The 57,395-nt window shown below is 57.0% G+C and carries 53 protein-coding genes and 2 pseudogenes (1 of these 55 running past the window's edge); 29 read left to right on the forward strand and 26 right to left on the reverse strand.

What is annotated here, in order from left to right; genetic code table 11:
• The 8 genes and pseudogenes from G9X48_RS20800 to G9X48_RS20840 form a co-directional block, all read left to right on the forward strand.
• On the forward strand, positions 1 to 1,194 hold a 1,194-nt coding region (locus G9X48_RS20800), incomplete at its 5' end, for an RHS repeat-associated core domain-containing protein (protein ID WP_208091293.1).
• A gap of 12 nt (positions 1,195 to 1,206) precedes the next feature.
• On the forward strand, positions 1,207 to 2,163 hold the full coding sequence (locus G9X48_RS20805; protein WP_097642014.1) for a hypothetical protein: 957 nt from the start codon (positions 1,207 to 1,209) through the stop codon (positions 2,161 to 2,163).
• 170 nt (positions 2,164 to 2,333) lie between these two features.
• Positions 2,334 to 3,408: pseudogene (locus G9X48_RS21570) on the forward strand (RHS repeat-associated core domain-containing protein); the annotation flags it as partial.
• A gap of 410 nt (positions 3,409 to 3,818) precedes the next feature.
• Positions 3,819 to 4,361, forward strand: coding sequence for a hypothetical protein (locus G9X48_RS20815; RefSeq protein WP_097641320.1), 543 nt, complete (start codon positions 3,819 to 3,821; stop codon positions 4,359 to 4,361).
• A gap of 43 nt (positions 4,362 to 4,404) precedes the next feature.
• Positions 4,405 to 4,722: pseudogene (locus tag G9X48_RS21685) on the forward strand (RHS domain-containing protein); the annotation flags it as partial.
• Positions 4,723 to 5,031: 309 nt separating this feature from the next.
• Positions 5,032 to 5,448 (forward strand): hypothetical protein, encoded by a 417-nt coding sequence (locus G9X48_RS20825; protein WP_097641319.1) that lies wholly within the window; start codon positions 5,032 to 5,034, stop codon positions 5,446 to 5,448.
• Positions 5,449 to 5,695: 247 nt separating this feature from the next.
• A complete protein-coding gene (locus G9X48_RS20830; protein ID WP_014729875.1) occupies positions 5,696 to 6,055 on the forward strand; it encodes a hypothetical protein in 360 nt (119 codons plus the stop codon).
• 743 nt (positions 6,056 to 6,798) lie between these two features.
• On the forward strand, positions 6,799 to 7,239 hold the full coding sequence (locus G9X48_RS20840; protein WP_097641318.1) for an SMI1/KNR4 family protein: 441 nt from the start codon (positions 6,799 to 6,801) through the stop codon (positions 7,237 to 7,239).
• Positions 7,240 to 7,260: 21 nt separating this feature from the next.
• On the opposite strand, the gene G9X48_RS20845 is transcribed toward G9X48_RS20840, so the two are convergent.
• Positions 7,261 to 7,958 (reverse strand): IS1-like element IS1A family transposase gene (locus G9X48_RS20845; protein WP_225511120.1). Its coding sequence is split into 2 segments (ribosomal slippage): positions 7,261 to 7,709 and positions 7,709 to 7,958, totalling 699 coding nucleotides; the frame shifts between segments, so codons are not numbered across the junction.
• Positions 7,959 to 8,460: 502 nt separating this feature from the next.
• On the opposite strand from G9X48_RS20845, the gene G9X48_RS20850 reads away from it, so the two are divergent.
• Positions 8,461 to 8,850 carry a DcrB-related protein gene (locus G9X48_RS20850; RefSeq protein ID WP_069682284.1) on the forward strand — a complete coding sequence of 130 codons (390 nt, stop codon included), beginning with the start codon at positions 8,461 to 8,463 and terminating at the stop codon, positions 8,848 to 8,850.
• Between the two features lie 61 nt (positions 8,851 to 8,911).
• On the opposite strand, the gene tpiA is transcribed toward G9X48_RS20850, so the two are convergent.
• Both tpiA and G9X48_RS20860 read right to left on the reverse strand, forming a co-directional pair.
• Positions 8,912 to 9,679 carry a triose-phosphate isomerase gene (tpiA, locus tag G9X48_RS20855; protein ID WP_007872501.1) on the reverse strand — a complete coding sequence of 256 codons (768 nt, stop codon included), beginning with the start codon at positions 9,677 to 9,679 and terminating at the stop codon, positions 8,912 to 8,914.
• A 106-nt stretch (positions 9,680 to 9,785) separates the two neighbouring features.
• Positions 9,786 to 10,385 carry a YiiQ family protein gene (locus G9X48_RS20860; protein ID WP_004386334.1) on the reverse strand — a complete coding sequence of 200 codons (600 nt, stop codon included), beginning with the start codon at positions 10,383 to 10,385 and terminating at the stop codon, positions 9,786 to 9,788.
• A 114-nt stretch (positions 10,386 to 10,499) separates the two neighbouring features.
• On the opposite strand from G9X48_RS20860, the gene G9X48_RS20865 reads away from it, so the two are divergent.
• A complete protein-coding gene (locus G9X48_RS20865) occupies positions 10,500 to 10,919 on the forward strand; it encodes a DUF805 domain-containing protein (RefSeq protein WP_004386333.1) in 420 nt (139 codons plus the stop codon).
• Here the strand turns inward: G9X48_RS20865 and fpr are convergent, their stop codons facing one another.
• The 5 genes from fpr to G9X48_RS20890 form a co-directional block, all read right to left on the reverse strand.
• Positions 10,920 to 11,666: a ferredoxin--NADP(+) reductase gene (fpr, locus tag G9X48_RS20870; RefSeq protein WP_097641317.1), complete on the reverse strand. Its 747-nt coding sequence runs from the start codon at positions 11,664 to 11,666 to the stop codon at positions 10,920 to 10,922.
• A 93-nt stretch (positions 11,667 to 11,759) separates the two neighbouring features.
• Positions 11,760 to 12,770: a class II fructose-bisphosphatase gene (gene glpX / locus G9X48_RS20875; protein ID WP_014729870.1), complete on the reverse strand. Its 1,011-nt coding sequence runs from the start codon at positions 12,768 to 12,770 to the stop codon at positions 11,760 to 11,762.
• Between the two features lie 112 nt (positions 12,771 to 12,882).
• Positions 12,883 to 13,422: a mannitol operon repressor MtlR gene (gene mtlR, locus G9X48_RS20880; RefSeq protein WP_007779881.1), complete on the reverse strand. Its 540-nt coding sequence runs from the start codon at positions 13,420 to 13,422 to the stop codon at positions 12,883 to 12,885.
• Between the two features lie 48 nt (positions 13,423 to 13,470).
• Positions 13,471 to 14,619: a mannitol-1-phosphate 5-dehydrogenase gene (gene mtlD / locus G9X48_RS20885; RefSeq protein ID WP_087600908.1), complete on the reverse strand. Its 1,149-nt coding sequence runs from the start codon at positions 14,617 to 14,619 to the stop codon at positions 13,471 to 13,473.
• Between the two features lie 187 nt (positions 14,620 to 14,806).
• Positions 14,807 to 16,726, reverse strand: a complete 1,920-nt coding sequence (locus tag G9X48_RS20890; protein WP_029039310.1) for a PTS mannitol transporter subunit IICBA — start codon at positions 16,724 to 16,726, stop codon at positions 14,807 to 14,809.
• Between the two features lie 519 nt (positions 16,727 to 17,245).
• Here G9X48_RS20890 and G9X48_RS20895 point away from each other — a divergent pair.
• From G9X48_RS20895 to yiaY, 4 genes are all read left to right on the forward strand, one after another.
• Positions 17,246 to 17,854 (forward strand): glutathione S-transferase, encoded by a 609-nt coding sequence (locus G9X48_RS20895; protein ID WP_041460977.1) that lies wholly within the window; start codon positions 17,246 to 17,248, stop codon positions 17,852 to 17,854.
• 104 nt (positions 17,855 to 17,958) lie between these two features.
• Positions 17,959 to 19,341, forward strand: coding sequence for an L-seryl-tRNA(Sec) selenium transferase (gene selA / locus G9X48_RS20900; RefSeq protein ID WP_097641316.1), 1,383 nt, complete (start codon positions 17,959 to 17,961; stop codon positions 19,339 to 19,341).
• Positions 19,338 to 21,185 carry a selenocysteine-specific translation elongation factor gene (gene selB / locus G9X48_RS20905; protein ID WP_063265816.1) on the forward strand — a complete coding sequence of 616 codons (1,848 nt, stop codon included), beginning with the start codon at positions 19,338 to 19,340 and terminating at the stop codon, positions 21,183 to 21,185. The genes selA and selB overlap by 4 nt, the downstream gene beginning before the upstream one ends.
• Positions 21,186 to 21,396: 211 nt before the next feature.
• Positions 21,397 to 22,548, forward strand: coding sequence for an L-threonine dehydrogenase (gene yiaY, locus G9X48_RS20910; protein ID WP_097641315.1), 1,152 nt, complete (start codon positions 21,397 to 21,399; stop codon positions 22,546 to 22,548).
• A 24-nt stretch (positions 22,549 to 22,572) separates the two neighbouring features.
• On the opposite strand, the gene G9X48_RS20915 is transcribed toward yiaY, so the two are convergent.
• On the reverse strand, positions 22,573 to 23,442 hold the full coding sequence (locus tag G9X48_RS20915; protein ID WP_097641314.1) for an ROK family protein: 870 nt from the start codon (positions 23,440 to 23,442) through the stop codon (positions 22,573 to 22,575).
• Between the two features lie 156 nt (positions 23,443 to 23,598).
• On the opposite strand from G9X48_RS20915, the gene G9X48_RS20920 reads away from it, so the two are divergent.
• Positions 23,599 to 24,198 carry a LysE family transporter gene (locus G9X48_RS20920; RefSeq protein ID WP_097570881.1) on the forward strand — a complete coding sequence of 200 codons (600 nt, stop codon included), beginning with the start codon at positions 23,599 to 23,601 and terminating at the stop codon, positions 24,196 to 24,198.
• A 12-nt stretch (positions 24,199 to 24,210) separates the two neighbouring features.
• Here G9X48_RS20920 and G9X48_RS20925 read toward each other — a convergent pair whose 3' ends face one another.
• Positions 24,211 to 26,178: a glycoside hydrolase family 127 protein gene (locus G9X48_RS20925; RefSeq protein WP_097570883.1), complete on the reverse strand. Its 1,968-nt coding sequence runs from the start codon at positions 26,176 to 26,178 to the stop codon at positions 24,211 to 24,213.
• A gap of 11 nt (positions 26,179 to 26,189) precedes the next feature.
• Positions 26,190 to 27,593 carry an MFS transporter gene (locus G9X48_RS20930; RefSeq protein WP_038879148.1) on the reverse strand — a complete coding sequence of 468 codons (1,404 nt, stop codon included), beginning with the start codon at positions 27,591 to 27,593 and terminating at the stop codon, positions 26,190 to 26,192.
• 260 nt (positions 27,594 to 27,853) lie between these two features.
• On the opposite strand from G9X48_RS20930, the gene G9X48_RS20935 reads away from it, so the two are divergent.
• The 3 genes from G9X48_RS20935 (at position 27,854) to G9X48_RS20945 (ending at position 29,459) form a co-directional block, all read left to right on the forward strand.
• On the forward strand, positions 27,854 to 28,678 hold the full coding sequence (locus G9X48_RS20935) for an AraC family transcriptional regulator (RefSeq protein WP_097641313.1): 825 nt from the start codon (positions 27,854 to 27,856) through the stop codon (positions 28,676 to 28,678).
• Between the two features lie 163 nt (positions 28,679 to 28,841).
• The gene (locus G9X48_RS20940; protein ID WP_032988590.1) at positions 28,842 to 29,081 is read left to right on the forward strand and encodes a hypothetical protein; all 240 of its coding nucleotides are present in this window, start codon (positions 28,842 to 28,844) and stop codon (positions 29,079 to 29,081) included.
• Positions 29,082 to 29,084: 3 nt separating this feature from the next.
• Positions 29,085 to 29,459, forward strand: coding sequence for a type II toxin-antitoxin system VapC family toxin (locus G9X48_RS20945; protein WP_007853639.1), 375 nt, complete (start codon positions 29,085 to 29,087; stop codon positions 29,457 to 29,459).
• A gap of 32 nt (positions 29,460 to 29,491) precedes the next feature.
• Here G9X48_RS20945 and fdhE read toward each other — a convergent pair whose 3' ends face one another.
• The 4 genes from fdhE to fdnG are packed head-to-tail and all read right to left on the reverse strand — an operon-like array spanning position 29,492 to position 35,015.
• Positions 29,492 to 30,421 (reverse strand): formate dehydrogenase accessory protein FdhE, encoded by a 930-nt coding sequence (gene fdhE / locus G9X48_RS20950; protein ID WP_054623953.1) that lies wholly within the window; start codon positions 30,419 to 30,421, stop codon positions 29,492 to 29,494.
• Entirely contained in the window at positions 30,418 to 31,053 is a 636-nt protein-coding gene (fdoI, locus tag G9X48_RS20955) for a formate dehydrogenase cytochrome b556 subunit (protein WP_004385165.1), read from the reverse strand. Before fdoI ends, fdhE begins: the two co-directional genes overlap by 4 nt.
• On the reverse strand, positions 31,050 to 31,952 hold the full coding sequence (fdxH, locus tag G9X48_RS20960) for a formate dehydrogenase subunit beta (RefSeq protein ID WP_004385164.1): 903 nt from the start codon (positions 31,950 to 31,952) through the stop codon (positions 31,050 to 31,052). Before fdxH ends, fdoI begins: the two co-directional genes overlap by 4 nt.
• A gap of 12 nt (positions 31,953 to 31,964) precedes the next feature.
• The gene (gene fdnG / locus G9X48_RS20965; protein WP_087601230.1) at positions 31,965 to 35,015 is read right to left on the reverse strand and encodes a formate dehydrogenase-N subunit alpha; all 3,051 of its coding nucleotides are present in this window, start codon (positions 35,013 to 35,015) and stop codon (positions 31,965 to 31,967) included.
• 165 nt (positions 35,016 to 35,180) lie between these two features.
• On the opposite strand from fdnG, the gene fdhD reads away from it, so the two are divergent.
• Together fdhD and G9X48_RS20975 are read left to right on the forward strand one after the other, a co-directional pair.
• A complete protein-coding gene (gene fdhD, locus G9X48_RS20970) occupies positions 35,181 to 36,023 on the forward strand; it encodes a formate dehydrogenase accessory sulfurtransferase FdhD (protein WP_004385161.1) in 843 nt (280 codons plus the stop codon).
• A gap of 130 nt (positions 36,024 to 36,153) precedes the next feature.
• A complete protein-coding gene (locus tag G9X48_RS20975; protein WP_004385160.1) occupies positions 36,154 to 36,363 on the forward strand; it encodes a YdgH/BhsA/McbA-like domain containing protein in 210 nt (69 codons plus the stop codon).
• Between the two features lie 37 nt (positions 36,364 to 36,400).
• Here the strand turns inward: G9X48_RS20975 and G9X48_RS20980 are convergent, their stop codons facing one another.
• Together G9X48_RS20980 and G9X48_RS20985 are read right to left on the reverse strand one after the other, a co-directional pair.
• The gene (locus tag G9X48_RS20980; RefSeq protein WP_097641312.1) at positions 36,401 to 36,724 is read right to left on the reverse strand and encodes an AzlD domain-containing protein; all 324 of its coding nucleotides are present in this window, start codon (positions 36,722 to 36,724) and stop codon (positions 36,401 to 36,403) included.
• Positions 36,724 to 37,383, reverse strand: a complete 660-nt coding sequence (locus tag G9X48_RS20985; protein ID WP_085959427.1) for an AzlC family ABC transporter permease — start codon at positions 37,381 to 37,383, stop codon at positions 36,724 to 36,726. Before G9X48_RS20985 ends, G9X48_RS20980 begins: the two co-directional genes overlap by 1 nt.
• Positions 37,384 to 37,488: 105 nt before the next feature.
• On the opposite strand from G9X48_RS20985, the gene G9X48_RS20990 reads away from it, so the two are divergent.
• The 4 genes from G9X48_RS20990 (at position 37,489) to G9X48_RS21005 (ending at position 42,681) form a co-directional block, all read left to right on the forward strand.
• Entirely contained in the window at positions 37,489 to 38,037 is a 549-nt protein-coding gene (locus G9X48_RS20990; protein WP_004385157.1) for an XRE family transcriptional regulator, read from the forward strand.
• A 75-nt stretch (positions 38,038 to 38,112) separates the two neighbouring features.
• Positions 38,113 to 39,120 carry a substrate-binding domain-containing protein gene (locus G9X48_RS20995; protein WP_054623954.1) on the forward strand — a complete coding sequence of 336 codons (1,008 nt, stop codon included), beginning with the start codon at positions 38,113 to 38,115 and terminating at the stop codon, positions 39,118 to 39,120.
• A 117-nt stretch (positions 39,121 to 39,237) separates the two neighbouring features.
• Positions 39,238 to 41,361 carry an alpha-galactosidase gene (locus G9X48_RS21000; protein ID WP_097641311.1) on the forward strand — a complete coding sequence of 708 codons (2,124 nt, stop codon included), beginning with the start codon at positions 39,238 to 39,240 and terminating at the stop codon, positions 41,359 to 41,361.
• 57 nt (positions 41,362 to 41,418) lie between these two features.
• Complete coding sequence (locus G9X48_RS21005; protein WP_007899216.1) at positions 41,419 to 42,681, forward strand: MFS transporter; 1,263 nt, start codon at positions 41,419 to 41,421, stop codon at positions 42,679 to 42,681.
• A 184-nt stretch (positions 42,682 to 42,865) separates the two neighbouring features.
• Here G9X48_RS21005 and rhaM read toward each other — a convergent pair whose 3' ends face one another.
• The 5 genes from rhaM to rhaB form a co-directional block, all read right to left on the reverse strand.
• Entirely contained in the window at positions 42,866 to 43,180 is a 315-nt protein-coding gene (rhaM, locus tag G9X48_RS21010) for an L-rhamnose mutarotase (RefSeq protein WP_007871988.1), read from the reverse strand.
• Complete coding sequence (fucO, locus tag G9X48_RS21015) at positions 43,177 to 44,325, reverse strand: lactaldehyde reductase (RefSeq protein ID WP_004385152.1); 1,149 nt, start codon at positions 44,323 to 44,325, stop codon at positions 43,177 to 43,179. Before fucO ends, rhaM begins: the two co-directional genes overlap by 4 nt.
• A 253-nt stretch (positions 44,326 to 44,578) precedes the next feature.
• A complete protein-coding gene (rhaD, locus tag G9X48_RS21020; protein ID WP_085661116.1) occupies positions 44,579 to 45,403 on the reverse strand; it encodes a rhamnulose-1-phosphate aldolase in 825 nt (274 codons plus the stop codon).
• A 9-nt stretch (positions 45,404 to 45,412) separates the two neighbouring features.
• Positions 45,413 to 46,669, reverse strand: coding sequence for an L-rhamnose isomerase (locus tag G9X48_RS21025; protein ID WP_085045993.1), 1,257 nt, complete (start codon positions 46,667 to 46,669; stop codon positions 45,413 to 45,415).
• Positions 46,666 to 48,138 (reverse strand): rhamnulokinase, encoded by a 1,473-nt coding sequence (rhaB, locus tag G9X48_RS21030; protein WP_097641702.1) that lies wholly within the window; start codon positions 48,136 to 48,138, stop codon positions 46,666 to 46,668. The genes G9X48_RS21025 and rhaB overlap by 4 nt, the downstream gene beginning before the upstream one ends.
• Before the next feature lie 301 nt (positions 48,139 to 48,439).
• On the opposite strand from rhaB, the gene rhaS reads away from it, so the two are divergent.
• A complete protein-coding gene (gene rhaS / locus G9X48_RS21035) occupies positions 48,440 to 49,276 on the forward strand; it encodes an HTH-type transcriptional activator RhaS (RefSeq protein WP_015387090.1) in 837 nt (278 codons plus the stop codon).
• A 71-nt stretch (positions 49,277 to 49,347) separates the two neighbouring features.
• A complete protein-coding gene (rhaR, locus tag G9X48_RS21040) occupies positions 49,348 to 50,199 on the forward strand; it encodes an HTH-type transcriptional activator RhaR (protein WP_097566275.1) in 852 nt (283 codons plus the stop codon).
• Here the strand turns inward: rhaR and rhaT are convergent.
• On the reverse strand, positions 50,196 to 51,233 hold the full coding sequence (gene rhaT / locus G9X48_RS21045; protein WP_105629590.1) for an L-rhamnose/proton symporter RhaT: 1,038 nt from the start codon (positions 51,231 to 51,233) through the stop codon (positions 50,196 to 50,198). The two genes, rhaR and rhaT, sit on opposite strands and share 4 nt — an antisense overlap.
• Positions 51,234 to 51,605: 372 nt before the next feature.
• On the opposite strand from rhaT, the gene sodA reads away from it, so the two are divergent.
• Positions 51,606 to 52,226, forward strand: coding sequence for a superoxide dismutase [Mn] (gene sodA / locus G9X48_RS21050; protein ID WP_015387089.1), 621 nt, complete (start codon positions 51,606 to 51,608; stop codon positions 52,224 to 52,226).
• Between the two features lie 70 nt (positions 52,227 to 52,296).
• A complete protein-coding gene (gene yiiM, locus G9X48_RS21055) occupies positions 52,297 to 52,974 on the forward strand; it encodes a 6-hydroxyaminopurine reductase (protein WP_097641704.1) in 678 nt (225 codons plus the stop codon).
• Positions 52,975 to 53,299: 325 nt separating this feature from the next.
• Here yiiM and lldD read toward each other — a convergent pair whose 3' ends face one another.
• From lldD to lldP, 3 genes are read right to left on the reverse strand one after another with little or no spacing between them, the layout of a single operon-like run.
• Positions 53,300 to 54,505: an FMN-dependent L-lactate dehydrogenase LldD gene (gene lldD, locus G9X48_RS21060; RefSeq protein WP_085045997.1), complete on the reverse strand. Its 1,206-nt coding sequence runs from the start codon at positions 54,503 to 54,505 to the stop codon at positions 53,300 to 53,302.
• The gene (gene lldR / locus G9X48_RS21065) at positions 54,502 to 55,290 is read right to left on the reverse strand and encodes a transcriptional regulator LldR (RefSeq protein ID WP_004385742.1); all 789 of its coding nucleotides are present in this window, start codon (positions 55,288 to 55,290) and stop codon (positions 54,502 to 54,504) included. The genes lldD and lldR overlap by 4 nt, the downstream gene beginning before the upstream one ends.
• Positions 55,287 to 56,942: an L-lactate permease gene (gene lldP / locus G9X48_RS21070; RefSeq protein WP_015387088.1), complete on the reverse strand. Its 1,656-nt coding sequence runs from the start codon at positions 56,940 to 56,942 to the stop codon at positions 55,287 to 55,289. Before lldP ends, lldR begins: the two co-directional genes overlap by 4 nt.
• Before the next feature lie 347 nt (positions 56,943 to 57,289).
• On the opposite strand from lldP, the gene G9X48_RS21075 reads away from it, so the two are divergent.
• Positions 57,290 to 57,395 carry the beginning of a DUF1778 domain-containing protein gene (locus G9X48_RS21075; protein WP_225805835.1) on the forward strand. It continues 254 nt past the right edge of the window, so only the first 106 of its 360 coding nucleotides appear in the window; the start codon lies at positions 57,290 to 57,292; its stop codon lies beyond the right edge, outside the window.

Raw genomic sequence — 57,395 nt, forward strand, 5'->3', positions numbered from 1 at the left:
GGCCAGGTCACAAAAGCCGTTGAGCCGCAGAAAGAAGAACGCTTTTTCTGGGACGCCGCGGGCAACCGCACCGAGGAGCACCGCAAACCGGTGTGGCATAACCTGCTGCTGCGCCTCGACGGGCTGACGCTTGACTATGACGGGTTTGGCAGGCTAACGCGCCGTCAGGATAAAAGCGGTGTGGTGCAGCACTTTGCCTATGACGACGAGCAGCGGGTAAAAGAAATCACCTTCACCGGTCATGCGGAATTCAAAAAAGTGGAATACCGCTATGACCCGCTGGGGCGCAGGACGCACAAGATAATATGGCGCTATAACGACCCGCAGCCGGAGACCATTCGCTTTGACTGGCAGGGGCTGCAACTGGCGGGCGAACAGAGCGACCGCGAGCCGGACCACTACGTTCAGTACGTCTACACCGAAGGCAGCTACGAGCCGCTGGCGCGCGTCGACAGCGTTTTCGACGACTGCGAAATTTACTGGTACCACACCGAACTCAACGGCCTGCCGGAGCGGGTGACGGATGCGGACGGCCAGACCGTCTGGCGCGGGCAGTTCAGCACCTGGGGCGAAACCGAACGCGAACTCAGCGTGCCGCAGTGGCAGGTGCCACAAAACCTGCGCTTCCAGGGCCAGTACCTCGACCGTGAAAGCGGCCTGCATTACAACCTGTTCCGCTATTACGACCCCGTGGCGGGGCGTTACACCCAGATGGACCCGATTGGGTTGCTTGGTGGGATTAATACTTATGGATATGTGCCGGACCCATTAACTTGGGTTGATCCGCTTGGTCTGTGCTTTAGTAAGCGCTTAGGGGATTTTGGCGAGTCCCATGCGCAATCCCAGCTTAAAGCGTCGGGTAATTATGCAGATGTTTTTTCGGTGCAAAATAAATCTAACAATGGTATTGATTTAGTCGGTTTGAGGCATGACGGGAAATATGACTTCTTTGAAGTAAAAACAAATACAACTGGGTCTGTCGGAAAATTAAGCGATCGGCAGCTAAGTTCAAAAGAGTTTATTGAAACCGTGTTAAGAAATGATGTTCCTAAGGGTGGCTATGACCTTAACGGGCATGTAGTCGATGAGATGCTGGATAATATAGGCGATACATATGTTATCGATGTATTTGTCGGCCGGTCTGCTAATGGGCGTTGGTTTGTGTCGAAGTATTTGATGAGTATATGGGAATAAGGGAGGTAATAGATGAAAAGGTTAATTAAAGAAATTGACGGTATTGTTAATTATGTTAAAAACGAAGAGGCTGAATCATATAAAGACCTCAATAGAAGGTTAGAGAACTATTTGGCAGGAGAAACTGATCTTTCATACAAGTATTTTGTCAATGAAAATGTTGGCTATCGCGTTGCGCAGCAAGATATAGCCTCAGCTCTATCGAAAAAATTTAATGAGTTTGCTATTTATGCAAAGAATTTCTATGAAAATAAAAATGAGGATAACTTTAATCAACTAATAAATTCTTATTATATTCAGTTAATTGCGATTACGGCGTCTTTATTTATGAAAAAAAGACTTCCGGGATATTTAGATTCTACTATAAGTTCGTTGGGGCTATTGGCACTTTCTTTTTTCACAAAAGAAGATCAGCTAAATGTCATGAAATATCTTGATTTTTTCCTTAAAAATAAAGCTAACGAGGCCAAGAGTAAAAGTAATCCTAATTTAGCCAGATGTGAAGCGGGGCATAGTATTCTACCATTGTTTATTATGCTTGCTTATGATTTTTTTGGGGTGGAAAATCATGTTACTTCTTTTGAGGGGCTAGTGGATGGTAGCAGTGTACCACTTAATATAGACCCCAAAAACAACCTCAATGAGGTTTACAGTTTCGCTTATAACAATTTTTTAAGTGATGACTCTGAAGTTGTGAGTAAGGTATTTACTTCTTTGGGTGATTTTCACGCTGAGAACTGTCGTAAGGATTCCAAAAAGTTTTATGTCTTTGATGCTACTGAATGGCAGTTTTTACCAAGTGAAATTTTATGTTTATTAAAAATAAGAGTAAATGCTGGTAAGGATATTGATTTTGTTTCTCATCCGACTATTGATATTTTTAAGCGTTTCATTAAAAAAGGTGATTTTACTTTAACCAGTGAAAATATAAAATTTAGAGATGTGATTTATAAGAATCTCCTAAATTAAAGTTTGCATTTTTTATATTTTAATTCTCCTTAACCATACGTTCATTTAAGCCTGGCCGCGCGGGAAAAACCGCGCTACCCACGCTGCGCTACGGTACCGGCCACCTGCTGGAGATGCAGCTGCGCCACGGCGGGGCAATGCACACGCTGGCGGCGTACGGCCGCGACCGGCTGCACCGGGAAATCTCCCGCAGCCAGGGCGTGCTCTCGCAGGAGACCCGTTACGACGCCGCCGGGCGCGTCACGCAACGCACGGTGCTGGACGCCCGCCGTGAACTGGTGTTTGAGCGCCGCTACCGCTGGGACCGCACCGACCAGATAGTCCAGCAGATACACACCGACACCATGCCCGCAACGCCGGGCGAAAAATACAGCCAGTACCTGTGGGGCTACGATGCCGCGGGCCAGGTCACGAAAGCCGTCGAACCGCAGAAGGAAGAACGCTTCTTCTGGAACCCGGCAGGCAACCGCACTGAGGAGTACCGCAACCCGGTATGGCACAACCTGCTGCTGCGCCTCGACGGGCTGAAGCTCGATTATGACGGGTTCGGGCGGCTGATTCAGCGGCGGGACAAGTCTGGCGTTATCCAGCACTTTGCCTATGACGATGAGCAGCGGGTAAAAGAGATTCGCTTTGAGAGGAACGCTGAGTTCCGCAGGGTGGAGTACCGCTACGACCCGCTTGGCCGACGTACTCACAAGATTCTGTGGCGTTACGGTGAGAAAGACCCGGAAACCATTCGCTTCGACTGGCAGGGTTTACAGCTCGCCGGTGAACAGAGCGACCGCGAGCCGGACCACTACGTTCAGTACGTCTACACCGAGGGCAGCTACGAGCCGCTGGCGCGGGTCGACAGCGTTTTCGACGACTGCGAAATTTACTGGTACCACACCGAACTCAACGGCCTGCCGGAACGGGTGACGGACGCGGACGGCCAGACCGTCTGGCGCGGGCAGTTCAGCACCTGGGGTGAAACGGAACGCGAACTCAGCGTGCCGCAGTGGCAGGTGCCGCAGAACCTGCGCTTCCAGGGCCAGTACCTCGACCGCGACAAATTTGTAGGGAACAAATTTGAATACGCGTAGCGTACCCCGTAGGGGCGAGCCACAGGGATGTGGCGAGTAGTGCGGACTTCACTACAACCTGTTCCGTTATTACGACCCGGTTGCGGGGCGTTACACCCAGATGGACCCGATTGGGTTAGCGGGCGGGATGAATACCTACAGCTACGTGGGTGATCCGCTGGGGTTAGTTGCATGTTATAAGTCTCCACATGACAATGTCTTTTACAGAACTATGTCAAAAGAAGATTTTGCTGTTTTACAAAAAACAGGACGTATGCCCGGGACCACCGAAACCACAATTTCACCGACTCGTGAGTTTTCAGAAAACTATGAAGGAATACTTGTACAATTTAATTTAAAACCGGGTACTTGAGCGCAGTTAGAAGGTATTGGATTTAGAGATAGCTCTGATCTTGCTGCTGCAACTCATCCTGATATGCCGAGGCCATTAAAATCAAAAGGTTGGGTTTTTACTAATACGCCCTTTAAAGGCGAGGGAGACCAAATTAATATTGGTCTTGGCAGAGATGGTGGGGCTGCATTAAAAATATTTAACGATGGTATCGATTCTTTTAATATGTTGAGGCAATAATGAATTCAGAGCAAAAGAACTTAGTGCTTTCTGTGGTTAATAATAAACCACTCCGAGCTGGAAAAATAACAGATGAAGAATTTCTAAAGCTTTTTCCATGTACTCAGGGAAATGTTGAGGATTTTGTAAATGACATTTTAAAAAACGCGCATTCTTCCAAGGATCCGAAAGAAGTTGAATATGCGTTATATATTAGCTTTCACTTTACATTTACAAGTAAGCATGAAGATATCTTGATACATCTTTTGGATGATGATCTTCATTATAAACATGATGATGTTGTGCGGGCTTTAGTTAAAATAAAGGCTAAAAGCGATAATGCAGTAAATGTACTATATAAATGTGCTTTATCTGAATACGATTATTTGGCTGATGACAGAGAGGATGGTAATTATACGTTGGCATGGAATTGTATATACGCTCTAGTGAAAATAGGTTCAAATTACGCTATTGAGAAATTAAAAGCATTGTCAAAAAATCCCATCCCTGAAATAAAGAACAAAGCAGTGCAGGTTGGAAAATCTTACGGTATTTTAGATTAAAAAATAAATTTTATAAGGACGTTCTTGAGGGAGAAGCGAAATTGTTAAAAGCTTCGACTGGCAGGGTTTACAGCTCGCCGGTGAACAGAGCGACCGCGAGCCGGACCACTACGTTCAGTACGTTTACACCGAAGGCAGCTACGAGCCGCTGGCGCGCGTCGACAGCGTTTTCGACGACTGTGAAATTTACTGGTACCACACCGAACTCAACGGCCTGCCGGAGCGGGTGACGGACGCGGACGGCCAGACCGTCTGGCGCGGGCAGTTCAGCACCTGGGGCGAAACGGAACGCGAACTCAGCGTACCGCAGTGGCAGGTGCCGCAGAACCTGCGCTTCCAGGGCCAGTACCTTGACCGCGACAAATTTATTGGGAACAAACAATTTCTCAAGCAGATAAATTTGAACGCATTAATGTGACGTTTGATGAATATATGAGATAGAGAACCCCAATAGAGAAGGTTAAATTCCTGGATGATGACGGCGTAATGGGTACTCATACGCTTCCACACTCAGGAGGCGTGACATCTCAGTCATCATTGGCTCATAAGGTAATGATCGCTTTTGCAGAAAAAGCGAAGGATATTGAGTCTTACCTGAATGCTTTAAGAAGATAGTCTTCCAAAAGATGACCATTTGGCCCATTCGACCTACCATTTTAAGGGTGAACTTATGGAACTTACTGAAAAATATGCAGTGTGGTATTCAACTTGTGCAACCTATGAGTTAGTTCAAAATTATTTTTCCAAAGAAAATGGAACGTCCAAATTTGAAAAAGATTTTGGTTTAAAAAATAGATTTATTGATTATGACCATGCCATTTCAATATGGTATGGGAAAGAGCATGGAGAATTGGGAGATATTACCCCTGATAATCCGGCTATTGACAATGGCTTTCTTTTTATTTCAACTCCTATTGCAGAGAGGCTTTACGCCTTAGGTGTAGAGAAAATTAGTTATATATTTGCTATGCCTGATTTTGAATATGATAACGTAAGTAAAAATGAGGGTGTTATGATATTTCTGGATAACATTATTTGTTCTCGGAAATCCTTCTCTTGGGTAGATGATATTTTAAATGATATGTAAAGAGTAGGCGATTTTGAATACAAGATAATTTAATTATATTTATAGGATCCGCATACATAATATAATTGCAGAGCATCAAAAACGATTCAGTGTGTTGGGTATTGATGTGTACTCAACTAGCTTGACAAATTTTAAAGGTAAGTCTGCTGCATGAACATTAGGAATTCGTTATATTAAAATATATGAGTGGATATTTTTTGATATGCCGCCTTATAACCCTGTTTATCATCAAAATTAGTAGGTAATTATGAAAGTATCACTAACAATTGCTGTTGACGATAGGAAGCTATCCAAAACTTACAATAAACTCTACCCAGAAATAAAAATTTTGACAACACAGCTGTCTTCATATGAACCTAAACATCCTATAGGTGAGATGGTGACAGTTATAGTAACGGACACCGAAAGGGATGGGTACTTTAGAGAGGATAGTAAAGATGGTGCTTTTACCTATTTTTTCGGTATGGAGGCCGTGCATGATGAAGCTTTTTTGAAGACTAAGCTTTTTGGTTATCTTGAAACAGCTATTGAGAAAACAGCGTTTACAATACCAGATCATGAAAAATATAAAATGATATTTTCTCAGTGGAAGAAAGAGCACATGTAATGGCGCATCGGTAATCGAAGAGCTGCCCTGTCTTTTAACTCATAGTAACAAAAGCAGAAGCTTTAAATTTTTTAACCATCATCAGATTATGCCTTCATATGAAAACCTGAGCCAAAATCTGATTGATAAGTATGATGATGTTAGGGGGTTTCCTTTAAATTATACCCGGCACTTTAATGCCAGAGGTTTTTGGAATGATAAAAAATAAAGTTAATTTATGGATAGGAAATAACTTTTCATCGGAAGATGACTATATGCGTTATTTTGAATTGGATTATTCTACCGATGGCGATATAGACGATCCCGATTATAACGTGTGCGGATTCTGTAGGGATTTAGGTATCTAATGGTACGATGATAAATTTATTGGCATTATACCCAGAGAAAATAAAGAAGTTTCTTTGGATGATCTTCTTGAAGCAGCTGCTGTAGACGAGGGGGAGAAAGAAAATGTTAAAGCGAAATGTAATGCACCAGGAATTCAAAAAACGAATGCTTTAGTATAGTATGCCGACTCCGAATTGAATATTAAGCCAGATCCATCAATCAGCTATAATGATTTAAAGTACATTGGCCTGTTTGAAGGCGATTGATGTAATGATATTAAAAAACGTTTTGAAGTTAATGATGCTTTTAACAAACCACTAATGTGTAAGTATAGGGTATCTCTTGGCGATAATAAAAAATCAAATATCTTGCGAATTATTTTTTTAAATATGTTTTTCCTAAAGGAGCACACACCCATGGTTGAACTGGTCGATCCCGAAAGAAAGATAAGTCACATCGAATGGGCAAAATTTACAAAATGCTTTCCAGTATCCCTGCCGGAATCCTTCAAAGCGCACTACTTAAGAATAAACGGCGGTTATTTAGCTGAGGAAGACGTTGAGGCAGAACGGTGGGGAATCCCTGTGGGCGGTTTTAACCCGATCAAGTATGGGCCGCTTCCCATTGAAACACTCATTAATGACATATTCAGCATTTCGCCTGCTGAGAGCGGATATGGCCCCTGGCATAAAAATGAGTTTATTCCTTTCGCTTATGATAATGGCGGCAATCCTTTTTTTCTTTCATTAAAAGCAAGCGATTACGGCCATATCTATCTCTACGCCCAAGATGGCAATGCCCTCTTTGAGGTTGCAGAGTCATTTGATGATTTTATAAGAGCATTATACCGGCTTTAAATGTGCGGTAATGGTCCCAACTTATTGATAGTGTTTTATGTTCAGATAATGCCCGATGACTTTGTCATGCAGCTCCACCGATTTTGAGAACGACAGCGACTTCCGTCCCAGCCGTGCCAGGTGCTGCCTCAGATTCAGGTTATGCCGCTCAATTCGCTGCGTATATCGCTTGCTGATTACGTGCAGCTTTCCCTTCAGGCGGGATTCATACAGCGGCCAGCCATCCGTCATCCATATCACCACGTCAAAGGGTGACAGCAGGCTCATAAGACGCCCCAGCGTCGCCATAGTGCGTTCACCGAATACGTGCGCAACAACCGTCTTCCGGAGCCTGTCATACGCGTAAAACAGCCAGCGCTGGCGCGATTTAGCCCCGACGTATCCCCACTGTTCGTCCATTTCCGCGCAGACGATGACGTCACTGCCCGGCTGTATGCGCGAGGTTACCGACTGCGGCCTGAGTTTTTTAAGTGTCGTAAAATCGTGTTGAGGCCAACGCCCATAATGCGGGCGGTTGCCCGGCATCCAACGCCATTCATGGCCATATCAATGATTTTCTGGTGCGTACCGGGTTGAGAAGCGGTGTAAGTGAACTGCAGTTGCCATGTTTTACGGCAGTGAGAGCAGAGATAGCGCTGATGTCCGGCAGTACTTTTACCGTTACGCACCACCCCGTCTGTAGCTGAACAGGAGGGACAGCTGATATAAACAGAAGCCACTGGAGCACCTCAAAAACACCATCATACACTTAATCAGTAAGTTTGCAGCATCACCTAAATGTGCTTATTTTCAGGATAAAGGTGAGATAGCGTCCGGCGGTTTTTCCTTTTCCGTTGTCTCACAAGCTTTATCAGCCTGATTTCCCCTGACGCTTTTTATCAATTAATGCTTATCTGTTACCGCATCGGTTATATTGCCTGATCATATGCACAGTAAAATCATAAGAAAATAGAGAATTATCGCTGCTATTGCATAACCACAGGGCATATAACTTATTGTCTGTATTGAATAAATTTCACATAAGGCAGGAAATTGTCCCCAGGGCTTTTAATTGCCCGACGAAACGCGTTATCCTCTGCCGGAAATGCGGTTTATCTTAACGCAAATACACCCAGCATAAATGTGCGATTTTTAATATGGCGGTCGCCCGTGCGGCGTCGTGTTTTCTTTTTTTAACAGGTAGCAGAGCGTGTTACGCCCAAAATAGATAAAGACTGAGTTATGAATTTATTCCCCGTTAGTGACAGTAACGAAAGTGAATTAACCTTTGTCGTTTCCCGAGCCTCTGCCAATGCGGATGATAAGGTCCATGCCGTCGCCGCCCGCATCGTCAGAGAAATGGAAACCTCCCTGCCCGAATTCCGTCTGGAATCCACGGAGATGACCGTGATCGACGGCGAACCGGCGGTCGATATGTTTTATCAGTATATGGAAGACAATACGCCGGTGTTTCAGCGCCAGACGGTGATTCTGATAAACGATGCGCAGGAAGGTAAAAAGATGGTGAGCTATATCGGCACCTGCATCGGTGAATTTCTGGATGCACACCACTGGCAGTATCAGGAAATTATGCAGAGCATCAAGTTTCATCGTCAGCGGAAAAGCGCCTGAAGGCAATGGAGAGCGCAGGGAAGGGATGAAAGAGCGCCGCCCGAATGAGCGGCGCAGAGCATTACGCTTTTTTCGCTTCTTCAGCGGCTTTCACGATAACCGCGAACGCGTCCGCTTTCAGAGAGGCACCGCCTACCAGCGCGCCGTCGATGTCCGGCTGGGTGAAGAGCTCTGCCGCGTTAGCCGCGTTTACAGAACCGCCGTACTGAATGATAACCTGCTCGGCGATTTTCGCGTCGGCTTTGGCGATGTGGTCACGGATGAATTTGTGAACCGCCTGTGCCTGCGCCGGAGTGGCGGATTTGCCGGTACCGATAGCCCATACCGGTTCGTAAGCAATCACAACGCCTTCAAACGCCGCGGCGCCTTGGGTTTTCAGCACAGCGTCGATCTGACGTGCGCAGACTTCTTCCGTTTTGCCCGCTTCGTTTTCAGCTTCGGTTTCACCGATGCACAGTACCGGCACCAGACCCTGCGCTTTCAGCACGGCGAATTTTTTCGCGATCAGTTCGTCAGATTCCGCGTGGTAAGTACGACGCTCGGAGTGGCCGATAATGATGTACTTTGCGCCGATATCTTTAAGCATTTCAGCGGAAGTTTCACCGGTGAACGCGCCGGAGAGGTTAACGTCGACGTTCTGGGCACCAAGAATGATGTGGCTGCCAGCAGCGGCCTGCTTTGCCAGATCCAGATACATCGCCGGCGGGGCGATCGCTACGTCGCAGCCAGATACGCCAGCCAGCTCTTTACGCAGGTTAGCTACCAGCTCGTTTACCATGTGGCGGCTGCCGTTCAGTTTCCAGTTACCCATCACTAAAGGATGTCGCATTTTCATTCTCCACGCGCTAAGCGAATTAAGGAATATTGCTGCCCGTCAGGCAGCGTGGTCTGTGAAACAGTATAGAGATTCGTACCCGGAAAGGCTTTGCTTTTTGTCATTTATTGCTCCCTTCCAGCGTTTGCGATAGCGCAAGCTTAATCGGTTCAACCGCGAAGGTAAGGCCCTTTTCGCCGCTGTCTGCGACAATATAGCGAATCGCGCCTTCGGCCTGGCTGAAGTAGCGTTTGCCCTTGCCCTCGGTAAGCAAGCGCGTCAGCCGTTGCTGACTTTGCGCTTTGCTGATTTTCGGCGTAAAGCTTCGCAGCAGCGCGGCCATATACTCCAGCGCTTTGGCTTTCGCCGCTTTTTGCTCCGGCCCCTGAATAGGCAGCCAGGTCATCTGAATACTTTTGATTTTCAGCGTGCCGCGCTCCAGCGCCGTGGAGGCATAGAGATTTTCATTAATCTTGCTGGCTGCGCGCACCAGATTGATTTTGTCGCCTTTCACGTCGATGGCGCGAAATTCATTGAGCGGGAGCGTGGGGTTGTCGGCGTTGAAGCGTTCGCGAAACTGGGAAATGGAGAGATCAAAAGTGGGCGAGCCGGGCAGCAGATAGGGCGCGGTCGGCGTCAGTGTATCCGGGTCGGTTTCGGCATCAGCGAAGCACGCCGCCAGCGGCAGCGTCAGAAAAAGAAGATAAAACAGCGGCTTCATGATTCACCTTTCCCGGTTGCGTATCACAGCGATTAAAACCAGATCGGGCTGGCTTGTCAAAACCCGTCCGCACCAGGGTAAACTGTGCGCCACGCACACAGTAAGGTTTTAGCTATGACCCTTCAGCAGTGGTTGTTCTCTTTTAAAGGCCGTATTGGCCGTCGTGATTTCTGGGTATGGATGGCGCTCTGGGTGGCGTCGATGATTATCCTTTTTACCCTCACTGGCAATGATTTGCTCAATACGCAGACCGCCGCGTTTATGCTGGTTTGCCTGCTCTGGCCGACGGCGGCGGTGGTGGTGAAACGCCTGCACGACCGCGGCAAATCCGGCGCGTGGGCGCTGTTAATGATCCTCGCGTGGATGCTGCTCGCCGGTAACTGGGCGGTGCTGGGCGGCGTCTGGCAGTGGGCCGTGGGGCGCTTCATCCCGACGCTTATCATGGTGATGATGGTGCTGGACCTGGGCGCGTTTCTCGGCACCCAGGGCGAAAACAAATACGGTAAAGACACGCTGGACGTGAAGTACCGCTGATTACCAGTAGTGCTCCGCCGTCATATGCCCCGGACGGCGGCGCAGGTGTTTCGCCATCTGGCGCGTATCTTTGAGCAACTGCTGCGTATCGCGCACCATCTGCGGGTTCCCGCACAGCATCACATGGCTGGTCGCGGTGTCCATCGGCAGCCCGACCGCCTCTTCCAGCGCGCCGCTCTCAATCAGCGCCGGCACGCGCCCGGTCAGCGAGCCGGAGACCGTTTCCCGGCTTACCACCGTCTGCACCCGTAGCTTGCCGTCGTAGCGCTGTTGCAGCTCCAGCATCAGCGGTAAGTAGCTCAAATCCTGGGCGTAACGCACCGCATGCACCAGCACGATATTTTTAAAGCGCTCGAGATCTTTGCCTTCCTGTAAAATCGACAGATACGGGCCGATGGCCGTGCCGGTCGCCAGCATCCATAACGTCTCGCACTCGGGAATTTCTTCCAGCACGAAAAAGCCCGCCGCGTCGCTTACCACCATCACGTCATCACCGGGCTGCATCGCGTGCAGCCGCGGGCTGAGTTTGCCCTCCGGCACCGTCACCAGATAAAACTCCAGATCCGGGTTGCCCGGCGCGTTGACGTAAGAATAGGCGCGCTGCACGCGCTCGCCGTCAATCTCAAGGCCCAGCTTGGTGAATTGTCCGGCGGTGAAAGGCGCGACAGGGGCGTGAACCACGAGACTGAAGAGAGAATCGGTCCAGTGCTGAACCCGAACCACTTTACCTGTAACCCAATCCGCCATGTTTCGCTCCTGTGTTAACTGATGCTTTATCTTCGCCAGCGCCGCGCATCATTTCCAGCCCGTGCGGGCCGGAAAGCTCGTTCCGACAAACGATTAAAGAATGTGTGTCTGGATCTCCGGGTCTTTGCGGTCGAGATAGTGAATCGACTGAATGCGGCGAATGGTGCGCGATTTGCCGCGGATCAGCAGCGTCTCGGTGGTGGCGATATTGCCCTTGCGGGTAATGCCATCCAGCAGATCGCCTTTGGTGATGCCGGTCGCTGAGAAAATCACGTTATCGTTGTGCGCCATTTCATCCAGTTTCAGCACGTTGCCCGCCGTGATGCCCATCGCCTGACAGCGCGCCAGCTCCTGCTCGCCGATGCGGCGATTTTCCGGCGTGTCGCCTTTCACAACGTGGCGCGCCAGCAGCCGGCCCTGCATATCGCCATCCAGCGCGCGGATCACCGCCGCCGACACCACGCCTTCCGGCGCGCCGCCGATGCCGTAAAGCACGTCCACTTCGCTGTCCGGCATACAGGTGAGAATAGACGCCGCCACGTCGCCGTCGGGAATGGCGAAAACGCGCACGCCGAGCTGCTGCATCTGCGCGATAACCGCATCGTGGCGCGGCTTGGCGAGAATAGTGACGGTGAGTTCACTAAGCGGTTTATCGAGCGCTGCGGCGATGTTCTTCAGGTTCTGCTCAAGCGGCAGGTTGAGATCGATAACGCCTTTCGCGCCAGGGCCGACAATCAGCTTTTCCATATACATATCGGGCGCGTTCAGGAAGCTGCCTTTATCGCCTACCGCCAGCACCGCCAGCGCGTTGGCCTGGCCCATCGCCGTCATGCGCGTGCCTTCGATAGGATCAACGGCGATATCAACCGCGTCGCCGTTGCCGGTGCCGACCTTCTCGCCGATATAGAGCATCGGCGCTTCATCGATTTCGCCTTCGCCAATCACAATCTGCCCGTCGATATCGACTTTGTTGAGCATAATGCGCATGGCGTTAACGGCCGCGCCGTCAGCGAGGTTTTTATCGCCGCGTCCCAGCCACTTGTACCCGGCCAGCGCCGCCGCTTCGGTGACGCGTGAAAATTCGATGGCAAGTTCTCGTTTCATGACTCTTTTCCGCAAGATTAACTGCGTCGGAGTGTAGCACAGAGCGGGTAACGGCTGTTACGGAGGGCTGACCGGTGGGAGAGAGAACAGAAGCGCTACGCGGCCACCGAAGCTACTTCTGGAAGGCTTTTTTTAAGCTGATCCTTGAGAGCAATTCAGTCAGGGAAAGGACCATGGTGGAGCGCACCACCTGCTGGTAGCGCTGCTGTTGCATCTGGATAAGCTGCGGATCGCTGCTTTCAAGCGCGGGCGGCGCCGGAGGCAGCGCGACGACGCAGTGCAGTTCGCCGAAGGGGCCGAGAATTTCGTCGTCGGTAAAGGCGTAGTCATTGCCGTCGTGATTGAGTTCTTCACGCAGCGCCATCAGGAGTTCGCAGTCTTCATATTCGGCGCGGCTTATCACGCCGAGCCCGTAAATCAGCTTCAGGCGCACGGAGAGATCGCCCAGCGGGCCGCTGCCGTCGAGCAACGGCTCAACGGCATATTTGACCGCGTAGTCGTCTTTACGGAACACCTGCAACACCAGAATATTGACCGCCTCGGTGAGCAACTCTACGGCTGCGATCAAAAAACTTCTTACGGTTTTGCCAGCATTCAGACGCTCAAGCACACGGTTTTCAAAGGCCTGGGTTTCTTCCATCATTGCCTGCATATCTGACACATCATCAGCGGGCGCAGACTCAGCCGCGCCCGTTATTCATTACGCTGTTGCGTTATACGCGTTTACTGCCGAAGCCACGACATCGCTGTTGGCGTCCAGACCGGAAATCTGCGCCAGCGCGGCCTGCGGGCCTTTATCGGCGATAAGCTGCGCCAGCTCCTGCGCCTGCGGATCGTCTTCGCTGCGGAAATGCATCGCGGCGGCGATACCCAGCACCAGATTCTGATGCGGCAGGCCATATTCCAGCGTGCCCAGCAGCGGTTTAATCAGACGGTCGCCCGCGCTCAGTTTGCGCAGCGGCTGACGGCCAACGCGCTCCACATCGTCTTTCAGGTACGGGTTTTCAAAACGGCTAAGGATTTTCTCGATATACGCGGCATGTTTCGCGTCATCAAAGCCGTAGCGTTTAATCAGCACCGCGCCGCTCTCTTCCATCGCGCCGCGCACCACCAGACGAATTTTCTCATCCAGAATCGCGTCGCGAATGGTCTGATGACCGGCCTGTTTTCCGAGGTAGGCGGTTATAGCATGCCCGGTGTTCAGGGTGAAGAGCTTGCGTTCAACAAATGCCATCAGATTGTCGGTCAGCTCCATGCCTGCGATGGTCGGCAACTCGCCTTTGAACTGAGTTTTATCGACAATCCATTCGCTGAAGGTTTCCACGGTGACTTCCAGCGGATCGTGCGCGGCGGATGCCGACGGCGGCACGATACGGTCAACGGCTGAGTCAACAAAACCGATGTGGCTTTCCACCCAGGCTTTGTCACCCTCTGCGAGCGCGTTAAAGACGTGCGTTTTCAGCTGGCTGGTGCCGCGCACCATGTTTTCACAGGCGATGATATTGAGCGGGCGCTCGTTGCCCTGCGCTTTACGCAGCGCCAGACCTTTGGCAATCGCCGGAGCGATGCGCTCCAGTACCACCGGGCCAACGGCGGTCGTCACGAGATCGACCGTGGCGATAAGCGTCACGACATCCTCGCTGGTGCTGTTAACCGCATCCACGCCGGAAACGGTATCAATCTGCTCCTGCTCGCCCACCACGCGCACCTGATAGCTGTGGCGCGCGTTTAACGCGTCCAGCACCGTCTGGTTCACGTCGGCGAACGTCAGGCCAATGCCTGCGTCAGCGAGCAGTTTGCCAATAAAGCCACGACCAATATTACCTGCGCCAAAATGTAATGCTTTCATGGGAATACCTTCTTACTTAAAGCGGAACTGTATCGCCCGAGAGGACGGGGGAAAGGGTGCTGCGTGCGACCTCCCTTTCCCTTGCCCTCTCCCTGAGCGGGAGAGTCAGGGTTGCCCTGGTGGAGCACAATTATCTCAATAGCTTCTCAATGAGAAAGAGAGGGACAGTGTCCCTCTCTGCACGGTCTTACGCCACGGTTTTACCGGAAAGCAGCGCCAGGACTTCATCGACGCTGTTGGTGTGCGCCAGGCGCTCAATCACGCTTTCATCATCCAGCGCGTTGGTCAGGCTGGTGATGACCTGAATATGCTCGTTATTACGCGCCGCGATACCAATCACCAGACGGGCGATATCGTCTTCTTCTTCACCGAAACGCACGCCCTGCGGATACTGGCAGAATACGACGCCGGTTTTCAGCACGCGATCTTTGGCTTCGACGGTGCCGTGCGGAACCGCGATAGACTCGCCGAGATAAGTCGGGGTGAGTTTTTCGCGCTCCAGCATCGCGTCCACATATTCCGGCTGCACGTAACCGCCTTTCACCAGCTGTTCACCCGCAAAGCGAATCGCTTCTTCTTTAGTCGCGGCCTGACGGCCAAGGAAGATGTTGTCCGCGCTGAGCTTAAACAGGTGGCTGTCGTTGGCATCAAAGCTGTCCTGCAGGCTGGTGCGCACTTTCTCTTCGTTCTGCGAATGACGCTGCGCGGCCACCAGACGTTCGGTCAGGCCAGCGTACAGGCCGCTGTCCAGGAAGTTGGTCAGCGAAATGTGCTGCGCGTGCGGTGCCTGGCGCATGGCGCGCTCGGTTAAATCGCGGTGGGTGATAACCAGATCCACATCGCCCGGCAGGCTGTTAATCGCGCTGTTGGTAACGGAAATATGGCTCAGGCCCGCGTCCTGCACTTTCTTACGCAGCACGCCTGCGCCCATGGCACTGGAACCCATACCGGCGTCGCAGGCGACAATGATTTTACGCACGTGGCTCAGGTCGTTGCTCAGATCCGCGCTCGCTGCGGTCGCGGCACCTTTGGACTGCGCTTTCATATCCTGCATGCGACGGGTCGCAGCATCGATATCGTCTTCTTCTTTCACTTTGCTGGTTTTCAGCAGGATAGCGGCGACCACGAAGGAGACGGCCATCGCGGCGAAAATCGCCACCAGGTTTGCGAAGTACGCGCCTTTCGGCGTCATCGCCAGTACCGCCAGGATAGAGCCCGGAGACGCCGGAGAAACCAGGCCGCCGTTCAGTACGGTCAGGCAGAAGACGCCAGTCATACCGCCCAGGATAACGGCGATGATCAGACGCGGGTTCATCAGCACATACGGGAAGTAGATTTCGTGGATACCGCCCAAGAAGTGGATGATAGCCGCGCCGCCCGCAGACTGTTTGGCGCTGCCGCGTCCAAAGAACATGTACGCCAGCAGGATGCCCATACCCGGACCCGGGTTGGCTTCAATCAGGAAGAAAATAGATTTACCGAGTTCATGCGACTGCTGAATGCCCAGCGGCGAGAAGATGCCGTGGTTGATGGCGTTGTTGAGGAACAGGATTTTCGCCGGTTCAACAAAAATCGACGCCAGCGGCAGCATGTCGTGAACCACCATAAAGTTCACGCCAGCAGCCAGCACTTTGGAGAGCACTTCGACCGCCGGGCCAATGCCGAGGAACGCCAGAATCGCGAGGATCATACCGATGATGCCCGCGGAGAAGTTGTTCACCAGCATTTCAAAGCCGGATTTGATTTTGCCGTCGACCGAGGCGTCGAATTTCTTGATGCAGAAGCCGCCGAGCGGGCCTGCGATCATCGCGCCCAGGAACATCGGGATGTCCGCGCCGACGATAACGCCCATGGTGGTAATCGCGCCCACCACGCCGCCACGCTCGCCGCCAACCAGCTTACCGCCGGTATAACCGATAAGCAGCGGCAGCAGGTAGCTGATCATCGGGCCGACCAGCTTCGCCAGCGTCTCGTTTGGCCACCATCCTGTGGGAATAAATAACGCGGTGATAATACCCCAGGCGATAAACGCGCCGATGTTAGGCATTACCATATTGCTGAGAAAGCGACCAAAGCTTTGCACTTTGATCTTGATATCGGATGACATAGAACACCCCTTCTTATGTTTACGCGCAGGCTTGCGGCCCGAGGTTTATTGTTAACGTGGCGGCAGAGGTAGCCGGACCCATGCTCTGATGACGCGAAATCTGGCACTGAATCGCGATGGTGTCCAGACAGGCACTTTAAGTGTGATCGCGATCACGGGATGTCGGGGTGATCGGGGTAAATTTGCGTGATTTGAATCACAAAAAAGACGTGTAAAAAAAAGACAATGCGCAAAATGTCGCCATAAACGCCCCTTAAATGTGAATAAAGTCACATTTTCTTTCGGCGTGTTTGTTATTAGTTTGTGACGTTAATCACAAAATATTTCCCAGGAATAATCCGAACAGGCATCGTACATTTTTCACTCATGCTAACAGGGAGAGTCTGTAAGAAAGTTACAGCCGGGAATTCTTGCAAAATGGCGTCGGCGAAACGCGTTTTAGCGCGCCGTCGCGCCTCCTTTTGGCGTATCCTGACCCATACTTACCCTTACCCTGGCGATAACGTAAAAGGACCCGGCATGAAACTTATCGGTAGTTACACCAGCCCGTTTGTACGCAAAATCTCCGTCATGTTGCTTGAAAAAGGCATCGTGTTTGAGTTCGTGAATGAATCGCCGTATGCCGAACAGAACGGCATGGCGCAGTACAACCCGCTCGGGAAAGTGCCGGCGCTGGTGACCGACGACGGCGAAACCTGGTTTGATTCGCCCATCATCGCACAGTATATCGAGTTGCTGGACGCGCAACCGGCGCTGGTGCCGCAAGAACCGCGCGCTGCGCTAAAAGTGCGCCAGCTGGAGGCGCTCGCCGACGGCATTATGGACGCGGCGCTGGTTTCGGTGCGCGAGCAGGCGCGCCCGCCGGAACAGCAGTCGGAAAACGAACTGCTGCGCCAGCGAGAGAAAATCAACCGCGGCCTCGATGCGCTGGAAGGGTATGTGGCTGACGGCACGCTAAAGGCTGAGGAACTGACGCTCGCCACCATCGCCACCGCCTGCGCCATCGGCTATCTCAATTTCCGTCGCGTGGCGCCGGGCTGGTGCGCGCAGCGTCCGCATCTGGTGAAACTGGTGGAAGCGCTCTTTGCCCGCGACAGCTTCGCGCGTACCGAGCCGCCCAGCGCCTGAGCGGGCGTGAACCGCCCTTTATTGCGCTGACCGGGCGCGGGGACTGAACTGCCCCGCGTTTCCTGCTAAATTATCGCCACGTTTTATCCAGGTTTATGCACGCCATGACGACCGATTCCCGTCTGCTTTACAGTCAGCTTCCCGCCACCGACCGCCTGCTGCGCGACAGCGCGTTCCAGCCGTTGCTGGACACCTACGGCCATACCCGCGTGGTCAACACCCTTCGCGCGATGCAGGAGGCGGCGCGGCTCGCCATTCGCGAACGCCAGGCGCTGCCCTCATGGTGCGATGACTGGGCCGCGGCGGCGGCCGGGCGGCTGGCGCGCGGTTCGCAAAGCGCGCTGCGCCCGGTCTTTAACCTTACCGGCACGGTGCTGCACACCAATCTTGGCCGCGCGTTGCAGGCGGAAGAAGCGGTTGAGGCGGTCGCCCGCGCCATGCGCTCGCCCGTGACGCTGGAGTATGACGCCGAAGGCGGCGAGCGCGGCCACCGCGACCGCGCGCTGGCGGAGCTACTCTGTGAACTTACCGGCGCGGAAGACGCCTGTATCGTTAATAACAACGCGGCGGCGGTGTTGCTGATGCTGGCGGCGCTGGGCGCAGGCAAAGAGGTGATTGTGTCGCGCGGCGAGCTGGTGGAGATTGGCGGCGCGTTTCGTATCCCGGATGTGATGCGCCAGGCGGGCTGTCAGCTGGTGGAAGTGGGCACGACCAACCGCACACACTTGCGCGATTATCTCGATGCGGTCGGCGAGCAGACCGCGCTGCTGATGAAAGTGCACACCAGCAATTACCAGATTGAAGGCTTTACCAAAGCCGTAGATGCCGCCGAACTGGCGCAGGCGTCAACGCTTCCGGTGATTGTCGATCTCGGCAGCGGTTCGCTTATCGATCTCAGTCAGTATGGGCTGCCGAAAGAGCCGATGCCGCAGGAGGCGCTCGCCGCCGGGGCGAGTCTTGTGAGCTTTTCCGGCGATAAACTGCCGGGCGGGCCGCAGGCGGGGATTATCGTCGGGAAAAAAGCGCTTATCGCGGCGCTTCAGAAACACCCGCTCAAGCGCGCCCTGCGCGCCGATAAAATGACGCTGGCGGCGCTCGACGCCACATTGCGCCTTTATCTGCACCCGGAAAAACTCGCACAACGGCTGCCGACGCTGCGGCTGCTGACGCGCCAGGCGTCTGACATTAACGAACAGGCGCAGCGCCTGCGTCCGGCGCTGGAGACCCGCTACGGCGATGAATTTCAGATAGACGTGATGCCCTGCCTGTCGCAGATTGGAAGCGGTTCGCTGCCGGTCGACCGGCTTCCGGGTGCGGCGCTCACCTTCACCCCGCGCGACGGGCGCGGCAGCAGCCTTGAGGCGCTCGCCGCCCGCTGGCGTCGCCTGCCGGTGCCGGTTATCGGGCGCGTGGGCGACGGGCGGTTATGGCTCGATTTACGCTGCCTTGAAGATGAGGCAGGACTGATGGAGATGTTGTTGCAATGATTATCGCCACCGCCGGGCACGTGGACCACGGCAAAACCACGCTGCTTGAAGCGCTTACCGGCATTAACGCCGACCGTCTGCCGGAAGAGAAAAAGCGCGGCATGACTATCGATCTCGGTTACGCCTACTGGCCGCAGCCGGACGGGCGCGTCATCGGCTTTATCGACGTGCCGGGCCATGAAAAATTCCTCGCTAATATGCTGGCGGGCGTGGGCGGCATCGATCATGCGCTGCTGATGGTGGCGTGCGATGACGGCGTGATGGCCCAGACGCGCGAGCATCTGGCGATTTTGCAACTGACCGGCCAGCCGACGCTCACCGTGGCGCTCACCAAAGCCGACCGGGTGGATGACGCGCGCCTCGCGCAGGTGAAAGCGCAGGTGATGGCCACATTGAACGACTACGGCTGGCACGACGCCACGCTGTTCGTCACGGCGGCCACCGAAGGCGTGGGCGTTGAGGCGCTGCGCGACCATTTGCGCCAGTTGCCTGAGCGCACGCACCCTGCCGGGCAGCGCTTTCGCCTGGCGGTCGATCGCGCGTTTACCGTCAAGGGCGCGGGCCTGGTGGTTACCGGCACGGCGCTTTCCGGCGAGGTGAATGTCGGCGATACGCTCTACCTGACCGGCGCGAATACGCCGATGCGCGTGCGCGGCCTGCATGCGCAGAATCAGCCGACGGAACGTGCATTCGCCGGTCAGCGCATCGCGCTGAATATTAGCGGCGACGCGCAGAAAGCGGATATCCGGCGCGGCGACTGGCTGCTCAGCGACGCACCGCCGCAGGCCGCAGAGCGGGTTATCGTCACGCTCGACCGCCATGCGCCGCTGCAACAGTGGCAGCCGCTGCATATTCACCATGCGGCAAGCCACGTCACCGGGCGCGTTTCGTTACTGGAAGATGATCTGGCTGAGCTGGTATTCGACACGCCGCTGTTCCTGGCCGATAACGACCGGCTGGTGCTGCGCGACATTAGCGCGCGCCAGACGCTCGCAGGCGCGCGCGTCGTCACGCTGGAAACCCCGCGGCGCGGCAAACGCCAGCCGGAGTTCCTCGCGTTTCTCAACGAACTGGCGAGTGCCAGAACCGACGCCGACGCGCTGCGGCTCCATGCCTCGCGCGGCGCGGTCGCGCTGGCGACATTCGGCTGGGCGCGCCAGCTCTCTGCGGCATCGCTCGACGCGCTGGCGGGCAGTGGGGACTATCTCCAGGCGAACGGTTATCTGTTAAGCAGCGCGCTCGCGGCGCGCTGGCAGGAGAAACTGCTCGCTACGCTCGCCCGCTACCATGAAACGCACAGCGAAGAGCCCGGCCCCGGCCGCGAACGGCTGCGTCGCATGGCGCTCCCTTCCGAGCCGGAACCGCTGGTGCTGGCGCTGATCGAACGGATGCGCCGTGACGGACAACTCGCGAGCCGCGAAGGCTGGCTGCATCTGCCGGGCCATAAAGCCGGTTTCAGTGAGGCTCAGCAGGCGCTGTGGGAGAAAATCCAGGGACTGTTTGGCGACGAGCCGTGGTGGGTGCGCGATCTGGCGCGCGAAGCGGGCGAAGAAGAACAGGCGATGCGCCAGCTATTGCGGCTCGCCGCGCAGCAGGGTTTTATCACGGCGATCGTTAAAGATCGCTACTACCGTCACGATCGCATTGTGGCGTTCGCCGATCTGATCCGCACGCTCGATCGCGAAAAAGGCGCGACCGTCGCCGCCGATTTCCGCGACAGCCTGAACGTGGGCCGTAAACTGGCGATTCAGATTCTGGAATATTTCGACCGCATCGGCTTTACCCGCCGTCGCGGTAATGAACATCTGTTGCGTGACAGCGCGCTGTTTAATTCCGCACTGTAAAAAATAACGAAATGGGGGAATGTATATTTATGAAATATATATTCCCCGTCCTTTAATCACTCCATGAATAATTACGAGAAATTCCGCTAACTGTTTTATTTTATGGTGCTTTCTGGCAACCAATTCGTCGTAATTCGCGGCAACTCGCTTTTTTCACTCTGCCATGCGGTGTATTTTCGAAAGCTCATTTCATTCATTAAGGATAATGAGTATGACCGCGTCTGTTTTTTATATTCCCTCCATTAATATGATTGGCATGAATAGTCTCGATGAAGCGCTGAAAATGGCCAGCGAATATGGCTACCGCAACGCGCTGATTGTGACGGACGGTATGTTGTCAGCGCTGGGCATGGCCGGCCAGCTCAAGGAAATGCTGTCGCAGAAAGGCATTAACAGCGTGATTTTCGACGGCACCCGCCCGAACCCGACCACGGAAAACGTGGAAGCGGGCTTAAGTATGCTGCGCGCGCACCGCTGTGACTGCGTGATTTCGCTCGGCGGCGGCTCGCCGCACGACTGCGCCAAAGGCATCGCGCTGGTAGCGGCTAATGGCGGCGATATTCGCGATTACGAAGGCGTTGACCGTTCCCGCAAACCGCAACTGCCGATGATCGCCATCAACACCACGGCGGGCACCGCATCTGAGATGACGCGTTTTTGCATCATCACCGATCAGGAGCGCCATGTGAAAATGGCCATTGTCGATAAACACGTGACGCCGGTGATGTCGGTAAACGATCCGGCGCTGATGATGGGGATGCCGAGATCGCTGACCGCCGCGACAGGCATGGACGCGCTGACCCACGCCATCGAAGCGTATGTCTCCACCGCCGCCACGCCGGTCACTGACGCCTGCGCCCTGAAAGCCATTAGCATGATTGCGCAAACGCTGCCGCAGGCGGTGGAAGAGGGGGATGATGTCGCGGCGCGCGAGGCGATGGCCTGGGCGCAGTTCATGGCGGGAATGGCGTTTAATAACGCCTCGCTCGGGTATGTCCACGCGATGGCGCATCAGCTCGGCGGTTTTTACGATCTGCCGCACGGCGTTTGCAACGCCATCCTGCTGCCGCATGTACAGCGCTTCAACAGCAGCGTGGCGGCGCACCGGCTGCGCGACTGCGCGCAGGCGATGGGCGTTAACGTTCGCGCCATGAGCGACGCTGAAGGCGCGAATGCCTGTATCGAGGCGATTTGCGCGCTGGCTCGCCGGGTGCATATTCCTGCTGGTTTACGCGAGCTGAGAGTGCGTGAAAATGACATTGCTCAGCTGGCGGAAAACGCGCTTAAGGACGCCTGCGGATTAACCAATCCGGTACAGGCAAGCCACGCGGAGATCATGGCGATTTATCGTGCGGCGATGTAACGCTTAAGCCCCGCTGCGGCGGGGCTACTGTTGTTTCGCGAGCCACACCGCGCCCAGGCGTCCGGCCTGGTTACCGAGCTGGCAGGGCTGAATGGGCACCCGCAACGCATCCCAGAAGTTATATTTTTCAAGCGTGCGTTCAAGCATCGGGTAGAGTTCTTTCTGCTGGCTGATGCCGCCGCCAATCAGCACCACCTGCGGATCGTAGAGCGACACCACGCTATAGACGCCGCGCGCCAGATAACCGACCCAGCGCTCCACCACTTCACGCAGATGCACATCGCCGCCCATACGCTCGAAAATTTCTTTGCCATGCAGCGGCGCATCTGACGGCAGCGACAGCGCCTGGCGGCTCGCCTCCACCAGCCCGCGCGCGGAGGCGATCTGATGCATGTTTTCGCCGTTGTCGCCAACCGGGATCACGCCAAATTCGCCCGCGCGGAAATGTGCGCCGCGCAAAAGTTCGCGGTTCAGTATCAGCCCACCGCCAATGCCGGTGCCGATGGTCATGCAGATAAACGACTCGTAGCGCTGACCGGCACCGCGCCACATCTCGCCAAGCGCCGCGCAGTTCGCATCGTTTTCCACCGTGACCGGCAGCGACGTTAACTCGCCAAACAGCTCCAGCAGATTGCAGCCGTCGAGAAACGTCAGCGCGCCCGCCTTCGGCACATGGCCGGTATGCGGATTGATATAGCCTGGAAAACTGACGCCGATACCGGCTATCTCGTCGCGCTTTTGATAATGCTCAACGGTCTCGCGCCAGGCGTTTTTAAACGCGTTAGGATCGTAGTGCGTGTCATATTCGTCGCTGGAAAGCTCCTCGCCCTCTTCGGTGATCAGGCCGTGTTTGATATGCGTGCCGCCGACGTCAAAACCGATAAACTTACGCATGGTCATTCCTTCTGTGACAAACCGGGTTCCGCTTTTGAGTATGGCGTACCTGCGAAAACGCAACGTAAAGGAAGGTAATCTGCCGCTATTTATGGTGAATACCGCGCATGTCGTGATTGTGGTTAAGTAACGGCGGATGTGAACAGAGGCGGTGGCGTGGATATTTCAGGTTTTGTGCTGGCGATTGCGCCGGTGGCACTCTCCCCCGGTGCCAGCTTTACGCTGGCGATGAACAATGTTATCCACCGGGGGATTATGGGCGTGTTCAGCGTTATCACAGGCACGCTTATCGGCATTTATATTCACGCCTCGCTGGTGGGGCTTGGCGTCACGCAACTGCTGGTACGCTACCCGGCCGTGATGAAAACCTTACAGCTTACAGGCACGCTCTATTTGCTCTGGCTGGCGCTGCGGCTTGTTGTAAGCGGCATTCAGGCCTGGCGGCGTCCGCAGCACACAACAGGCCGCGGCGCGGGCGTGAAAGAGGCGCTGCTGGCGAATCTTTTTAACATTAAAGCGATTCTGTTCTGGCTGACGGTGGTGCCCGCGTTTGCCGGAACGGCCTTCACGCACTATCTGCTGCTCGCCAGCATTCATGTCGCCATTATGGCGTCCTGGCTGCTGCTGTGCGGCGGCGCGATAGTGCTGACCACGCGCCGCTTTTCGGTGCGCTGGCTGAAGGTCGTCGTCGATACCGGCGGCGGGCTGTTTCTGTTTTTCCTCACGCTCTCCTCTGCGCTGGCGATGCTGAAATAGGCGGGTGAGGCGTTAACGGCATTCGTCTATCCAGACGCGCATTTCGCCTTCGCCGCGGTTGGCCCAGCTAAACCACGGTATAAAGGTCAGCGTTTGCGGCGTGGCCTGCGCCGGAGAGCGGTCATACTGCCAGAGTGGCCGCGATTCGGGCTGTGGGCTCGCCTGTCGCCAGCCCTCGGCCTGAATTAAGACCTGACGGGCGAAAATGCCTTTTCCTTCCCGTTCGTGGAACGTCGATGTGGCGGGCAGTTGCAGGTTATGGAGCTCGCTGCCGTTGTCCGCCTCTTCCAGACAGTAAATCAGCGGCCCGCGCTGAATCGCTACTTTGCCTGCGACATGGCGCACCAGCGGGTTGCCGTAGACGCGGCGCACCGGCATGGGCAGCGTCAGCGTCAGCGTATCGCCTTCGTGCCAGGTGCGCGTCAGCCAGAGATACCCTTTACGAATATCGCCTTCACAGGGGCGACCGTTCAGCATTACGCGCGGCGCCTCGCACCAGTCCGGCAGGCGCAGCGCCAGCGTGTGTTCAACCGGCCGAGGCGAATCGATATGAATGCGCACCTCTTCATGCCACGGGAAATCGCCGCTGATACGTAATCGCAGCGTGCTGTCACCGACCGGCAACTGAACGTTGTTGCCGATGTAGAGATTGATAAACAGCGCATCTTCGCGCGCGGTGTAGATGTAATGTCCGAGCGAAGTGAGCAGCCGCGCGATATTCGGTGGACAGCAGGCACAGCCAAACCAGCGCTGGCGGACAGGCTTAACGTGATCGTAGATATGATTAAATTTCAGCGTTTTCGGATGCACTTCCAGTGGATTGACGTAAAAGAAGTGTTTGCCATCCAGCGCCATCCCTCCGAGCACAGTGTTATACAGCGCACGCTCCATGACGTCGGCATACTGGCTGTCGCCTTCCATCTCCAGCATCCGGCGGGCGAACATGAGCAGGCCTATCGAGGCGCAGCTTTCCGCATAGACCGTGTCGTTGGGCAGATCGTAATCAGTGCTGAACGCTTCTCCACTGCTCTGGGAACCGATACCGCCAGTGATATAAAGCTGGCGGCGCGCCATATTTTCCCATAACCGCAGGCAGGCCCGGCGTTTTTCTTCGTCGCCGCTCAGGCGCGCCAGATGCGCGACGCCTGTCATGAGATAGACGAAGCGCACCGCGTGGCCCACGGCGCGCGTCTGCTCTGCCAGCGGCTGGTGCGCCTGGCTGTAGGCTTTATCCTGCACCATCCAGGCCGGCCCATAAGTGTTCCAGTAAGAGGTGCGGCCGCGTTTTTCGTATTCGATATCGTAAAAGTGCGGCTGCGTCCCGCGCTGCTCGACAAAGTAGCGTGCCAGCGCCTGGTAGCGCGGCTCCTGCGTGGCTTCATACAGGCGCATCAATGCCAGTTCAATTTCCGGGTGACCGGGATAGCCGTGAAGCTGATTCTCACCGGGACCGAAAACCTGACAGAGGTGATCGGCAAGACGGCACACTACGCCCAGCAGGCGGCGTTTGCCGGTGGCCTGCCAGAACGCGACGCCTGCCTCAATCATATGACCGGCACAATAGAGTTCGTGGCATTCAGCGAGGTTGGTCCAGCGCTCGCCAGGCGCTTTTACGGTGAAATAGGTGTTCAGATAGCCGTCGTCGCATTGCGCCGCCGCAACCAGTTCAATCACCTCGTCGGCGGTTTTTTCAAGCGTGGCGTCCGGCTTCTGGCACAGAGACCAGGCTACGGCCTCCAGCCATTTCGCCACATCGCTGTCCTGAAAGACCATGCCATAGAACTCGCCGTGCTCAAGACCCGCGGCTATCCGAAAGTTGGTAATGGCGTGGCTCGGCTCCGCCTCGGGAAGGCGATCGTTAAGCGCGTCCCACTGATACGGGATTACTACGTCCCGCACCAGTTGCTGATACTGGCCGAGAAACGGATCGGTGATTTTCAGATGATGCAGAGAGATTTCATGCACGTCTGGCTGAGTCATGATGATTTCCTTCAGGAGGGTTGCACGTGGCGCTGGCGCAAATCGCCGGAAATGCGCGCCATCAGCGGATTATTGAGTTTGCACCAGCGAATCGTGATCGCCAGCAGCAGATGAAACAACGCAGGCAGCAGGCTCTCCATGGCCGTCATCCCCTGGAGCGACGCGGCCGTCTGGTTTCCGGCACCGGGTTGATAGGCCACTACAATAAATACCAGGCTGATAATGCCGGCGCTGGACGCCCAGGCGAGCTTGATGAAAAAGAGGTTAAACGCGAAATTCATTCCCGACGAACGCACGCCGGTTTTCCACTCGCCGTAATCGTCGGCAAACGCCATCAGGGAAAAGTGCAGCGGCAGCGTGAAGCCGAGAATAATGCCGTTGCCGAGGATAACGGCAAGCCAAAGGTGCTGATGCGCCGGGCTTGCGGGCAGTAGCCACATCGCGACGGCCAACGCCGCCAGGATAAGATTAGTATGGAAATAGAGCTTAACGGTGTCGACACGGCGCGACAGCGGGCTAACTATCATCGCACCGGCAATGGCGGCGAACGTCACCATGGTAAAAAACAGCGAGGTATAAGCAGTGCTGCCCTGAAGCACATAGGTGATGAAGTACATATACCCGCCGCCGCGAATGTTAAACACGTTAATCAGCAGGAATGACATCACCAGCATCAGTAGAAGCTGATCGTTATTACGCAGCCCGGCAAAATGCTCGCGCAGCGTAAATTTCCCCATCAGCGCCAGCGAGACGCGTTCGCGCACCCAAAAGAAGCAGCACAGGAACATCACGACCGCCACGGCGCACAGCACGCCAACGCCGAGTTGCCAGCCGCGGGCGGCGTTGCCCTCGCCCAGCGCTTTGACGAGCCATGGCAGCCCCACCGAGACCAGAAACCCTGCCACGCCGCATAACACAAAGCGCCAGGATTGACAGGCCAGCACTTCGTGATGACGCGTGGTCATGGTGTTGATCAACGCGCAATAAGGCACGTTGATGGCGGTATAGCCGACAGACAGCAAAAGATATGTCCCGAATGCCCAGGCGATTTTGACGCCCGTACTGGCTTCCGGCACGGTAAACGTGAGTACGCCAATAACGCCGATGGGCACTGCCACCCACAGCTGCCACGGGCGAAAGCGTCCCCAGCGGCTCTGCGTGCGGTCGGCGATAACGCCCATTACCGGGTCGGAGATGGCGTCGAAAACGCGCAGGGCCATAAACAGCGTGCCCACCAGCGCGGGAGTCAGCCCAAAAACATCGGTGTAAAAGAAGGTCAGAAAATTCATGATCAGGCAGGTAATAATCGTGCCGCCCGCGTCGCCTAATCCGTAGCCTATTTTTTCCCGCAGCGACAGCTTTTCACTCACAGCGGCGACGGAAATATCCGCTGTCGTAACAGAAGTAGCATTCATGATTAACGCCTCGCGTTATCGGATAAGTTATGCCAGAAATAAAACCGCTTATTTGCCGGGGTAAAGTGTCACTGGCCAGTCACGTTATTTATTCTGCATGCGATACGTCGGGCAACAAGGCAACGGGAAAGTATAAAAAAGGGACGATTCCGACCTGCTGGCAAAATTGTGAAGCAGATCCCCTCGCGCTTAAAAAAATCCTCGCCCGCCGCTTCAGCCGCTAAGATCGGATAAAATGATTTGCGTGGTCATGGTGTTACATGTTTGAAATAAATATTAATTTACCGGTGAAAGTGCAAAACGGCGGGCGCTTTATCTCCCGTGGCGTTGGCCAGCACCCTGCGCGCAGGCTCGACTCATGGGAAATCATTTTTGTTGAAAAAGGGACGCTTACGATCCGCGAAGAAGAGACGATTTTTGAGGTTAACGCGGGAGAAAGCTTACTATTATGGCCAGGAAGAGAACATCAGGGCGTTGGCATATTTCCAGCGGATCTGAAATTTTACTGGCTGCATTTTGAGTATTATCCTCCAGCTCAAAATAAAGCGGGCTGCGATTTATCTTTATTGTCCATTCCTCAACATTGTTGGGCGCGCGAGCCGCAGCATATTATTTCGCTGTTTCGTCAGTTTCTGAATGAGCAGGAAAATGTCACGCGCACGCTGGCGCTGGAAATTATTTTGTTATTAATACTCCAGCAACTGTGCGCCAGCGCAGGCGATGTGCAACCCACAGAGGGCAGTGGCGCGGCGCTCGCCTGGAAGGCTCAACAGCTTATCCGTACGCAATATCATCTGCCGCTCTCTACCTCAACCCTCGCCGCGAGCCTGCACTGCAACGCGGATTACCTGGGGCGCGTCTATCGCCAGACGTTTCGCCTGACCATCACCGAGGCGGTGCAGCATCAGCGGGTCATCGCCGCGGAAAAACAGCTGATTAACGACTCGCTCTCGCTTTGCGAAGTAGCCAAAAACTGTGGTTTTCCAGATGTCGGCTATTTCCGGCGGGTTTTTCGCCGTCATCACGGCCTCACTCCGGCTGCCTGGAAAAAGCGATACTGCAAAGAGCATATCAACTCCGACTAAACATTTATCCCGTTGATGTAATGGAACAAATCATTACGGAAGGGGGATCGCAGAAGGGAAATGTTCATGGTGGCGGGTGTTCGCGTCTGTTGTTGCCGATGGTAACCTTGCCAGGTGCCGTTCTGTCTTAAGTCGTTGTCGGTATATCAGGAGGAAAGAAGCTGTGGTGATTAAGGAGATTGTTGTGAGCAGAATTTCTCGCGAGCCGTCCGGTGAGCCGATTCGTTGCCCCGAGGCGCTTAACATACCTTCTCAACTGTTACGTACACCTCGCGTCTACAGTAAGGGAGAATATTCTTCTGACCAGCAAAAAAAGGATGTGTTGCATGACGCGCTGGGTCTGTGGGGCGTTAACGCTGAGGATGGCCTGAGTTATGAGCGCAGTTTGCGTAGCGAGTGGTAAGCAATGGGTATGCTCGCCGTTTTTGATACCAATATCTTGATCGATCTTTTTAGCGGTCACGAAAAGGCACGGCAAACGTTAGGGCGATTTCCGGAAAATCGTGCCATTAGCCTGATTACCTGGATCGAAGTGATGGTAGGCGCGCGTAAGCATCATCAGGAACAACAAACACGTGAGGTCCTGGCTACTTTTACTGTCCTGCCGGTGTCATTATCCGTCGCGGAACGCAGCGTAGAAATTCGCCGACAGTGCGGAATGAAATTACCAGATGCCATTATTCTTGCTACTGCGCAGGTGCACTCGCGCATGTTGCTTACGCGCAACAGCAAGGATTTTGAAGGGGTAACAGGAGCAGAAATTCCCTATGTTCTGAACTAGCCCGCCCTGAACGAGCGGGCTACAGACAAGGTTTACTCACCCTCTCCCGGGAACAGGAACGGGTTGATGGAGCTTCTGGCGAAGCCTTCCTGCTCCATGCGGGCGTCGAGCACCAGCGAGGCGAGGTCATCCGCCACCGGCTCCACGTTCGGGTCTTTTTCCTGATACAGGATCTTCAGGTAAGTCCCGCAGTCGCCGCAGCTTTCGGCTTTAATGGCCGCCTGCTCGCTCTCCAGCGACCAGTAGTGCAAATCGCGGGTCTGCTCGCAGTTGCTGCATTTAACGCGCACCACGTGCCACTCGGTTTCGCACAGGTTGCAGTGCAGGTAGCGCAGCCCCTGGCTTGAGCCGATATGCACCATGCTGGAGACCGGAATGCTGCCGCAGACCGGACAGAACTGGCGCGCTTCGCCATATTCCGCCCGCGCTTTGCCGGGGATCAGGCTCGCCATCTGCGCCCAGTAGAGCGACAGCGCCGCCCAGATAAACGGGGCTTTGTCGCTGCTCACCGCGCTGAAATCGGCGTTGAACAGGGCGCTCGCCATGGTTTCCAGCTCCTGCGCCGAGGCTTTTTCGAGATTTTCGATAACCGCCAGCGCCGGGCCGCTCATCTCCGGCTTCAGCTCGGCAATCAGCGACTGCAACAGCTTCTGCCAGTGGCCGTCGCGCGGCAGCACGTGAATATCGAGCGGAGGCTTGCCCTGTTCCGCGGCTGCTTTGATGCGTGCCGTCAAATCCATCTCCAGCGGGTGGTCATAGAGCACCACCTCCTGGGCATGCGCGATAAGCGCGGCAAAACGCAGGTAATCGCCCAGCGGATTATTTTCAGCCAGCTCGCGCAGGCGTGCGGCGCGGCGGTTATAGAGATTTTTCAGTCTGGGGAACAATAACGGCGGAATCACTTCCGCCGTACGTTTATCGCTCTTCTCCAGCTGGTCTTGCGGGATGATGCGAATACTCATTCAGATGATTTTTCCTGTTTCTCGCGCACTTCGCGATACCAGCGCGGGTGGTGTTTCTTCGCCCAGGTTTTGGTAACCCAGCCTTCCACCATGGCGGTAATGGTGCCTTTGACCCACAGGGCCGCGTAAATATGCACCATGATAACCACAATTAAGGCCACCGCGGCAAATGAATGCGCCAGCAGCGCCAGGCGAATCACCGGGATGGGGAACATCGGCGCGAACCACGGACGCCAGATAACCACGCCGCTCGCCAGTAACAGCAGAAGCAGCAGGATGGCCGCCCAGAAGACGCACTTCTGACCGAAATTATAGCGCCCGGTATCGCCCACTTCCTCGTTCATGGCGATTTTGTGGATGTTTTTCGCCCACAGAATATCGTCACGGTTAATGAGGTTGTGGTGCCAGTAACGGAAAAACATCAGCATAAACGAAACGAACATCACCACCCCAACGAAGGGGTGGAGGATGCGCGCCAGCTGCGGCGTGCCAAGAATGTTCATCAGCCAGTTGAAGGAGGGGAAAAAGAACCCCAGCCCGCTCACCGCCGCCAGCACGAAGGCGAAGGCGGTGATCCAGTGGTTGATTCGCTCTGGCGCGCTGTAGCGCACGATGGTGTCACGTCTTTTCATTTACGCACCTCATCATCGTCATGGTGCAGATTGTCTTCATCTTCCTCGGCGCGGTTTGGACCGATACCGACGTAGTGGAAAACGCTGGCTGCGAAGGTCGCCGCAAAGCCGATGGCGGCGAGCGGTTTCCAGATGCCTTTCCAGAACTTAACGGCTTCGCTGATTTCCGGGTTCTCCGGCAGGCCGTGATACAGATTCGGCTTGTCGTTGTGGTGCAGCACGTACATCACGTGCGTACCGCCAACGCCTGCCGGATCGTACAGGCCCGCGTTTTCGTAACCACGGGTTTTCAGCTCCGCCACGCGCTCGCCTGCCAGCTGTTTCATATCCTCTTTGGTACCAAAGTGGATAGCGCCGGTCGGACAGGTCTTCACGCACGCCGGCTCCTGGCCCACGGTTACGCGGTCCACGCACAGGGTGCATTTGTAGACGCGGTTATCTTCCGGGTTCAGGCGCGGGACGTCGAACGGACAGCCCGCGATGCAGTAGCCGCAGCCGATGCACTGTTCAGACTGAAAATCGACGATGCCGTTGGCATACTGAATGATAGCGCCTTCAGACGGGCACGCCTTCAGGCAGCCCGGATCGGCGCAGTGCATACAGCCATCCTTGCGGATAAGCCATTCCAGTTTGTCGTTCTGCTCCACTTCCGAGAAGCGCATCACGGTCCAGGACTTGGCGGTCAGATCCGCCGGGTTGTCATACACCCCGACGTTATGACCGACTTCGTCACGCAGATCGTTCCACTCGGAACAGGCCACCTGACAGGCTTTACAGCCGATACAGGTGGTTACGTCGATAAGCTTCGCCACTTCCTGCTGGTGGTCCCGCGCCTGAGGCGCGGGCGTGAAACCGTTAGTCGCGGAACGACGGATAATGTCTTGCGATTGATAAGCCATGAGTCGTCTCCGTTACACCTTTTCCACGTTCACCAGGAACGCCTTAAATTCCGGCGTCTGGGTGTTGGCGTCGCCCACGAACGGCGTCAGCGTGTTGGCGATAAAGCCTTTCTTCGCGACCCCTTCGTAACCCCAGTGGATTGGAATACCGATGGTATCCACCTGTTTGCCGTTCACGTTGAGCGTGCGAATACGCTTGGTCACCACCGCCTTGGCTTTGATATAGCCGCGGTTGGAGGAGACTTTCACGGTATCGCCCTGCGCGATGCCAAGCTTACCGGCGAGTTTCTCGCCGATTTCCACAAACTGTTCCGGCTGCGCGATGGCGTTTAACAGCGCGTGCTTGGTCCAGTAGTGGAAATGCTCGGTCAGACGGTACGTGGTGCCGACATACGGGAACTTATCCGCTTTGCCCATCGCTTCCAGATCGCCTTTGAACACGCGCGCCGCCGGGTTAGACACCACATTCGGGTGCAGCGGGTTGGTGCCAAGCGGCGTCTCGAACGGCTCGTAGTGTTCCGGGAACGGGCCTTCCGCCATTTTGTCGATGGCGAACAGGCGGCCCATGCCTTCCGGCTGCATGATAAACGGACCGACATCGCTGCCCGGAGGCGCGGTGCTGTAGTCCGGAATATCGGCGCCGACCCACTTGCCGTTGGCGTAAGAGAGAAGCTGACGTTTCGGGTCCCACGGTTTGCCCTGCGGATCCGCGGAGGCGCGGTTATACAGAATGCGGCGGTTCAGCGGCCACGCCCATGCCCAGCCCAGCGTATTGCCAAGGCCTGACGGGTCGGCGTTGTCGCGGCGCGCCATCTGGTTGCCATCCGGCGTCCAGCTACCCGCGAAGATCCAGCAGCCGCTTGAGGTGGTGCCGTCGTCACGCAGATGCGCGAAGGTGCCCAGCTGATCGCCTTTCTTCGCCAGCACGTTGCCGGTCACCGGATCGATGATATCCGCCAGCGCTTTACCGTTGCTCTCCATGGCCACTTCTTCCGGCGACGGGTTTTCCGGCGTCGAATAGTTCCAGCTCATGTTAAGGACTTGTTCCGGGCATGCGCCGCCCTGCTCGGCGTACATCTTACGCAGGCGCAGGAAGATACCGGCCAGGATTTCGCCGTCGTTCAGCGCTTCGCCCGGCGCGTCCTGACCTTTCCAGTGCCACTGCAGCCAGCGGCCGGAGTTCACGATAGATCCGTTCTCTTCGGCAAAGCAGGTGGACGGCAGGCGGAACACTTCGGTCTGAATGCTCGCCGGATCGACATCGTTCTGCTCGCCGTGGTTCTGCCAGAAGGTAGAGGTCTCGGTATTGAGCGGATCGATAGTCACCAGGAACTTCAGTTTTGAGAGTGAAGCGACCACTTTGTTTTTGTTCGGGAACGAGGCGACCGGGTTAAAGCCCTGGCAGATATAGCCGTTGACTTTGCCCTGATGCATCATCTCGAAATATTGCAGGACGTCGTAGCCTTTATCCCACTTCGGCAGCCAGTCGAAGCCCCAGCTGTTCTCCGCCGTCGCTTTGTCGCCATAGAAGGCTTTCATCAGCGAAACGAAGAATTTCGGGTAGTTGCCCCAGTAGTTCACCTGGCCTTCCAGCAGCGGTTTCGGCGTGTTGGCGGTCAGGTAAGTTTGCAGATCGGCCTGTTTTTCGCTTGGCAGCGACATGTAGCCGGTCAGGCTCTGGCTCAGCAGACCGAGGTCGGTCAGGCCCTGGATGTTGGAGTGTCCGCGAAGCGCATTCACGCCGCCACCCGCCATACCCATGTTGCCCAGCAGCAGCTGGATCATGGCCATAGTACGGATGTTCTGGGCGCCCACGGAGTGCTGCGTCCAGCCGAGCGCATACAGGAACGACGCGGTTTTGTCGTGTACGCTGGTTTCGGCGATGTATTCGCACACCTTCAGGAAATCGGCTTTCGGCGTACCACAGATATTCTCAACGACATCCGGCGTATAGCGAGAGACGTGCGTTTTCAGCAGGTTCCAGACGCAGCGCGGGTGAGAAAGCGTGGTATCGCGTTTTGCGAAGCCTTTTTCGTCCAGCTCATAGTGCCAGCTGGTTTTGTCATATTTGCGTTTTTCCGCGTCGTAGCCGGTAAACAGGCCGTCATCGAAACCGTAATCTTCACGCACGATCAGGCTGGCGTTGGTGTAGGCCTCGACATATTCGCGGTTAAACTTGTTGTTGTTCAGCAGGTACAGCAGTACGCCTGACAGGAAAGCGATGTCAGTACCGGAACGGATAGGCGTATAGAAATCGGCCACCGACGCCGTGCGCGTAAAGCGCGGGTCAATAACGATAAGCTTCGCGCCATTGTGGATCTTGGCTTCCATCGCCCAGCGGAATCCCACCGGATGCGCTTCTGCCGCGTTCCCACCCATCACGACGATGAGGTTGGCGTTCTTCATATCAACCCAGTGGTTGGTCATCGCACCGCGACCAAATGTTGGAGCAAGACTTGCTACCGTTGGTCCGTGTCAGACACGCGCCTGGTTATCCACGGCTAACATGCCGAGGGCGCGGGTAAATTTCTGGGTTAAATAGCCGGTTTCGTTACTGGAAGCGGAGGCGCACAGCATACCGGTGGAGAGCCAGCGGTTAACGGTGGTGCCTTCGGCGTTTTGCGCGATAAAGTTCGCGTCGCGGTCTTCTTTCATCAGCTTCGCGATGCGATTGAACGCCTCGTCCCAGCTGATGCGCTGCCATTTATCGGAGCCAGGCGCGCGGTATTCAGGGTATTTCAGACGCGATTCGGAGTGGATGAAATCCACCAGACCTGCGCCTTTCGGGCAAAGCGCCCCGCGGTTGACCGGATGATCCGGGTCCCCTTCGATGTGGAAAATCGAGGATTTCGCGTTTTTCGCGCCGTCGCCGAGGCTATACATCAACAGCCCACAGCCGACGGAGCAGTACGTACAGGTATTACGGGTTTCGCGGGTGCGCAGCAGTTTATATTGCCGTGTTTCCGCCAGCGCGACGCTGGGAGCAAATCCCAGTGCGGCTGCCGTGGTGCCTGCCATACCGCCAGCGCAGATCTTAAAGAACTGCCTTCTGCTGACCTGCATGGATTGCTCCTTGTTCAGACATTGTCACAAAGTAAGTCGTATGGTTTTTCTTTTGCGGATGCCGCCGCAACGGTTCACAATCGTAATTCCCTTCTTAACGAGGAGGGATTAGGGGCAACAGAATACCACAATGTTGCTGAGGCTGTTTCAGACGGTTAATAAAAAGTGAATAAGAACCATCCAGAACTGTTGCAAAACGTGACCGATGTCACGGCCGCTCGTTCCCTTCCGCTCTGGAAAAGAGAGAACCTCACCACCACCGAGCCGGACTGGCTGGCGGAAGAAGTGCCGGTAGCGCTGGTCTACAACGGTATCTCGCACGTCGTGATGATGGCGTCTCCCAAAGATTTGGAAATCTTCGCCCTTGGATTTTCGTTATCGGAAGGAATTGTCGAATCTTCACACGAAATTTACGGCATGGATATTATCCATGGGTGTAATGGTATCGAAATTCAGGTGGAACTTTCCAGTCGTCGCTTTATGGAGTTGAAAGCGCGCCGCCGCAATCTGGCGGGGCGAACCGGCTGCGGCGTCTGCGGTGTGGAACAGCTTAACGATATTGTGCGTCCTCTGGCTCCGCTGCCGTTCACGCAAACTTTCTCGCTCGATAACCTCGACGGCGCGCTGCGTCAGCTCGCCAGCGTCCAGCCTGTCGGCGAGCTCACCGGCTGTACGCACGCCGCCGCCTGGCTGACCCCGCAGGGCGACATTGCGGGTGGGCATGAAGATGTCGGGCGTCACGTGGCGCTCGATAAGCTGCTCGGCCGACGCGCGCGTGAAGCGTGGCAGCAGGGCGCGGTGCTGGTGTCGAGTCGCGCCAGCTATGAAATGGTGCAGAAAGCCGCGACCTGTGGCGTGGAAATTCTCTTTGCGGTCTCCGCCGCCACCACACTCGCCGTGGAGGTCGCCGAGCGCTGCAACCTGACGCTGGTGGGCTTTTCACGCCCTGGCCGCGCGACGATTTACACGCATCCCCAGCGCCTGATCGCAGGCGATAAAAACGCGTGATTTTTGTTCAGTTTTTCTGAAAAAGAACGGCAAATCCTTCCGCTTTTGGTTTCCGGTGTGCAGGTCTACTATTACACACATCGAAGGCAATGCGCCTTCTCACTCACATCAAAACGGAAGGAATTTCACAATGAACACTATCAAATCTTTTGTTGCAGTTATGACGCTTGCTACCGCTTTCGGCGCTTTCGCTGGCCAGTCCATCACCGCGACCGATACCACGCTTTCTGGCGCAGAAGCTAAAATCGCCGCGCAGGCCGAGCAGATGGGCGCGACGTACAAAATCACCGAAGCGTTCACCGGCAACCAGGTCCACATGACTGCCGAACTGAACAAATAAGCCAGAAGTTGTCGAAAGAGCGCCTGCGGGCGCTTTTTTATGGCATGCCCGCCAGACGCAGCAGTGCGGTAACCACCGCCGCCGCAACAATCACCACGATTAACGGTGCCTTGCGCCAGGCCAGAAAGAGCGCGAACCCCACACCCAGCAACCTCGCCATACCCGCAAAGCTTTCACCTTCGTAAAACGTCGCCGCCAGCGCCACGGCAAACAGTAATGTCGTTGCCGCATCGGAGAGCAGCGCCTGCGCGCGCTCACTCAGCGCCAGTTTGTTACCGAGTTTCGCCCCGCCAAAGCGCATCAGATACGTGCCGACAGAGAGCACGGCGATCCCGGCCAGAATCATCATGGTACTCGCCATTATTTCTTCCTCGTGAGTAAGCCTGCCAGCGAGAGCAGCACCGGCAGCCCGACCGGCGCGAACGGCACGGCGGCAAGCGAGAGCGCCGCGCCGCTGCCTGCGCGGATAAGCGTGGTTCTGTTTTTCAGGGCAGGGAGTACCAGCGCAAGTAAAATCGCCGGAAAAACGGCGTCAAGACCGATGGTTTCCGGCGCGGGCAGCAGCGTGCCCATCGCCACGCCGATCACAACGCCAAGCGGCCAGCACAGCGCCACGCCAAGCCCGCACAGCCAGTACGCCGCTTTACGCGTTTCAGGCGTCTGTTGAGATAACCCGAACACCACGCTTTCATCATTCATGATGTGTGAGCCCAGCAATCTTTTTGCGCCACGGCCCACCAGATCCCGCACCGTGATGCCAAACGGCAGATGGCGCGCGTTAACCAGCAGCCCCGCCGCCGCCGCGGCCAGCGGATTACCGCCGCTCGCAACGATGCCGATAAAAATAAACTCCGACGCGCCTGCCAGTACCGCGATGGACAACAGCAGCGGCACCCACATCGCGAAGCCATAAGCCATCGCCAGCGTGCCATAAGAAATCCCGACCACGCCAACGGCCAGACAGACCAGCACAATAGCCTTTATAATGTCGCCTTTAAGGCAGGCGAACCGGTGCAGAATCATACGTTTTTCACCTATAACGAACGAATGAACATTATAATGAACATGCCGCTGTCTATTTTCAACACGAACGTTCGTTCATTTTAACGAACGAGGGAACCCGACATGACACAGCCCATTACCGTGATTGCTCAAAGCCTGGTGCGCGAACGCACGCGCGCCGGGTTGTCGCTGGCCGAAGTGGCTCGCCGCGCGGGGATCGCCAAATCCACGCTGTCGCAGCTGGAAGCCGGTAACGGTAATCCGAGCCTGGAGACGCTCTGGGCGCTATGCGTGGCGCTTGATATTCCTTTTGCCCGCCTGATGGAACCGCAGGCCAACCAAACGCAGGTGATCCGCCGCGGTGAAGGGCCGAAAGTCGTTGCGGAACTCGCCAATTACCAGGCGATTTTGCTGGCGACCTGCCCGCCGGGCGCGCGTCGCGATATCTACCTGCTGCTGACGCAGCCGGAAGGCGAGCGTCTGTCACAGCCGCACCCGGCGGGCTCGGTGGAACATATCATCGTGACGCAGGGGCGCGCGCTGGTCGGGCTCGCGGAAGCGCCGGAAGAGCTGCACGCCGGGGATTACATCTGTTACCCCGCCGATCGGGCGCACGTTTTTCGCGCGCTGGAGCCGGATACTCAGGCAATTCTGGTGGCGGAACAGAATTAAGCCCTACAGAATCTGTGGACGCCTGTACCACCCCAGGCGACACTCTTACGCATCATGCAATCAGGCACTTAACTTATGTCGCTTAAAGCAATCGCCGCACAACTTGGCCTCTCCGTCACCACCGTCAGCCGCGCGCTGAACGGCTACGACGACGTTTCTCAGGAAACCCGCGCGCGGGTGGAGGCTGAAGCGGCGCGACGCGGCTACCGGCCAAACACGTTCGCGCGTCGCCTGAAAATGGGCAAAATCGACGCCGTCGGGCTGGTCTTTCCCGTACATCCCGTGCCGCTCAATAACAGCGTCTTTATGGAGATGGTGGGTGAGATAAGCCGCGAACTGGCGCAACATGAGGTCGATTTGCTGCTGATTGCCGATGACGATCTCGCAGACAGCCACAGCTATATGCGTCTGGTGCAAAGCCGTCGCGTGGACGCGCTGATTGTGGCGCATACGCTCGATAACGACCCACGTTTGCAGCAGCTTCAGACGGTGAATTTTCCTTTCCTGGCGCTCGGACGCAGCCGGTTGCCGCAACCCTACGCCTGGTTTGATTTCGACAACTACGCCGGTACGCATCAGGCCACCGAGCGGTTAATCCGTCTCGGGCACCGGCGCATCGCGATGCTTGGCGAGCACAACAGCCAGGCGTTTATCACCCAGCGCCGCGAGGGCTGGCGAGACGCGCTGAAAGCGCATCAGCTTGATGACAGCAGCCTGCGGATGCTGCCGCCCACCCGCCGCGCGGGCTATAAAGCGGTGCTGGAACTGATGGCGCTGCCCGCGCCGCCGACGGCCATTGTGACCGACTGCAACTCGCTCGGCGACGGGGCCGCGATGGCGCTGCAAACGCTCAATCGCTTGCAGGGCGAAGGGGCGGTTTCGCTGGTGGTCTATGACGGTCTGCCGCCTGACAGCATCGTGGAGATGGATGTGGCGGCGGTCATTCAGTCCACGCGCGAAGGCGTGGGGCGACAAATCGCCGACATGGTGCAGCGTCTTATCGCGGGCGAGCCCGCAGAACAGCTTCAGGTGCTCTGGCAACCCGATTTTCTGGAAGGCAGCACGCTTCATCCCGCTGACTAAACCCTCCGCATTTTCTTAAGCAAAATTCCGTGCAGATCACACATCCGAAACGTTTTGGTTGGCATCCGAAACGTTTCGGATCAACAGTAAAAGCATTCTTTTACCGGAGATGCTTTTATGGAAACCCGCATTCATCGACTTACCAGCCCCACAACCGATGTTGTTATCAAAACGCACCCGTTCGCTGAAATTCTCTACTGGGGGCCGCATCTTGCGCACTTTTCGGAGCACGATTGTGCGAGCCTCGTGCGCCCGGTGGCTAATGGCCGTCTGGATACGGATGCACCCGTCACGTTAATGGCGGAGAACGGCCACGGGCTGTTTGGCGCGCCGGGACTGGAAGGGCACCGCAACGGGCTGGACGCCTCGCCGGTGTTTACCACGCAGGACGTCAACCAGAACGGGCAGACGCTGGTGATTACCAGTGAAGACGCCACCGCCGGGCTGCGGCTCGTGAGCGAGCTTTCGCTCAGCGACAGCGGCGTGCTGAAAGTGCGCCACGGCCTGACCAATCTGCGTGACGGCGCCTGGCAGGTGGATCGTTTCGCGGTCACGCTGCCGGTGGCGGAGCGGGCGTTTGAAGTGATGGCGTTTCATGGCCGCTGGATACGTGAGTTCCAGCCGCACCGCGTGACGTTAAGCCATGACGGCTTTGTGCTGGAGAACCGCCGCGGGCGCACCTCGCACGAGCATTTTCCGGCGCTTATCGCCGGTACGCCGGGTTTTGGCGAGCAGCACGGCGACGTCTGGGGCGTGCATCTTGGGTGGAGCGGCAACCACCGGCTGAAGTGCGAAGCGAAAACCGACGGGCGGCGCTATCTCCAGGCCGAGGCGCTCTATCTGCCGGGCGAAATGGCGCTGGCGACCGGCGAGACGCTGCACACGCCCTGGCTCTACGCGAGCCACTCCACGCGTGGTCTGAACGGTATGAGCCAGCAGTTTCACCGCTTTCTGCGTAAGGAAATCATCCGTTTTCCTGGCAACAAACCGCGCCCGGTGCACCTCAACACCTGGGAGGGGATCTACTTCGACCATCAGCCGGAGTACATCATGCAGATGGCGACCAGGGCCGCGGCGCTCGGCGTGGAGCGCTTTATCATTGACGACGGCTGGTTTAAGGGCCGCAACGATGACCACGCGGCGCTCGGCGACTGGTATCTCGATGAGCAGAAATACCCGAACGGCCTGATGCCGGTGATTAACCATGTGAAAAGTCTCGGGATGGAGTTCGGCATCTGGGTGGAGCCGGAGATGATTAACCCCGATTCCGATCTTTACCGCGCGCACCCGGACTGGGTGCTGGCGCTGCCGGGCTACCCGAAAACCACCGGACGCCACCAGTGGGTGCTTAATCTCAACATTCCTGCCGCCTTCGATTACCTGCTGGAACGCATGAGCTGGCTTCTGGGCGAGCATCCGGTTGATTACGTGAAGTGGGATATGAACCGTGAGCTGGTGCAGCCGGGCCACGCGGGCAAAGCGGCGGCAGACGCCCAGACGCGCCAGTTCTATCGCCTGCTGGATGTGCTGCGCGCGCGTTTCCCGCACATTGAATTTGAATCCTGCGCGTCCGGCGGTGGGCGTATCGATTTCGAAGTGCTGACGCGCACGCACCGCTTCTGGGCCTCCGACAACAACGACGCGCTGGAGCGCAACACCATCCAGCGCGGCATGAGCTACTTTTTCCCGCCGGAAGTGATGGGCGCGCATATCGGCAACCCGCGCTGCCACGCGACGTTCCGCCAGCACAGCATTGAGTTTCGCGGCCTGACGGCGCTGTTCGGTCATATGGGGCTGGAGCTGGACCCGGTCAGCGCTGGCGAGCAGGAGGCGGCGGGCTATCAGCGCTATGCCGCGCTTTATAAGGAATGGCGTGAGCTGATCCACACCGGAGACCTGTGGCGCGTAGAGATGCCGGACGCCGCCACGCAGGTGCAGGGCGTCGTCAGTCAGGATAAGACGCAGGGGCTGTTTCTGGTAAGCCAGCTGGCGATGCCGGATTACACGCTGCCAGGCGCGCTGCGCGTGCCGGGGCTCGATCCGCAGGCCCGTTACCAGGTGCGGCTGGTGGATCATCCGAATATTCAGTTGACCGGCGAAGGCGGCCACACCATGCGCAAACTGCCGGGCTGGATGAGCGAGCCTGTCAGCGCCAGCGGCGAATGGCTGGCGCAGGCGGGGCTGCAACTGCCGGTGCTCGACCCCGAAACCGCGATGCTTATCGCGTTTGAGCGCGTGTAACAGGCGGGTGCCGTGAAAGCGGCACCTCAATGGTCTGGTCTTCTAAGGGCGACAATAATGAAAAATACCGTCTGTACCCCAAAACATAACCCGAACTTCTGGATCTTTGGTCTCTTCTTCTTTTTCTACTTCTTCATCATGGCCACCTGCTTTCCGTTTCTGCCTATCTGGCTGTCGGATGTGATTGGCCTGAACAAAACCGATACCGGCATTGTGTTCTCCTGTATGTCGCTGTTCGCCATTGCGTTTCAGCCGGTGCTGGGCGTGATTTCCGACAAGCTGGGCTTAAAAAAACATCTGCTGTGGATTATCACCACCTTGCTGGTGCTGTTCGCGCCGTTCTTCCTGTGGGTGTTCGGGCCGCTGCTGAAGGTGAATATCTGGCTCGGCGCGCTGATGGGCGGGCTGTATATCGGCTTTTGCTTCTCCTCCGGCGCCGGGGCGATTGAGGCATACATTGAGCGCGTGAGCCGCAGCAGCGGTTTTGAATATGGCAAGGCGCGCATGTTTGGCTGCCTCGGCTGGGGGCTGTGCGCCTCGACGGCGGGGATGCTGTTTAACGTCAACCCGGCCATCGTGTTCTGGATGGGTTCCAGCGCGGCGCTGGTGCTGATGGGGCTGCTGCTGTTCGCGCGCCCTCGCGCGAATCAGACGGCGCAGGTGATGAACGCGCTCGGCGCCAACCAGCCGCAGGTGACGGCGAAAATGGCGCTGGGCCTGTTCCGCCTGCCGAAGTTGTGGATGTTTATTCTCTATGTGGTCGGCGTGGCGTGCGTGTATGACGTGTTTGACCAGCAGTTCGCCACGTTTTTTAAATCGTTCTTCCCGACGCCGCAGGCGGGCACGCAGGCGTTTGGTTTCGCCACCACAGCCGGTGAGTTGTGTAACGCCATCATTATGTTCTGCTCACCGTGGATCATTAACCGCATCGGCGCGAAGAACACGCTGCTGATTGCGGGCACGATTATGGCCACGCGTATTATCGGCTCGGCGTTTGCCACGAACGTTTATGAAATCGTGGCGCTGAAAATGCTGCACGCGCTGGAAGTGCCGTTCCTGCTGGTGGGCGCGTTTAAATACATTACCGGCGTGTTCGATACGCGCCTGTCGGCGACCATTTATCTGATTGGCTTTCAGTTTGCCAAGCAGATGGCGGCGATTTTTCTCTCCGCCTTCGCCGGCACGATGTATGACCGGATAGGGTTTCAGGATACGTATCTGATTCTCGGCAGCTTTGTGCTGGCGATAACGGTGGTCTCGGCGTTTACGCTCACAAACACGCGGCAGGCGGTGGTGTCAGAAGAGACGGTGAAGGCGTAAGGTTGGCGTTTATCATTTATAACCGTAATGACGGCGGGTGCGCTTTGCTTACCCGCCCTACATCACACACGGCATTGCATTAACCGTAGGGCGGGTAAGCGCCAGCGCACCCGCCAGTTCCCAAATTAAATCTCTCGTAGGGCGGGTAAGCGCCAGCGCACCCGCCATTCATACACACCCACGCTCACTCCAGATAAAACACGTTTTTCAACTCCTGGCTCACCGGGCTGTTATCCGGGTTGGAGGGCATAATCTCGCGCATATGCTTCCACCAGCGCTGGCACACCTCGGTTTGCGCCACGGCGTTCCAGCGCGCCTCGCTCTCTATCTCGACCGTCGCGAAGAGCAAATGACGCTGCGCATCAAGCCAGATGGCGTAATGGTGCGCGCCATGCTGTTTCAGCACCGCCTCCAGCTCCGGCCAGATGGGCGAATGGCGGCGCTGATACTCGTCGTGCGCGTCGGGGTTTACCTGCATTACAAACGCTTTGCGGATCATAACGCCTCCAGATAGAGCTCGCGGACCTCGTCGCGCGAGGCGACGCGCGGGTTGCACGGCGCGCAAGGGTCAGCCAGCGCGTTATCAAGCCAGCCTTCGATATCCGCTTTCGTCACACCAAGCTGGCTGAAGCCGGAAGGAATGCCGACACGCGCCGACAGCGCGCGGATCGCGTTGATAGCTTCATGGCTCGCCTGTTCATCGCTCATGTCACGGGTATCGACGCCCATCGCCTGCGCCACGCGCGCAAACCGCTTCACGGCGCGCGGGCGGTTAAAATTTTCAATAACGGGTAGCAAAATCGCGTTGCAGACGCCGTGCGGCAGGTTGTGCGTCGCGCCCGGCTGGTGCGCCAGCGCGTGTACCAGGCCTAAGCCCGCGCTGTTAAACGCCATGCCCGCCAGATACTGACCGCACGCCATCTGCTCGCGCGCCTCCAGATTGTGCCCGTCCTCCACCGCCTTTGGCAGCCACTCGTTAATCAGGCGAATCGCCTCCAGCGCGTTGGCGTCGGTCAGCGGGTGCGCACCCACCGAGACAAACGCCTCGACCGCGTGGGTCAGCGCGTCCATGCCGGTCGCGGCGGTGATGGCGGGCGGAATATCCAGCATCACGCTTGCGTCATCCACGGCGATATCGGGGATCAGATTCGGGTCGATAATCACCTCTTTGACCCGTCGCGCCTCGTTGGTGATCACCGCATTGCTGGTCATTTCCGCCGCCGTTCCGGCCGTGGTGTTAATCGCCACCAGCGGTGCGCCAGGGTTTTTGACATGACCTACGCCCGCGTAATCGATGGATGCGCCTGGATTGGCGGTGAGAATTTTGATGGCTTTAGCGGTGTCGATGGGGCTGCCGCCGCCGAAGGCGATCAGGTAGTCGCATTGCGCATTGCGCCAGATTGCGAAGCCGCGCTGCACCAGCGCTTCGGTGGGGTTCGGAAAAACGTCATCAAACAGCTCGTATGAAAGCTGATGCGTATCCAGTGCGGCAAAGAGGCTATCGAGCAGGCCGAGTTTAACCAGTTGTCCGTCGGTGACGATAAGCGCCTTGCCCCAGGCTTTATTCGCCACCAGTTTCACCATGTCTTCGATAGCGCCTGCGCCATGCAGGCTAATTTTGGGCAGTGCCAACATAAAGCTCATGCAGCTTCTCCTTGCTTTTACGGTAATGGCGGGTGCGCGTTGCTTACCCGCCCTACGGTTGTATTCACGGCGGCGGGTGCGCGTTGCTTACCCGCCCTACGGTTGTATTCACGCTGGCGGGTGCGCGTTGCTTACCCGCCCTACGGGTGTATTCACGCTGGCGGGTGCGCTTTGCTTACCCGCCCTACATTGAGGATGGGTAGGGTGGGTAAGCGCAGCGCACCCACCGTTCAACCGGCTAACGCCCGCCCGCTTAAAGCGCGATGGCACCCGCGTGCGGCGTCACGCCAAAACGCTCGCCGAGCGCAATCAACTCCTCGCGCGTGATGGTCTGCTTCATGCCGCCCATCGACAACACCTTGACCAGGATCTCGGCGGATTTCTCGGCGGTATCGATAAGCCCGAACGCCTCATCAAGCGTCGGCCCGGTGCCGAAAATCCCGTGATGCGGCCACAGCACCAGCGTGTGGGTTTTCATCTGCGCCGATGTGGCGCTGCCGATGCCATCGGTGCCCGGCACCATCCACGGCACAATGCCGATACCGTCCGGGAACACCACCAGGCATTCGGTGCTGCCTTCCCACAACAGGCGCGTAAAGCGCGCTTCATCCAGTTCCAGCACAAAGCTCAGCGCAATCAGATTCGTGGCGTGACAGTGCATAATCACGCGGTCCTTGCCGCCGGAGACCGCTTTGCGTACCGCGTGCGACTGAAAATGCGACGCCAGCTCCGATGTCGGCAGGCCGCCGTTGGTCAGCCCCCAGTGAATGTGATACGCCATACCGTCATCGGTGATTTGCAGCAGCACCAGCGTGTCTGCCGGGTCGAGCTGCACGTTACGGAAAAACTTCCCGGAGCCGGTCACGAGAAACCAGCAGCCCGCGAGTTCCGTGCGCGGCTGGCTCAGCTCCACGCAGCGTGGCGCGGGGTAAAACTCGTCGCGATAAGGCTCCACGTCGGCTGCGTCAAGGCGCAGGCTCACGTTGCCGCCGTTGCGTTCGTCCCAGCCTTTCAGCCACATATCGCTGGTGGCTTTAACCATTCCCTGAACAAACCAGGAAGAGAGAATGCGTTGCATGAATGCTCCTTAGCGCGTGCTTAATACATGTTGTTCATAGTGGCGGACGGCGGAGAGCCACGCGGCATCGGCTGGCGTGTCGTGGCGCTCGCAATACATCTCCCAGACGGCCTGCCACGGCAGCGATTTTTGCTCTTCGAGCAGCGCCAGACGCGCGGTGTAATCGCCTTCGAGCTCCAGCTGACGCAGTTGCGCGGTCGGCTCCAGCAGCGCGCGCAGCAGCGCTTTCTTCATATTGCGGGTGCCAATCACCCACGCCGCGATGCGATTGATGGAGGCGTCGAAGAAATCGAGGCCGATATGCACGCGGTCAAACAGGTCATGGCGAATAATTTCACCGGCGATGGCCTGTGTTTCGTCATCCAGCAGCACGACATGATCGCTGTCCCAGCGCACCGGGCGGCTCACGTGCAGCAGCAGGCGCGGCACGTAGAGTATCGCGGCGGAGATTTTGTCGGAGATCACTTCCGTCGGGTGGAAATGGCCGGCGTCGAGGCACAGCGCGGTCTGGCGGCTTGCGGCATAGCCCAGGTAAAACTCGTTCGAGCCGACGGTGTAGCTCTCCGCACCGATGCCGAACAGCTTGCTCTCTACCGCGTCGATGTGGTGCGCCGGGTTGAGTTTTTCGCGGATAACCTCATCCAGCGCGGCGAGCAGACGGCGTCGCGGCGCCAGGCGGTCCACCGGCGTATCTTTCATGCCGTCCGGGATCCAGATGTTCATCACCGACGGCGTGCCGAGCTGTTCGCCAAACGACGCCGACACGCGGCGGCTCGCCTGGCAGTGCTCAATCCAGAACTGGCGAATTTCCGGGTTGGGGTGCGAGAGCGTAAAGCCGTCGGCGCTCAGCGGGTGAGAGAAGCACGACGGGTTGAAATCCAGCCCCAGCTGGCGCTCGCGCGCCCACGCCACCCAGTTCGCGAAGTGTTCCGGTTTGATCTCATTGCGGGCGACCGGCGTGTCGGATTCCAGATAGATGGCGTGCAGGTTCAGGCGTTTGGGGCCGGGGATCAGGCGCAGCGCCTGGTCAAGATCGGCGCGCAGCTCTTCGGCGTTGCGCGCCTTGCCCGGATAGTTGCCGGTCGCCTGAATGCCGCCGGTGAGCTGCCCCTGCGGGTTTTCAAACCCGGCCACGTCGTCGCCCTGCCAGCAGTGCATGGAAACCGGCAGGCGGTCGAGCTGGTTTAGCGCGGCTTCGGCATCGACGCCAACGGCGGCGAAGCGCTGCTTCGCCAGTTCCCAGGCCTGATGAATGTGAGTGGTCATGCGTAAAGCTCCTTCCTGATTTGACGGGACGGCGATACCCGCGCCGCGTGGCGCGCTATTTCGCTGTCCGTCTGAGGGTGAAATGGGGTCAGCGTCTGGCTGGCTATGACAACGCGGCGAAACGCATCGACATCGGCGATATCATCCAGCGCCATCAACTGGCAGCCGATATTGCCGAGCGTGGAGGCCTCCACCGGGCCTGCCAGCACCGGAATGCCGCAGGCATCGGCGCAGAGTTGATTCAGCAGCGGGTTCTGGCTGCCGCCACCGACGATATGCAGCACCGTGAACGGCCGCCCGCGCAGGGCGGTGAGCTCGTCCAGCACGCGGGCGTAGAGCAGCGCCAGGCTGTCAAAAACACAGCGCGCCAGCTCTGCCGCGCTTTGCGGCGCAGGCTCGCCGCGCTCCAGGCAGGCGGCCTGAATTTCGCGGCTCATGTTTTCCGGGTTGATAAAGCGGTCGTCATTCGGGTTCACCACAAAGCGGCAGGGCGCAAGCGCGCGCGCCTCGTCGATAAGGGCGGGCAGGTCGGTAATCTGCTGCTCCTGGCAGACGCGCTGCAACAGCCACAGCCCCATGATGTTTTTCAGCACCCGGTAGCGCCCTTCGGCACCGCCTTCGTTGGTGATATTGGCTGCGAGCGCGCGGTCATCGGTGTACGGCGTTTTACTCTCAAAGCCCATCAGCGACCAGGTGCCGGAGGAAAGGTACGCCGCGTCCGGCGTCGCCAGCGGCGCGGCGATCACCGCGCTGGCGGTGTCGTGCGTCGCCACAGAAACCACCGGCACTTCCACGCCCTGCGCGCTGCGCCAGTGGCCGATCACGTTGCCCGGATGCGTCGGCGCGCCGAGCCAGTGGCGCGGCACGCCCGCCCAGTCGAGCAGCGTCTCGTCCCAGTTATCGGTGTTGATATTGATAAGCTGCGTGGTGGTGGCGTTGGTGTAATCCCAGTTCAGCGCGCCGGTCAGCCGGTAGCAGAGGTAATCCGGGATGAGCAGCGCATGCGCCACGCGGCCAGCCAGCTCCGGCTGCTGCTCCACCAGCGCCCGAAACTGATACAGCGTGTTAAACGGCAGAAACTGAATGCCGGTGCGGCGGTAAATCGCCTCGCGGCCCATTTGCTGCTCCGCGCGGGCCATAATGCCGTCGGTGCGGCTGTCGCGATACGACACCGGCAGGCCGACGCGCTCGCCGCGCGCATCCAGCAGCACATAATCGACACCCCAGGTGTCGATGCCGATGCTGTCGATAGCGACGCCGCGCGCGCAGGCTTTCTCCAGCCCCGCGCGCACTTCACGCTCCAGCGCATCCACATCCCAGGTGTCGAAGCCGTCCACGCGGCGCAGGCCGTTGGCGAAGCGGTGTATTTCCTCAAGCGTCAGGCGCTGTCCGTGGCTGTCGTAGCGGGCCAGCATCACGCGGCCGCTGGACGCCCCCAGATCGACCGCGACGCTATGGCGAATAGTCATGGTTGGGGTCCTTGTTGGAATCTCTGACGCCAGTCTAGGGAGCGGCGCGGCGGCGCACCTTCACTCCACGGACAGTGCGTTAAACGCGCTGGCAAGGAGGCAAAGATGAACGTGAGGGAGTTCACAAAATGGCGTCTGGCCGCCTGGCTGACCGGGGTGTGAGCCGCGCCGCATTTCCAGAAATTTCACGGTGTTTCTTAAAAAACCGACAGGCTTTGCGCGTTTTGGCGTCGAAAATTTAAGGTGTCAGTGAGAACCGTTATCTACTATCAGGCAGGTTTCACAGAATGCGGGGGCAATGATGACGGTACTACAGAGCGTTGATTTTTTCCCATCCGGCGCGGCGTCGGTGACCATTGAACCGCGTCTTCCGCAGGCGGCTTTTCCTGAGCATCATCATGATTTTTATGAGATTGTCATCGTTGAGCACGGCACCGGTACGCATGTGTTTAATGGTCAGCCGTATACGCTCAGCGGCGGCTCCGTCTGCTTTGTGCGCGACCACGATCGTCATCTCTACGAGCACACCGAAAACCTCTGCCTGACCAATGTGCTGTATCGCTCGCCGCAGGCGTTCAGTTTCCTGTCAGGGCTTGAAAAGCTCCTGCCGCAGGAGCAGGACGGTCACTATCCGTCGCACTGGCGCGTCAGCCAGCAGACGCTGCATCAGGCCCGCCCGCTGGTCGGGCAACTGGAAGCGCTGCGAGAAAGCAGCGACGTCCACGCCATCGCCAGCATGGAGATGCTCTTTATGCAGCTGCTGATTTTGCTGCGTAGCGGCGCGCATGCGCAGGGCGACGGCCGCCCTGATGAACGGCTGAACCAGCTTATCGCCTGGCTTGAGGAACATTACGCGGAAGAGATTTGCTGGGAGCAGCTCGCCGACCATCACCGGCTGTCGCTGCGCACGCTGCACCGCCAGCTTAAGCAGCGCACCGGGCTGACGCCGCAGCGCTACCTTAACCGCCTGCGCCTGATGAAAGCGCGCTATCTGTTGCGCCACAGCGAAGAGAGCGTCACGGATATCGCCTATCAGTGCGGCTTTGGCGACAGCAACCACTTCTCCACGCTCTTCCGGCGCGAGTTTTCGTGGTCGCCGCGTGAGATTCGTCAGGGGCGCGACGGGCAAATCCAGTAACGCGAAGGAAATCACCGTTTTCCGCGGCGAAAAAACGCATACTTTGCAGCCATTTGCCCCGGAGATACGCTGTGGCCTCTCAGTTAGTGCTCAGGAAAGCGGATTTCTTCGCGACACCCACCCAGCCGGTCGTCGTGGCTGACCGCTACCCGCAAAACGTTTTCGCCGAGCATACCCACGAGTTCTGTGAACTGGTGCTGGTGTGGCGCGGCAACGGGCTGCATGTGCTGAACGACAGGCCTTACCGCATTACCTGCGGCGATCTCTTTTATATCCGCGCCGAAGACCGCCACAGCTACCAGTCGGTTAACGATCTGGTGCTGCACAACATCATCTATTGCCCGGAAAGGCTGCAACTGAACGTCAACTGGCGCGATCTGCTTGAAAACCCGCGCGGCGTGAACGGCGACCCGCGCTGGCGGCTCAGCAGCCAGGGCATGGTGCAGGCGCGTCAGGTGATTGACCAGCTTGAGCATGAAAGCCCGAAGCAAGACGCGCTCTCGCACTGCCTGGCCGAAAGCCTCTTTTTACAGCTGGCGATTACGCTTCGCCGTCATCGTTACCAGCCATCGGGCGGTACGGGGCCGGGCGAGGGCGAAACACTCGATCTGCTGATGGCCGCGCTCGGCAACAGCCTCGACGTGCCGTTCGATTTACAGCACTTTTGCAGTCATTATCAGATTGCCGAACGCCCGCTGCGCCAGCTGTTCCGCCAGCAGACGGGCATGACCATCAGCCAGTACCTGCGCCAGTTACGCCTTTGCCAGGCGCAGTATCTGCTGCGCCACTCCTCGTTGCTGATAAGCGAGATCGCCGCGCGCTGCGGCTTTGAAGACAGTAACTATTTCTCGGTGGTGTTTACCCGTGAAACGGGCGTGACGCCACGGGTGTGGCGTCAGCAGTGGGGTGCGATGGCCGGTTAGTTGGTCGCCATGCCCAGCCCGACGATATTCGCCGCCACGATAATCACCACGCAGCCCAGGCTCAGCACGCTGACCGGGCGACGTCCCGCCGCTTTCCACTCGCGCAGCACCAGCCCGACGATGCCGCCGCACAGCACGTAAAAACTCATGTGCAGCATCCAGCTGATGTAGTCATACTGCGCCGGAATACGCGCATGGCCCCAGGCGTAGAAAAAGAACTGCAAATACCACATCAGCCCGCCGAGCGCTGAGAGCAGCACGTTGCTGATAAGCAGCGGTTTCGCCAGCGAGAAATCGGCTTTAATCGACAGGTTTTTCACCTTCGCGAGGCGGATAAAGCAGAAGCCGAGGTTAATCAGCGCGCCGCCGCCCATGATAACGACATAGCTTGGCAGCGCGACGTAGAGCGGATCGACGCCCAGCGCGGCGGCGGCTTCATGCATCGGCTTCGCGGCGTCCATCGCAAACGACATGCCGGCTGAGAACACGCCGCACAGCACCGCCAGAACCAGGCCTTTCTTCAGGTTAAACTCTTCGGCTTTGATGCCCATCTGGCGCTCTTTCAGCTGGCCTGCGCGGGTGACAATCGCGACGCCAACGAGTGCGACGAACACGCCAAGCAGCGTCATCCGCCCGCCGGCGGTGCCGACGAGCACACCGAATTTGCCGTTCATCAGCGGCGTCATCAGCGTACCGACAATCAGCGTAATACCAATCGCGATACCGATGCCCATCGACATACCGAGATAGCGCATGGTCAGGCCGTAGTTAATGTTGCCGATGCCCCACATCGCGCCAAACAGAAACACCGGCAGCAGCGTGGCGGCGCTGAACGAGCGGTAGTAGGCCCAGAAATCGGGCAGCAGCAGCGCGCTGACCACCCAGGGTAAAATCAGCCAGGATACCACGCCGCCCACTGACCACATGGTCTCCCAGGACCAGTGCCGTACCTTCTTAAAGGGCGCATAAAAGCAGGCGGCGCTCGCCGCGCCAATCAAGTGCCACAGTATGCCCATGGTTATTGCGTTACTCATGCTGTCGTCCTCGTTTCCGTCATAGCACCAGACAGGAGCGAAAGCCGCCCCCTAACCGAATCGAGTCTATTGAGGCGCTCACGCTTTCACCTTCGGGGCGCTGCCGCGAAGCGTTAACGGGTGGCAAAAAACAGCGAGTAAGCCGAACGGGGATCACTCTTTACGGTGAATTCAGACGATGCCTAAGCGTTGGAAATATGTGCGAAAAACGGCACAGAGTGTCCATTTTTGGCTAATATTGCGTTAAGTTATAACCATATAAAAACTGCGGCATTGATAAACATTTTCAATATCATTTAATTAACTATAATGAACCCACTGCTTACGCGGCGTTAACACCTATGCCGCCCGACAATAATGGAGATGATGAATATGAGTTACACACTGCCATCCCTGCCGTACGCATACGACGCCCTGGAACCGCATTTCGACAAGCAGACGATGGAAATCCATCACACCAAACACCACCAGACCTACGTCAACAACGCTAACGCGGCGCTGGAAAGCCTGCCGGAGCTGGCGAATCTGCCGGTTGAAGAGCTGATCACCAAACTGGATCAGGTTCCGGCGGACAAGAAAACCGTTCTGCGTAACAACGCGGGCGGCCACGCGAACCACAGCCTGTTCTGGAAAGGCCTGAAAAAAGGCACCACCCTGCAGGGCGACCTGAAAGCGGCTATCGAGCGCGATTTCGGCTCCGTTGAGAAATTCAAAGAAGAGTTCGAGAAAGCAGCAGCGACCCGTTTCGGCTCTGGCTGGGCGTGGCTGGTGCTGAAAGGCGACAAACTGGCTGTCGTTTCCACCGCAAACCAGGATTCCCCGCTGATGGGCGAAGCTATCTCCGGCGCTTCCGGCTACCCGATCCTGGGCCTGGACGTGTGGGAGCACGCGTACTACCTGAAATTCCAGAACCGCCGTCCGGACTACATCAAAGAGTTCTGGAACGTGGTTAACTGGGACGAAGCCGCAGCGCGTTTCGCTTCTCAGAAATAAGGTTGCAACCTGACCTGTAAAAAGCGAGCCTGATGGCTCGCTTTTTTTATATCCGCAAAAGGAGGCGCGTATGTATTTCCCGGTGCAGGTGTATCTCGGCAAAATCCGCGACTATGAAGGCAGCAGGCCCAGCGCCATCGGCAAAGTGCAGGTGGAGGGCGAGTTGTCACTTACCAGCCGCGGGCTGGTTGGCGATCAGCAGGCGGAGAAGAAAATTCACGGCGGGGCGGACCGCGCGCTGTGCCACTACCCACGCGAGCATTACGCCGTCTGGGCGCGTGAATACCCGGAACAGGAGGAGTGGTTCGCGCCGCCCGCGTTTGGCGAGAATCTCTCAACGCTGGGGCTGACAGAAGAAAACGCGTTTATCGGCGATATCTTTCGTTGGGGCGAGGCGCTGATACAGATCACCCAGCCGCGTTCGCCGTGCTTTAAGGTTAATTTTCACTCGGGGATTAGCGAGCTTTCCGGCCGGATGCAGGATACCGCGCGCTGCGGCTGGCTCTACCGGGTGATCGGCGAAGGGAAGGTGTTTAGCGACGCGCCGCTGGAGCTGGTGTCGCGGGTGAGCGCCATTTCCGTGCGCGAGGCCGCCGCGATTGCGTGGCATACGCCATTCGATGACGAGCAGTATCACCGGCTCATGAGCGCAGGCGGGCTTTCCGCCAGTTGGGCGAAAACGCTGCAAAACCGGCGTCTTAGCGGGAAGATCGAGAGTTTTTCGCGCAGGTTGTGGGGTAGAGGGTAGCAGGCGGGTTATCCGAAAATCGTTGGTGGGTGCGCTTTGCTTACCCACCCTACGGGAAATGGAGCGGCGTTTGTTGGTGGGTGCGCTTCGCTTACCCACCCTACGGGAAATGGGGCGGTGTTTGTTGGTGGGTGCGCTTCGCTTACCCACCCTACGGGAAAATGGGGCGGCGTTTTTTGGTGGGTGCGCTTCGCTTACCCACCCTACGGATACCCACTCTATGGAAAAATACGTATATATAAATGGTAGGGCGGGTAAGCGCAGCGCACCCGCCGTCGCCACTTACCCGTCACGACTTTCCCCGCCACCCTCACATCATCAACATTTACGCCGCGTCATCGTGCTCAGGCTTCGCGCTGGCGGCGGGCAGATCCGCTAAAACGGACGTAAATTCCGGCGACGGCACCAGTGATTCTCGGGTGATCTCCTTAATCGACTTCGCGCCGGTCAGCGTCATCGCCACCCGCATTTCTTTCTCAATCAGATTCAGCAGGTTCGCCACGCCTTTCTCGCCGTGGGTCGCGAGCGCGTAAAGGTACGCGCGGCCCAGCAGCACGCTGTCGGCACCGAGCGCAATCATACGCACCACATCCAGCCCGTTGCGGATGCCGCTGTCGGCGAGGATGGTGATGTCGCCCTTCACCGCATCGGCGATGGCGGGCAGCGCGCGGGCGGACGAGAGCACGCCGTCAAGCTGGCGGCCACCGTGGTTGGAGACCACAATCCCGTCGGCACCGAAGCGCACCGCGTCGCGGGCATCTTCCGGGTCAAGGATCCCTTTGATCACCATCGGGCCGTCCCAGAATTCGCGGATCCACTCCAGGTCTTTCCACGAAATAGACGGATCGAAATTGTTCGCCAGCCAGCCGATGTAATCCTCAAGCCCGGTCGGCTTGCCAAGGTACGCGGAAATATTGCCGAGATCGTGCGGGCGGCCATTCAGGCCCACGTCCCACGCCCACTGCGGGTGCGTCACCGCCTGCCAGTAGCGGCGCATGGCGGCATTGGTGCCGCTCATACCGGAATGGGCGTCGCGGTAACGCGCGCCGGGTGTGGGCATATCAACGGTAAACACCAGCGTTGAGCAGCCCGCCGCTTTGGCGCGCTCCAGCGCGTTACGCATAAAACCGCGGTCGCGCAGCACGTAGAGCTGAAACCACATCGGGCGGTTCATCACTGGCGCGACTTCTTCAATGGGGCAGACGGACACCGTCGAGAGCGTAAACGGAATGCCTTTCGCCGAGGCCGCGCGCGCCGCCTGAACTTCGCCGCGACGCGCGTACATGCCGCACAAGCCGACCGGCCCCAGCGCGACGGGCATCGAGAGCGTTTCGTTAAACAGCGTCGTCTCAAGGCTCAAATCCGACATATTTTTCAGCACGCGCTGGCGCAGCGCTACCTGCGAGAGATCTTCTACGTTGCGCTTAAGGGTATATTCCGCGTAGGCCCCGCCGTCGATATAGTGAAACAGAAACGGCGGCAGGATACGCTGCGCCGCTGCGCGATAGTCGCTGGCTGCGGAAATAATCATTCTTTATTCTCCCTGGAAGGTTGCATTACGTCGTCGGGCAGGCGGGTGACACGCGCCTGGCGGGCGACATCTTCATCAAGCTGTTTAATCGTGGAGTGGACAAAGCCGAGGTGGCGCAGCGTCGCGTTGCGCGCCCGTTCGGCATCGCCGGTTTCAATCGCCTCCAGCATCTCGCGGTGCTGGCCGGTGAGCTGCGCGAAAATCGGCTGTTGCAGATACATCCGCTGACGGCTCTCCATCACCGACGACTGCAGCAGATCGAAAAAGCCGCGCATGGTCTGGAGCAGCACCACGTTGTGCGACGCCTCGGCAATCGCCAGGTGAAAGCGCACGTCGGCCTGCGAGGCGAGATCCGGGTCGTCACGCTCGGTAAACTGCAACATCGCGTCGAAGCAGTAGCGCAGCTTTTCTTTATCCTGCGCGGTGGCGCGCAGCGCCGCATACCACGCGGTGCTGGCCTCAATGGCGTGGCGCGCCTCTAAAATGTCGTAGCGATAACCCGGATCGTCCGCCATCAGGTGACGGATGGGCTGGACGATGCGCTGTTCCGACCACGGCTCCAGCTGATAGCGCACAAAGGTGCCGCCGCCGCGACGGCTTATCAGCAGCCCGTCGCGAATCAAAATCTGTAACGCTTCGCGCAGTGAATTACGCGAGACGCCAAGCTCCTGCGCGAGCTGTCGCTCAGAGGGCAGGCGCATTCCGGCTTCCAGCCCGCGCTCGGTGATGAGCGCACGAATGCGCTCCACCAGATGGTCGGCCAGTCGCCGGGTCATCAATGTCATGGGATCATCCAGGTAAAGTAATAAGCCTGAAGCAGCGTGATAAGCCCCACCATGCAGGTGAACGCCAGGCTGTGCTTCACGGTAAAACGGAAAAGATCGGACTCTTTGCCCACCAGCCCCACCGCCGCGCAGGCGATAGCAATGGACTGCGGCGAAATCATCTTGCCGGTCACGCCGCCGGTGGTATTTGCCGCTACCATCAGAATATCTGAGACGCCGGTCTGCTGGGCGGCCGTGGCCTGGAGTGCTGCAAAGAGCGCGTTCGACGACGTATCTGAGCCGGTCAGGAACACGCCAAGCCAGCCGAGGAACGGCGAGAAGAACGGAAACGCGCTGCCGGTGTGCGCGAGCGCGAGCGCCAGCGTCGAGGAGAGCCCGGAGTAGTTAGAGATAAACGCGAACGCCAGCACCATGCCGATGGAGTAAATCGGCAACGCCAGCTCTTTCATGGTCTGGCCGAAGGTTTCTACAGCGGCTTTCGGCTTCATGCGCAGCCAGATAATCGAAATGATAGCCGCCACAAAAATCGCGGTGCCGGTGGCGGAGAGCCAGTCGAATTTATAGACCGCCGCATAAGAGGTGGCCTTTGCGACGACCGGCGGCATGCGGGCCACGAGGCCATCGAGATACGGCACGGAGACGTTAAACACCAGGTCTGAGAGCGGGCCGCCTTTGGCGAACAGCGCTTTAAACGGCGGAATGCTCCAGAGCGTCACCGTGGCGGTCAGGAACAGGAACGGCGTCCAGGCGCGCACCACCTGCCCTGCGGTATAATGCTTGCGCGCCAGCGTCTGATCGACCACCGAGGCGCCCATATCGCCGAAGCGGAAAATACGCACCGGCTGCCAGCGTTTAAGAAACAGCGTCAGGCAGACCAGCGACACCAGCGAGGAGATAATGTCCGGCAGCTCCGGCCCGATAAAGTTCGAGCTTAAATACTGGGCGATAGCGAACGAGCCGCCTGCCACCAGCACCGCGGGCCAGGTCTCTTTAATGCCGCGCCAGCCGTCCATAATCGCCATGATCCAGAACAGCACGATAATGGTCAGGAACGGCAACTGACGGCCGACCATCTGGCCAATCTGGAAGCTGTCGAGGCCGGTCACCTGGCCTGCCACCAGAATCGGGATACCCATCGCGCCAAACGCTACCGGCGCGGTGTTAACAATCAGGCACAGCCCGGCGGCGTACAGCGGGTTAAAGCCAAGCCCCACCAGTAACGCGGCGGTGATCGCCACCGGCGCGCCAAAGCCTGCGGCCCCTTCCAGAAACGCGCCGAAGGAGAAACCGACAATCAGCATTTGCAGACGCTGGTCCGGCGTGATGGAGAGAATCGAGGAACGGATGATGTCGAACTGCCCGGTTTTCACCGAAATTTTATAAACGAACACCGCGGCGATGATAATCCACGCGATAGGCCACAGGCCGTAGAAGAAACCATAAATCACGGACGCGAACGCGCGCTCCGCCGGCATTTTGTAGAAAAAGAGCGCCACCAGCAGCGCGATGGCGACGGTAATGGTCGCCGCCATGTAGCCCTTCAGCTTGAGCTTAATCAGCGCGAAAAAGAAAAACAGGATCGGCAAAGCGGCAATCAGGCTCGAAAGCCAGAGATTCCCTGCCGGGTCGTAATTCTGCTGCCAGAGGTGCATAGCGAATCTCCTGCGGGCCTTCATTCGTGCCGGAAGTCTGTGCTTCTGTTAGCGCGGATTTGTAAAAGTGGCCCAACCAATGTGTTGTTGTAGGGTGAATGACAACAAAAGGTTAACTATTTGTTAGGTGTCGGCAACGCGTTGGTTGCGCTTTTTTGGGGTTTTGTTAGTGGGTGGTAAGTTTGCGAGGGAATTGGTTGGGCCAATGTACGATTTTCAGAGGACGTAAATTTTACCGGAAGGCATCTCGCAAAGGGGCCATTTTGCTGGGTTGCTAACATTCGAAGCGCGTTAAAATCGTTGTGCATTATTTTTTCAGGGCGGTAGTCAGAAGGAGGCGATTGAAAATGGAGCGTTTGACATCTACGCTGAATGTCCGGTTTTTTACCGTACAACATAGCGTCTTATTTGCAGGGGAGCCTGTTATGTCAGCGTCATCGAAAAAAGAGCGCC

The organism is Cronobacter sp. HA18006 (genome assembly GCF_011605445.1).
GTDB classification, from domain to species: domain Bacteria; phylum Pseudomonadota; class Gammaproteobacteria; order Enterobacterales; family Enterobacteriaceae; genus Cronobacter; species Cronobacter sakazakii.

Bases quoted from the DNA above. Each gene is read 5' to 3' on its own strand.
- yiiM (WP_097641704.1), top strand. From the start codon at position 52,297: ATGTATTTCCCGGTGCAGGTGTATCTCGGCAAAATCCGCGACTATGAA.
- G9X48_RS20890 (WP_029039310.1), bottom strand. From the start codon at position 16,726: ATGTCATCCGATATCAAGATCAAAGTGCAAAGCTTTGGTCGCTTTCTC.
- G9X48_RS20995 (WP_054623954.1), top strand. From the start codon at position 38,113: ATGTCGCTTAAAGCAATCGCCGCACAACTTGGCCTCTCCGTCACCACC.
- fdoI (WP_004385165.1), bottom strand. From the start codon at position 31,053: ATGAAAAGACGTGACACCATCGTGCGCTACAGCGCGCCAGAGCGAATC.
- selB (WP_063265816.1), top strand. From the start codon at position 19,338: ATGATTATCGCCACCGCCGGGCACGTGGACCACGGCAAAACCACGCTG.
- G9X48_RS20805 (WP_097642014.1), top strand. From the start codon at position 1,207: ATGAAAAGGTTAATTAAAGAAATTGACGGTATTGTTAATTATGTTAAA.
- G9X48_RS20990 (WP_004385157.1), top strand. From the start codon at position 37,489: ATGACACAGCCCATTACCGTGATTGCTCAAAGCCTGGTGCGCGAACGC.
- G9X48_RS20895 (WP_041460977.1), top strand. From the start codon at position 17,246: ATGAAACTTATCGGTAGTTACACCAGCCCGTTTGTACGCAAAATCTCC.
- G9X48_RS20830 (WP_014729875.1), top strand. From the start codon at position 5,696: ATGAAAGTATCACTAACAATTGCTGTTGACGATAGGAAGCTATCCAAA.
- glpX (WP_014729870.1), bottom strand. From the start codon at position 12,770: ATGAAACGAGAACTTGCCATCGAATTTTCACGCGTCACCGAAGCGGCG.
- G9X48_RS20945 (WP_007853639.1), top strand. From the start codon at position 29,085: ATGGGTATGCTCGCCGTTTTTGATACCAATATCTTGATCGATCTTTTT.
- lldP (WP_015387088.1), bottom strand. From the start codon at position 56,942: ATGCACCTCTGGCAGCAGAATTACGACCCGGCAGGGAATCTCTGGCTT.
- rhaT (WP_105629590.1), bottom strand. From the start codon at position 51,233: ATGAGTAACGCAATAACCATGGGCATACTGTGGCACTTGATTGGCGCG.
- G9X48_RS20930 (WP_038879148.1), bottom strand. From the start codon at position 27,593: ATGAATGCTACTTCTGTTACGACAGCGGATATTTCCGTCGCCGCTGTG.
- G9X48_RS21005 (WP_007899216.1), top strand. From the start codon at position 41,419: ATGAAAAATACCGTCTGTACCCCAAAACATAACCCGAACTTCTGGATC.
- rhaB (WP_097641702.1), bottom strand. From the start codon at position 48,138: ATGACTATTCGCCATAGCGTCGCGGTCGATCTGGGGGCGTCCAGCGGC.
- tpiA (WP_007872501.1), bottom strand. From the start codon at position 9,679: ATGCGACATCCTTTAGTGATGGGTAACTGGAAACTGAACGGCAGCCGC.
- mtlR (WP_007779881.1), bottom strand. From the start codon at position 13,422: ATGCAGGCAATGATGGAAGAAACCCAGGCCTTTGAAAACCGTGTGCTT.
- fucO (WP_004385152.1), bottom strand. From the start codon at position 44,325: ATGAGCTTTATGTTGGCACTGCCCAAAATTAGCCTGCATGGCGCAGGC.
- G9X48_RS20840 (WP_097641318.1), top strand. From the start codon at position 6,799: ATGGTTGAACTGGTCGATCCCGAAAGAAAGATAAGTCACATCGAATGG.
- G9X48_RS20815 (WP_097641320.1), top strand. From the start codon at position 3,819: ATGAATTCAGAGCAAAAGAACTTAGTGCTTTCTGTGGTTAATAATAAA.
- rhaM (WP_007871988.1), bottom strand. From the start codon at position 43,180: ATGATCCGCAAAGCGTTTGTAATGCAGGTAAACCCCGACGCGCACGAC.
- lldR (WP_004385742.1), bottom strand. From the start codon at position 55,290: ATGACATTGATGACCCGGCGACTGGCCGACCATCTGGTGGAGCGCATT.
- mtlD (WP_087600908.1), bottom strand. From the start codon at position 14,619: ATGAAAGCATTACATTTTGGCGCAGGTAATATTGGTCGTGGCTTTATT.
- rhaD (WP_085661116.1), bottom strand. From the start codon at position 45,403: ATGCAACGCATTCTCTCTTCCTGGTTTGTTCAGGGAATGGTTAAAGCC.
- G9X48_RS20980 (WP_097641312.1), bottom strand. From the start codon at position 36,724: ATGGCGAGTACCATGATGATTCTGGCCGGGATCGCCGTGCTCTCTGTC.
- G9X48_RS20850 (WP_069682284.1), top strand. From the start codon at position 8,461: ATGAATTTATTCCCCGTTAGTGACAGTAACGAAAGTGAATTAACCTTT.
- G9X48_RS20975 (WP_004385160.1), top strand. From the start codon at position 36,154: ATGAACACTATCAAATCTTTTGTTGCAGTTATGACGCTTGCTACCGCT.
- G9X48_RS20925 (WP_097570883.1), bottom strand. From the start codon at position 26,178: ATGACTCAGCCAGACGTGCATGAAATCTCTCTGCATCATCTGAAAATC.
- yiaY (WP_097641315.1), top strand. From the start codon at position 21,397: ATGACCGCGTCTGTTTTTTATATTCCCTCCATTAATATGATTGGCATG.
- fdxH (WP_004385164.1), bottom strand. From the start codon at position 31,952: ATGGCTTATCAATCGCAAGACATTATCCGTCGTTCCGCGACTAACGGT.
- fpr (WP_097641317.1), bottom strand. From the start codon at position 11,666: ATGGCGGATTGGGTTACAGGTAAAGTGGTTCGGGTTCAGCACTGGACC.
- G9X48_RS21000 (WP_097641311.1), top strand. From the start codon at position 39,238: ATGGAAACCCGCATTCATCGACTTACCAGCCCCACAACCGATGTTGTT.
- sodA (WP_015387089.1), top strand. From the start codon at position 51,606: ATGAGTTACACACTGCCATCCCTGCCGTACGCATACGACGCCCTGGAA.
- G9X48_RS20935 (WP_097641313.1), top strand. From the start codon at position 27,854: ATGTTTGAAATAAATATTAATTTACCGGTGAAAGTGCAAAACGGCGGG.
- G9X48_RS20860 (WP_004386334.1), bottom strand. From the start codon at position 10,385: ATGAAGCCGCTGTTTTATCTTCTTTTTCTGACGCTGCCGCTGGCGGCG.
- lldD (WP_085045997.1), bottom strand. From the start codon at position 54,505: ATGATTATTTCCGCAGCCAGCGACTATCGCGCAGCGGCGCAGCGTATC.
- rhaS (WP_015387090.1), top strand. From the start codon at position 48,440: ATGACGGTACTACAGAGCGTTGATTTTTTCCCATCCGGCGCGGCGTCG.
- G9X48_RS20915 (WP_097641314.1), bottom strand. From the start codon at position 23,442: ATGCGTAAGTTTATCGGTTTTGACGTCGGCGGCACGCATATCAAACAC.
- selA (WP_097641316.1), top strand. From the start codon at position 17,959: ATGACGACCGATTCCCGTCTGCTTTACAGTCAGCTTCCCGCCACCGAC.
- G9X48_RS21025 (WP_085045993.1), bottom strand. From the start codon at position 46,669: ATGACCACTCACATTCATCAGGCCTGGGAACTGGCGAAGCAGCGCTTC.
- G9X48_RS20865 (WP_004386333.1), top strand. From the start codon at position 10,500: ATGACCCTTCAGCAGTGGTTGTTCTCTTTTAAAGGCCGTATTGGCCGT.
- G9X48_RS20825 (WP_097641319.1), top strand. From the start codon at position 5,032: ATGGAACTTACTGAAAAATATGCAGTGTGGTATTCAACTTGTGCAACC.
- fdhE (WP_054623953.1), bottom strand. From the start codon at position 30,421: ATGAGTATTCGCATCATCCCGCAAGACCAGCTGGAGAAGAGCGATAAA.